We start from the raw sequence: 57,671 nt of genomic DNA, 5'->3' as shown, positions 1-57,671 counted from the left end.
GTTGGGATTGTTGGCCTTAAATTATTTTAAAAAATTGGCTTAAGACATGAGTCATAAGCCAAAACATTATTCAACATTCGAATAATAAACCAACCACATTTTATTGTATTATTGCTTTTCGCCTTCAAAATAAAAAGCTACCTCATTTTCGGATGCTTTCTGAGTGCTGATCTGAAGTGATTTTGATGAAATCATGTAGTTAAAACTTCCCTGGCTGTCATTGCCTGAAACACTTACTCCTGCAGAATTGGTAACATTGATGGTTTTAGAGGTTGCTGTTGAATAAGCTTCACCAGATTTAGGCTGCACTTTAACATGGGCATCATCTGTCTTTGAAACATTAACTATTGCATTGTAATAATCTTGCCCCTGAATTTTCATAGTTCCTTTGAATACTCCTGTTGCTACTTCAATGCCATGTGAACCGGGAGCCGGATCATCATCATCACTGTTTTTACAACTGAAGAAAATACTTCCTAAAGCCAACATTAAAAAGAATCTGCTCATTAGTTTCGAAATTCCGATTACTTTCATAATTCAAATATTTATTATTTACAGTTTCAAAGATGTACAAATGAATATGAACCGGAAAAAAATAGCTATAAATGGGCAATTTTTATCTACCAACTGTTTTTTGAAATAATAAAAAAAGCCTGCATTATACAGGCTTAAGGATACAAAATAATCGATATGAAAAAGCAAGATATTAAGGATTTTGTTCATTTAATGGCTATCCCAAAATACTTTGGTGGTAAGCCTATCTCCTCCAATTGCCGTGGCAGCTTTGGCATAATTGGATCCATTAGTCGTTGCTTCTAAGGTGGGATACTGCAGCCTTACCGGAACTTTCCCTTCTGCATTGGCAATAGCTGTAGGTGGTGCCTGTAGCGCTGGATAATCCAAACGACGGTAAAAGTTCCAGGAAACCACCGGATGATTGTACATGGCTACCCAGGCCTGTTCTCCGATAGATTTCTTCCAGTTGGAAGCGTTATAAGGATTGTTTATTAGATATGTTTGAGCATCCTGATCAGAAAAACCCCATTCACGGAACGAAACCCTAACTGCATTTTTATATAAAGTTTCCGGACTGCCTCCTATTCCAAACCTGGCTGCTGCTTCAGCAAGATAAAAAGCCACTTCCGTATGCGTCATCAGATTTCCTGGAGTTATAGGAGTATAAGCAAAAGTTCCTGGTGCTGAAAATGCAGAAAACTCCCCCGCCAAACCTATTACCTGTCCTATATATTCTCCGTCTACATCCTGAAAATATTTTGTTATCCTTGGATCTGAGGTCATATTCATAAAATCAATAAAGGGTTTTCCTCCAAAAAAGTCATCCCTTCCGCTGTTCACAAGGTTTTCATACAATGGACTGAAATTGGGAGTCTCCGCCAGATACCGGAAAAGACCATTTTGAGATTCATCTGTAATAATACCTCCTGTAATTGCTGTATTTACTGTAGACTGTGCCAACGTTGGATTGATATCTGAAAGCGCAATTCCCAGTTTTAAAAGCAGTGAATTTCCAAACTTTTTCCATTTTCCAATATCACCGTTGTAAAGAATATCACCCGATCCGAAGGTTCCAGCTCCTTCCTCCAAATTATTAAGATCTGTTTTCAGTCTGCTGATCAAACTTTCATAAATCTGTCTGTCATCGTCATAAGCCGGAAGAGGAAATTGATGATGATTGAGTGCCTGACTGTACGGAATATCCCCAAAAGTATCTGCTAATGTCTGAAATGTATATACCGATAGAATATCTATAACAGCCAGCTGGTTTTTCTTCTTTGCGGGCCATGTATTCAGCTCTGATGGTCCAGGTTGGTATTGTTCCACAAGTTCTTTTGCTTTGTTCAGATTGTTGAGGACATTCACATAATTATCTCCCCATACATTGTTGGAAACATTTCTTGCCGTAAAGTTATAGTTACTTTCGTTCACATATGTGGTCTCCTGCCAGTACTGCATGATAAGACGGAAATTATTTTCATTAACACTTGGAGTCGTCATATAATCACTCAATTCCTTTTCTGCATAGGTAAGAAGAGGTTCCGGGGACATGTTATAAGCTACATGAGGATCAAGATTGACATCTTCGGAAGTACATCCTGCCAGGAATAAAGCCAGAAATGAACTTAATATAATTGTATTTTTCATTGTTATTGTTTTTAAAAATTAACTTTCACATTGAAGGCAAAATTTCTGGTAGCCGGCATAACTCCGGACTGGTATCCCTGGATACTTCCCGATGAAATACCTGCTTCAGGATCTGAATAAGGAAGGTTTTTATGAATGATCCAAAGGTTACTTCCTGTAAATCCCACAGTAAGATTCTGAATGCCGGTGTTTCTTAGAAAATTGGTATTAAAAGTATAAGAAACAGATAATTGACGGAGTTTTATAAAGCTTGCATCATACACAAAAGCGGCAACAGGAGGATCAGTTCCCAATGTCTGGCTGGACATAGACTTGTCAAGTCTGATCGTATTTGGAATATAAATTCCCGGGTTATTTGGATCCTGCATCACTCCGGGTAAAATAACACCACCTCCGTTATCCAGTGTATTTCTGATAGGGTTTCCGAGGTCATTTAGTCCGACGGAATCAGGATAAAGTCCGGTTCCATATCCATAATACTGGTCTAATGAGAATATTTTTCCTCCTTTTCGCCAGTCAATCTGAAAACTTAGATTAAAATTTTTATAGGTAAAAGAATTGGTTAGTCCAGCGATAAAATCAGGTTGAAAACTTCCAAGATTGTGATCAGAATCATCAGTATGAAGATAGGCTCCGTTTTTCCCTACAATTTTATTCCCATTCGGATCGTAGACAAAATCTGCACCCCAGATGCTTCCATATTCTTTATTGAGAGGTGCATTGATACTGATACCTCCCTGTAATGTACCTATGGTTATATTTTCAATACCTTCCCTGAGTGCAGTTACTTTCGTTTTAGGATTGGACCAGTTGAGCATTACATCCCAGTTGAAATTATTGAATTTTAGCGGTGTGATATTTAAAGACAATTCAATGCCTTTTGTGGTCAACTCTCCAGTATTTTGAATTTTTGCTGCTGAACCCGTTGCTAAAGATACAGGAAGCGGAAGAATCTGGTTAAATGCAATATTCCTGAACCAGGAAAGATCAAATCCCAATCTGTTTTTGAAAAACTGCATATTGGTTCCTATTTCAAAATTCTTCAGTTTTTGAGGCATAAGGTCGGCATTCCTTAAAGTTGTATTATAAGAGTAAACCGGGTTGTTAGCAAAAGAAGCCTGTGGAATAAACCGGTTTATTAATTGATCTGCGCCAGTGTCCGAGCCAACTTCCGCATAGGCAGCCCTAAACTTTCCGAAACTTAGCCATTCTTTTTTTAGCAAACTGGAAAATACCATACTTGCTGAAACGGAAGGATAATAATATGCTTCTTTCCCTTTGGGCAACGCTGTAGATTGGTCTCTTCTGAAAGTTCCTTCCAGATAATAGGTATTTTTATATCCTACAGAAGCCTGAATAAAAGCTCCGTAAATATATTTTGAAGTATCTGTAATCAAAGGCTTTGCCGGGGTTGCCGCGGAATTGGAAATGGTATAAAGTCCTGGAATATAAAGTCCGCCGGATGTTGTCTGTGCATTGGAATAGCTGGTTTGTACATTAATATTTCCACCCAAAAGAACCTGAAGATTGAGGTTTTCGACAATGTTCTTTTTATATGTAGCTATGAAATCATAATTGGTTTCTGTGAAGCGCAGATTGGTTACTGCATATCCGGAAGGCTGTTCTATGGGATTGAAACTGAAAAAAGCAGGAATAGAACCGGCAGCTCTTCTTTCTTCAGTAATCATATTGTATCCGTCCGTACCTACTCTAGCCAGTATATTCACCTCTTTGGAAAGATCATAGCTCAGACTGAAATTTCCTGCAAAGCGTTCTCTCTTATCATTCTGGTAATTCTTATATCTCGTAAAATAAGGATTATCCCAATAAGCGGGTGACAGGTTCACAGGATTTTTCATATTCCAGGTATAATTCTTATCAAAAGTATCAAAGAGATATTTCTGATATTGAATATCTACATTTGTTGCCCACCATTGCCGGAAATTTCCCATAATATTGTCACCATACCCTGTGGAATTTCTTCCTTTGGTACTTTGTACAATATAATTGGCAAAAATGCTAGCTGTAAGATTATCTGTAATTTTATATGAAGCATTTCCCCCCAAATTATTTTTGACCAGATAAGAATTCGGCATAATATCCGTTGCACTGGTGTTGGTATAGCTTAGTCTGAAGGAAGCCCGGTCATTAGCCCCGCTGAATGCGATATTATTGGTTCGGTTAGTAGCTTTATCAAAAAAGGTAATAGGACCGTTTTTAGCCATTACCCATGGAGTCTGTCTTCCAAAATTATGAGAGTCAGGAATAAACGCATCATATTGCCATACTGAAAGATTAGGGTCATAAGGAACTCCGTAAGAAGCATCATTCCAGAAATAAACCAGTGAGCCGTTTTGATAAGGGATTAAAGTATTTCCCAGGTATCCCTGTCCATACTGGGTCTGGTATTCAGGAAATGTGGATTTATCAATGGAAGAAACAGACAAGCTCCCACTATACTCGAGGCCGATCCCCTGTTTGTTTTTTTTACCTTTTTTGGTAGTGATGATAATGGCACCGTTTTGAGCTCTTGAACCATATAAAGCAGCGGCAGCGGCACCCTTGAGTATATTCACTGTCTCAATATCATTGGGGTTGATATCTGAAACAGGGCTGCCATAATCATACCCGTTGAATCCATTTTGTTGAGCAAGAGAATTAATATTTCTGTTGATGATCGGAACACCATCTACTACAAAAAGTGCCTGATTGTCCCCCAGGATAGATTTATATCCCCGGGACACTGCATCCACCGAGCCACCAAAATTAGTTGATTGTCTGATCTCAAGCCCGGCCACTTTTCCGGATAAATTGTTCATAAAATTGGTTGTGGGATTTCTGGTGAGGTCCTCTCCTTTTACTTCCTGTGTAGAATATCCCAGCGATCTTTTTTCTCTTTTTATGCCTAAAGCAGTTACCACGATACCTTCTATATTTTTAGTGGTAAGTGTGTCCTGTTTTCCCTGGCTGAAATAGGTTTCGCTTCCTATGAAAAAAGCGACTCCCACGCTTAAAAGCTTTAACTTGTATTTCATAATTATTAATTTTTTTAACGTATTGTTAATCAAAATTCAACAATTGGTGAAGAATACAGTGAAAGGAATATATCAACGGCAGGCTAAGATCTACTAAAATTCTAAGTAATAAAGGATTAACTATCTACAACGGGCCGTTATCTGAAAAATTTTGAAGTTTTCTAATAATCTTCTTCAGAAAATCGGGATGAAATTTAAGAGCTTTGATATTGGTTTTAAAGTTCAATCAACGGTTTATAAGTTCTCCCCACAGGAAGCTTTTTTCCATTCACTTGAATAATATTGGCAGATTTTACTTCTATTTTTGACCGGGAAATAATATAGGATTTGTGGATACGGACAAACATTTTGGGATTCAACGCTTCTTCTATTTTACTGATGGGCATTTTAAAAGTGAGAGTCTCCGTTTTTGTATGAATATTAATGTATTCTCTTAAACTTTCGATGTAAAAAATATCCTGAAGAATAATTTTAACCTTCTTTTTACCACTGTTCAGGAATATAAAATCACGTTCAGAAACTTCGAGTAATGCATCTTCTGCTTCCATTAAATGCTTGAATTTATCAATAGCAGTCAGAAAGCGGTCATATGGAATGGGTTTCATCAGATAATCCGTGATATCAAGCTCATAGCCTTCTACTGCATATTGATGATACGCTGTTGTAACAATTACAAAAGGAGGATTTTTTACTTTCCTTAGAAAATCAAAACCTTTTAGAACCGGAAGATGAAGATCAAGAAACATTAAATCTACATCATGAATACTTAAAAGACTGCTGGCATATACTGCATCTGCACATTTTCCTACCAGATTCAGTTCCTGATCCCGTAATATAAAATTTTCAAGAATTTCTGCTGCAATAGGTTCGTCTTCTACGATAATGCAATTGTATTTTTTAGAGGCTGATGGTGTCATGAAAATCAATGGTTAAAGTTACAATGTAGCGGTTGCTCTTATCTTCCACGGAAAGCGTATGTTTTGGATAAAGAAGTTCAAGCTGTCTCCGGATATTTTTCAGTCCTATTTTTGTGGAATTTTCATGAGATTTTTCCTGTCTGGAATTTTCTACAAGGTAAGTAAGATTTCCGTTCTTTAAATGAATATCAACGGTAATAAATGCTTCTCCCAGACTTTCAGAAACGCCATGTTTAAAGGCGTTTTCTACAAACTGTATCAATATCAGGGGTGAAATTTCCTGTGAAGGATTATCAATATCTTCAGAAAAATTCACAGTCAGCTGATGGTACCGGATCTTCTGAATCTGTATAAAATCTTTAATATTTTCAATATCCTTGGCTATAGAAATGTTTTTTTCTGCAGCTTCATAAATATTATACCGCATAACTTTGGAAAGCTGCAGAATAACATCGGGAGTTTCGTCTGCTTTTTTCATAGCCATTCCGTAGATATTATTGAGGGTATTGAAAAGAAAATGGGGATTGATCTGTGCTTTCAGCATAGTAAGTTCCTGATCCAGTTTTTCTGACTTTAACTGAGAGATCTGTTCTTTGAGTATATTTTTCTGCCGGGTAATTTCAACCCCGAAAATAAGACCTGTCATAAAAATAAGATCCATGAAAGAATTGAAAGCCACATAACCATTGATAAATCCGGAAACCTGTTTACCGTCTAATGTTTCAATAACACCATAGATATCAGGATATATGATAAAATGTGTTACAAAACGATGGCCAAAGACAGCTGCTGTTACAATGAAAATATAGAGAATATATTTAAAAACAAATTTAAGATTAACCTTTTCATATACATACAGCAACACATAGGCTAACGGAATTTTAACCAGAAAATAACAGAGTTCCAGCATAAGGGCATTCTGAAGCCTTATCTGCCATTTGAAATCAGGAAACTGATACCTGGACCAGTAAAAGTCAAGGTAAACTTCCAGCGTATAATACAAGATCCAAAAAAGCAAATGAATCCGCCATTTAGATTGACTGTCTGATTTCAAGCTTATAATGATTTAAAAGTACAAAGTACCATTTATTAACCCAAATATAAACATATAAGTCTATCAAATGAAGCCAAAAATCTACAAACTGTTTCTTCTGAATCATCTTACGTGATAAAGATTCCTGAATAGGTTAACTCTTATTTTTATTCATAAAATATAAAGAAACTTCAGGATACATGAGATTGAAAAAGCAGAAGATCAGCAGGACATTGAATTCAATTCCATTGGTTCCGCCTCCTACTACAAACCAACCATTTTGCCAGTGAACATAATAAATCCCGGAAATAAAAATGAGAATATTACAGATAGCAACAGGCTTGATACATTGGTCAATCCACAGTAAAGGCACTGATAAAAGATGAGTCAGTTTTATGGCCCATGCTATATAAATTCCTGCAGGGCTGAAACCCAATCTGTCCAGATAAGCATGTCCGAAATCATTCACATCCCCACTGAAAATAGAAATCACACTATGCATCAGTAATATCACTGAAAGTGCCAAACGAAGGTAAAAACTTTTTTTCATAAAACAAAATTAGTATGAGAAAATATACACTTATCATTTTGTATATCAACAACTTTGAAAAAGGTATAAAAGTTTTAGTTTCAGCATAAATTGCAATTTTTATTATTGAGATCTATTGTATGCAATATTAAATCTTTTTAATATTTCAATATAAAGTGATTTAATAAATACAATTTAGTATATTTACATTCAGATAAGACATAATAATGAATTTCCCCATAATCAGTAATCGGTCTTCATAAGATGTTTTACCTGGTTATAAAAACGATTCTAAGACACGAATGCTTCTATCTTTTTCAACTAAAAAGAGTGGTACAATAACTTACCACTCTTTTATATTATGACCAGAAAAATAACTTGTTTTAATTCTGTATCAAATTCTTCAAAATTTTCCAGTTCCTGGCCATGAAGGTTTTTAGCTATAATCGTTCCCTGTCCGTCAATAATAACATTAAAGGGAAGCGCATCTACTTCATACAGCTTTGCTACAGGGCTTTTCCAGAATTTTAAATTGCTGATCTGTATCCAGTTGATCTGAAACCTGTCGATTGCTTTCTGCCGGCTTTCCTTATTCTTGTCTAAAGAAACACCCACTATTTCGAACTGATTTTTTTTAACCTGCCCGGAATAGCTATCATACATTGTTTTCAGTTGAGGTTGTTCTTCTACGCAGGTTGCGCACCAGGTTGCCCAGAAGTCGATCAGAACCAGTTTCCCTTTTAATGCTGAAAGAGAAAATGAAGTTCCATCTGCCTTGGTCATTGTTATTTCAGGAGCTTTCTTCCCTACTTCTATGGTGCTCTGGACAAAAATATATCCTGAAAACAGTATGAAAAATAATATTGTTAAAGAGTTTTTCATATTAATCATTTGTAGGATAATTTTTATCCAGCCAATCTGTTTTGATGTTTTTCGGAAGGTTTAAAAGCTTTGCATTTTTGAAGCCCAATTCCATTAACAATGCAAATGCAGGACGGATATTAGGACATTTTACAAAAGGACAGCAGCCGCAATAGATCACAATTTCTCTGTTCTTAGGAATATCTTTAAGATAATTTCTCAGTTTTTCCAGATTTTCAGGTTCATGAGTCGGTCCGATGTCTGCAGAACCTTTCACAATAGCTTCAGGTCCTACTGAAATGATGACCAGATCTTTTGTTTTTTGATTTTCAATTCTGGAAGCCAGTAACGCCGGATCCATCAGCTGGCTGTCTTTCCATGGATTCTGTTTTTGCTGTGCCTGACTGAATATGGAACAAACCAGGCAGGCAATGATAAACAAATACTTCATACTTCTATTTTTCACAAGGATAAGTTGAAAAGTTCAGAGTTTCAGGGCTGATTACTCAAAGCAGGCTTATTTAGATTTTTAATTTTAAACCCGATTCCGAATAATTTTATACATTTATCTACAACAAATACTTTAACAATGGAAGAAAAATTCCAGCCTGATACAATTATTATCGGAACCGGACTGGCAGGGCTTACCGCGGCGATGGAAATTACCAATGCCGGAAAAAAAGTATTGCTTCTGGATCAGGAAACAGAGCAGAATATCGGCGGACAGGCATTCTGGTCCTTTGGAGGATTATTTCTGATTAATTCTCCCCAGCAAAGAAGAATGGGAATTAAAGATTCTTATGAGCTGGCACTGCAGGATTGGAAAGGTACCGCTGGTTTTGACCGTCCGGAAGATTACTGGCCCCGCCAGTGGGCTGAAGCTTATCTGAAATTTGCTGCCGGTGAAAAGTATGATTACATTTCCAAACTGGGAATCAGGCTGATGTTTATGGTGGGCTGGGCAGAGCGTGGCGATGGTTCGGCAACGGGTCATGGAAATTCCGTACCCCGTTTTCATGTGAGTTGGGGAACAGGCACAGGCGTGGTAAAACCCTTTGTAGAAAAAGCTTACAAAGCTCAGGAAAAAGGACTGCTTCAGATGAAATTCAGACATCGGGTAACTGAATTGATAGAGGAAAACGGCAAAATGAAAGGCCTTAAAGGAGATATTCTGGAAAATGATAACCAGGAAAGAGGTGCTGCAACGAACAGGAATGTCATCTCTGAATTTGAGTATACAGCGCCTAATATCATCATCACTTCAGGAGGAATTGGTGCCAATCATGACCTGGTAAGAAAAAACTGGCCGGAAAGATTAGGAAAAGCACCTGAAAATATGGTCTGTGGTGTTCCTGCTTATGTGGATGGAAAAATGATAGGCATTGCAGAACATGCCGGAGCTCATATCATCAATCCCGACAGGATGTGGCATTATACGGAAGGGTTGCAAAACTGGAATCCTATCTGGCCCGATCACGGAATCCGCATATTGCCCGGGCCTTCATCATTATGGTTTGATGCGAAAGGAAAACGTCTCCCCGCTCCTTTTCTTCCCGGTTTTGATACATTGGGGACTTTACAGTATATCCAGGAAACCGGATTTTCTTATTCCTGGTTTATTCTTACCCAGAAAATTATTAAAAAAGAATTTGCTCTTTCAGGTTCGGAACAGAATCCGGATATCACCAATAAAGATTATGCTCTTTTTCTGAAAAGGATTTTTGGTAAAAAAGCACCCGGACCTGTAGAGGCTTTTAAAGAGCACGGAAAAGACTTTATTGTATCAGATAACCTGGAAGATCTGGTTAAAAGAATGAATGAACTGGCTGGAAATAATCTCCTTAAATATGAAAAGATAAAATCACAGATTGAAGCCAGAGACCGGGAACTCAACAATAAGTTTTCAAAAGACACTCAGGTTAATTACATCAGAAATACAAGAAATTATTTAGGGGATAAATTGGGAAGAGTTGCTGCTCCGCATAAGATCTTAGATCCTGAAAACGGGCCTTTGATTGCTGTACGTCTTACTATTTTAACCCGAAAAACGTTGGGCGGAATAAAGACCAATCTGAATGGCCAGGTACTGAGGGAGGATGACAGCGTCATTGAAGGATTATATGCTGCCGGAGAGGTGGCGGGCTTTGGCGGCGGCGGAATGCATGGCTACAGAGCTTTGGAAGGAACATTTTTAGGAGGCTGCATCTTCTCCGGAATGAAAGCGGGAAAATATATTGGCGGACTTAAAAACTAAATAATAGTATTGAACATGAGCAGTTATTTTGATCATAAAGTCATTTGGATCACAGGTGCATCATCAGGCATTGGAGAAGCTTTAGTGAAAGAGCTTTCCAGGAATAGCAATGCAAAAATTATTCTTTCTTCCAGAAAAGAAAAACAGCTTCATTCCGTAGCTGAAAATGCGGGTTTGAATAAAGATCGATATGTTGTAATTCCTTTAGATCTTAAAAATTATAAAGAAATGCCAGCCATTGCAGTGAAGGCAGCTGAGAAGTTTGGAAAGATTGATATTCTGATTAATAATGCCGGACTGTCACAGCGGTCGTTAGCCATGGAAACAGATATTGAAGTGGACAAACAACTAATCGATACTGACTATATCGGAACAGTAGCACTTACTAAATCAGTTGTACCTTATATGATTGAAAATAAAGGAGGACAGATTGTTGTTGTATCCAGTCTTATGGGAATTTTTGGAGCTCCTATGAGAAGCGGATACGCAGGTGCAAAACATGCTTTACACGGTTTTTTTGATGCATTGCGGGCAGAATTATTCAGCCAGAATATTAAGATTACGATGATCTGCCCGGGTTTTATACAGACTGATATTTCTATTAATGCAGTCACCGGAGATGGTTCATTGCAGGGCACAATGGATGATGCTACTAAGAATGGCATGCCTGTAGATATCTTCGCCAAAAAAATGCTTTATGCCATAGAAAAACAGAAAAAACAGAAAGCGATAGGCGGTAAAGAAGTGATGGCTGTTTACCTGAAACGATTTTTTCCAGGCTTGTTGGCAAAAATAATCCGTAAAGCAAAGGTAGTATAAAGAAAAGCCCGATTCAGGAAAGAATCGGGCCTTTGAGTTAATTAACGATAATGGTTACCTTTATTTACCCAGGGACCTGCGTCTTTTCATAAATCAGTCCCTCATTTTTCAATTCTTTCCAGAATTCGGCAGGAATGTTGGTTTGCAAGGCATTCATATTATCTTTCACCTGCCCAGGCTGGCTGGCACCCGGAATAATGGAAGAAAATTCATCAGCGGCCAATACAAAATGCAGCGCAGCATCGATAAGACTTATATTGTATTTTTCGGCAATGGCAGTCATTCTGGCTCGCTTTTCATGCATTCCTTTCGGAATCACATCTTTATAATTATAGCGTTCTCTTCCTGCTATATAGCCTGAATTGTACCCTGCTCCCGAAACCAGTTTTACCCCTGCTTTTCTCACCACAGGAAGAAGACGGTCCACAGCATCTTCATGTTCCAGAATAGAATATTGTGTAGCCGACAGACAGATATCCGGATCAGCAGATTCAATACAGTCTAAAATAGGTTCTATTTTATTAACACCCATTCCCCATGCTTTTATCACTCCCTGGCTGCGAAGTTCAGAAAGAATTTTAAAAGCTCCGTTTCTTGCCTGTTTCAGAAAATAAGGATAACGGTCTCCTACCTGATCTTCAGACAGATCATGAATATAAACAATATCAATATGACTCAATCCGGTTCTTTCCAGGCTGTCTTCAATAGATTTTTCTACGGCGTTGGCGGTATAATCATGGAAGAAGTCGTAGTTAAGTGGTTTTTTCCACATCGTTGGAGGAACTTCAGATTCCGGGACCTGTTGAAAAAGTCTCCCCACTTTTGTTGAGAAAATAAAATCATCTCTGTCCTGATTTTTAAGAAAATCTCCGAATCTCCGCTCACTTTTGGTCAATCCGTACCACGGAGAAGTATCATAATACCGCACTCCGCTATCCCACGCCGTCTGTAGAATTTCCTGAGCCTGTTCATCCGTAATGTTTTCAAAAGCTGTTCCTATTGCTACACCCCCTATTCCCAGTCGGTGCTTTTCTGTTAAAATGTCTGATTTCATATGTTGAATATTTAAAGTGTTGGATGATTGTTACAGTACAAACATCATGCTGCCCTCCATAGAAATGTTAAAAAGAAAATTGTAATGAAACACTGAAATCCGTACCAGCTGCCGGAGCAATAACTATTTCAGTATTTTGAATATTATGTTAAATATTTATTTCGTAGCTCCTTTGGTCTTGTTATTGAATGAATTTCAGTACACCATTTGAAATAATCACATACTATGAAAAAGCACATTCTAATCGTAGGAGGAGGATTTGCGGGTATTAACCTTATCAAGTCTCTTAAGAATGATAAAAGGTTCAGAATAACGCTGGTCGATAAAAACAATTATCATTTTTTCCCGCCACTTATCTATCAGGTAGCTACTTCGTTTATAGAAGCTTCCAATATCAGTTATCCTTTCAGAAAATTGTTTTCAAACAATAAAAATGTGAAATTTCACATGGGAAGCCTGGTCAGGGTAAATCCTGAAAATAAGACTATAGAAACTGATACCGGAAATCTCAGCTATGATTATCTGGTGCTGGCATTGGGCACAGAGTCCAATTTTTTCGGAATGGAAAATGTAAAGAGATGTTCGCTTCCGATGAAAAATATAGAAGAAGCCCTCTATCTGAGGAATCATATTCTGCTGACTCTGGAAGAAGCCGCTAGAAATAAAGACATTAAAGAAGCCGAAAAACTTCAGAATATCGTGATTGCCGGAGGCGGACCTACAGGAGTAGAACTGGCAGGAATGCTTGCGGAAATGGGAAAATATATTGCCCAGAAAGAATATCCGGAAATCAAACTGGGACTTTCCAATCTTTACCTTATTGATGCTTTACCTACTTTACTTTCGCCTATGAGCCAGCTGGCCCAGAAAACGGCCTATGAGAAGCTGAAAGAATTAGGTGTGAAAATCCTTTTGAATGTATCTGTAAAAGATTATAAAGACTGTAAAGTCATTCTGAGCGACGGAAATTCTATTGAAACAGAAACCCTGATCTGGACTTCCGGAGTCATTGGAAAAGAAATCCCCGGTCTGCCGGAAGAAACTATCGGGAAAGGCAGACGAATATTGGTGGATGACTATAATAAAGTAACCGGAACTACCAATATTTATGCATTGGGAGACATATGTCTGATGCTTACCGAAGAAAAATATCCAAAAGGACATCCTCAGCTGGCTCAGGTTGCCATTCAGCAGGGTAAAAATCTCGCTTCCAATTTTAAACGGATAGAAGACGGAAAGGTACTGGAACAATTCCGGTACAATGATAAAGGAAGTATGGCCATCATATCAAAATACAATGCAGTAGTAGATCTTCCGAAAAATTCCTTTAACGGTTTTATAGCCTGGCTTACCTGGCTTTTCATCCACATCATTCCTTTGGTAGGGTTTAAAAATAAACTTCAGCTGGCCATGGACTGGTTCCGGCTATTTATCACCAATAATCCATCCATCCGGCTTATTCTATTTCCGAAAAGAAATACAGGAAACGGATCATGATAAAATACAAACACTCAAATCTATCATATTATGAAAAATCAAAGAAGACCTCCGTTTTTTGGAGAAACAGTCGTCATCACCGGTGCTTCTAGCGGAGTTGGTAAGGCTACGGCAGAAGCTTTTGCCGAACAGGGAGCTGATCTGGTATTGGCAGCAAGAGGAGAACAAGCACTTACAGAAACCGCAGAATTATGCAGAAAACTGGGTGCTACAGTGATTGCTGTTCCTACCGATACTTCCGTTGCAGAAGATGTTCAGAACCTTGTCAGAGAAGCTTTGGAATTCAGCGGGAAAATTGATTATTGGGTCAATAATGCCGGAGTGCTTGCATTTGGAAAGTTTGAAGAAATTCCGGTAGATATCAGCGATCAGATTGTGAAAACCAACCTTTTGGGGTATATGCATTCGGCACATGCAGTGCTTCCTGTTTTTAAAAAGCAGAAAAAAGGAGTCTTACTGAATAATATTTCTATTGGCGGATGGATGCCGGCACCTTATGGAACAGCCTATACGGCCTCGAAATTTGGCGTTCGCGGAATGGTAGAAACCCTGCAGGGTGAAGTTTCAGATTTTCCTGATATCCATATTTGTGCGCTTTATCCTGGTTTTCAGAAATCATCAGGAATAGAACATGCTGCCAATTATTCGGGAATAAAGCTCAGCACACCTCCTCCATCGTTTGATCCTCGTAAACTGGCAGCTTCAATTGTAAAAACAGCTAAAAATCCAACAGAAGCTTCTTATCCGGACTGGTCTGCTGTAGTGTTTAAAAATTTATATGAAATGTTTCCGGGAATCATCCGTTATGTATCTTCTGCAGGAATGAGAATGATAATGAAGAAAGCCAGTAAGGCAGAAAATACAGGTGGAAATGTCCGCCAATCTTCCTCAGGAAATATGGGAATTGATGGAAAAACACTATTATCTGTTTCTACAAAACCATTGATCTTGGCAGGCGCAGGAATCATTGGAGCATTGGCTGTTGGGCTTATTTTTTCAGGAAAAACAAAAGAAATAAGAGAAGATTAATAGAAATAAACAGTCATCGCTATAGTTTGAAAAAGGCTCTTTACTATATTTTTTGTGATATATTTCATAAATTTACAGAACTGTATCAATCTGATGATAGTGTAAAATATTTCGGCGGTGAAAATTCACAACAAAAAAAAATACCTCAGTTTCCTTAAATTTAAAAGAGATTTCCAGAAATACGGGCTGGAAAAAGCACGCAGTTATGAGCTTATCCTGCATTGGCTGAACAACAGGCTGAGCAGAAATCAGTTTCTTGTTCTTTCCGGAATTCTGGTAGGCTGCACGGCGGGTCTTGCGGGAGTTATCCTGAAAACGCTGGTGCACAATATCCATTATTTCATTACCAATAAAGTCCATTTTGAATATCAGATTTTATTCTATATTGTTTTTCCTTTCTTAGGAATCGTTCTGACAACGATGATTGTTCTTACCTTGTTTAAAGGTCAGGATCGTAAAGGAATCGGGGCTATTTTATATGAAATTGCACAGAATTCCAGTATTGTGGCTTCTGTTAAAATGTATTCCCAGGTAATACAAAGTGCTGTTACCGTAGGATTGGGAGGGTCTGCAGGGTTGGAAAGCCCTATTGCCGTTACCGGAGCTGCTATCGGTTCCAATTATGCACAAACCTACAGGTTAAGTTATAAAGAACGTACGTTGTTACTGGCTGCCGGTGCTACTGCCGGGATCGCTTCAGCATTTAATGCTCCTATTGCCGGGATTATGTTTGCTTTTGAAATTCTTTTAACCGGAGTGGTTTTCACAGACTTTATTCCGTTGGTTGTAGCTGCGGTTTGCGGAAGTCTTTTATCAAGAATTTTACTTCAGGAAGATGTTCTTTTCAGATTTTATACCAGAGACCCTTTTAACTATAAAAATGTTCCGTATTATCTTATTTTAGGGATTGTTACAGGATTGTATGCCCGCTATTTTGTGATTATTTCTCAAAAAGTAGAACATTTTATAAAAGGTCTTCAGTTTTCGAGAATGCGTAAAGCCATGTTTGGAGGAGCCGTACTTTCCCTGCTATGTGTTCTTTTTCCTCCTTTATTCGGGGAAGGCTACGAAACTGTAAAAGCTTTTACCAACGGAAATACCTACACTATTATTGAAAACAGTTTTTTCAGGTATTTTGAGATCGGTGACTGGACTATTATCATATTTCTTGTACTGGTATTGCTTTTAAAGGCATTTGCCACTTCATTTACGATTTTTAGTGGTGGAAACGGCGGTAACTTTGCTCCGTCTCTTTTTGCAGGCGGAACTCTGGGCTATCTGTTTGCCTTGGTATGCCAGCATTTAGGGTTTACAGATGTTCCGGTGACCAATCTCGTTTTGGTAGGAATGGCAGGAGCAATGAGTGGTGTTTTGTATGCTCCTCTTACTGCAATTTTCCTGATCGCTGAATCCAGCTTCGGATATGATTTGTTTATTCCTCTAATGATTGTATCCATTATATCTTATCTTATTGCCAAATGGTTTTCCCCGATTTCTCCGGAATTAAAATCATTGGCTGATGAAGGAAAAATATTCACAAATAAACATGACAAAAACCTTCTTTTTGCTTTAAGAACTGAAGATTTTATTGACAAATATTCCCAGACCATTAATGAAAATGCTTCTGTTACAGAATTGTTTGAAATGGTAAAGAATGGTAATAAAAATATTTTCGCTGTTGTGGATGAAAACAGAAAACTGAGAGGAGTTCTTACGTTAGATGATATAAGACCTTACCTTTTTAACAAAGAAATGGAAACTTCGCAGACGGTTGCCCAGATCATGAAAGCTCCACCAGCTGTTCTTCACCGTGAAAATAAACCCCTGGATATTCTTCAGACCTTTGATGATACAGGTGTATGGAATCTCCCTGTAGTAGGTGATACCAATGATTTCATCGGTTTCATCTCAAAATCCTCAATATTAATGAGCTACAGACAGCTTCTGAAAGAATATTCCGATTAATAGTAACAACAGAATATAACAACCGAAAACTTAAATTCCCATTCATCACAGGGGTGGCAAAAATTCAAAGAATTTTTGACGGGGTGGTTATCATCGTCTACTCATAAAAAAATCCGTTCAGCAATGAACGGATTTAATTTTTAATCTGTAATGCAAGTTGAAAAAATTAGTTGCTTGCGTTATTCAGCAGCTCAATATCTTCCTGATCCAGAACAAGTTTTGGTGCATTGAAGACCGTTTCAAGCTGGGAAGCACTGGTAGCACTTACAATGGGTGCTGTAATCAGAGGATTAGATAACAGCCATGCCAGAGAAACTGTTCCCTGCGTTGTATGATGCTTTGCACTTACCTGATCCAGCGCTTTTAATACTTCCAGTCCTTTAGGATTTAAATATTTTCTTACGCCCTCACCTCTTGCACTTTTTGTCAGATCTGCTTCATCGCGGTATTTACCGGTTAAGAAACCTGCTGCCAAAGACCAATAAGGAAATACACTTAAATCAAACTGCTCTGCCAGAGGGGCATAATTTTGCTCAAATCCCTCTCTTTCCATTAGGTTATAATGAGGCTGTAACGCAACATATTTTGGAAGGTTATTCTTTTCTGCAGCTTCAAATGATGCCTTCAAACGTTCCGGAGATAAGTTGGAAGCCGCAATATAACGTACTTTCCCTGCCCTGATAATCTCATCATAAGCAGAAAGAGTTTCTTCTACAGGAGTAATGTTATCGTCAAAGTGCGTATAATAAAGATCAATATGATCGGTCTGAAGTCTTTGCAGAGACTCGTCTACAGATTTAAGAATGTGTTTTTTGCTGATGTCATAACCGTGTTCTTTAGTTTCTGAACCTACTTTCGTTGCCAGAACGATATCATTGCGGTTAGCTCTGCTTTTCATCCATTTTCCGATGATCTCTTCAGACTGTCCGCCTTTCCCGTTCACCCACCATGAATAGGTATCTGCAGTATCTATAAAATTGAATCCTGCTTCAGCAAAGCGGTCCAGTATATCAAAAGACTGTTTCTCGTCCAGCGTCCATCCAAAAACGTTTCCTCCGAAATTGATTGGCGCAATCGTTAAATCGGTGTTTTTGATCTTTCTTTTTTCCATCAAAATAATTTTACTAAGTGATCTCTAAGGTAGGGAATATTAAGCCTTGAAAATATTCAAAATGACCATTCCGGCCATAGTTATTATAAATGGGAATGCTGATGTTTCCTCGGTTTTTTTGATTATTTGAATGTGTTGGAAAATTGCAAAGGCGCAAATAAATTAAAAGCTAACTGTTTTAAGACGCAAAAATTTTATCTCCAATACAATTGAATACTATTTATTTTTATATCTCTTTCTGAAATCTTACATTGATTAAAGTTGAAATATTCTTGAGCATGCGCGCTTTTCCAATAAAAACAGCTCAAAAAAATAAAAACAGCCATGTAAAAGCTGTTTTTATTCTCTATCAATTAAAAATACGATTATTTTTCAACCTGAGGAATGTCAATAGCGATAAGCTGAAGTTTATATTCCTGTAACTGATGATAAATGGTTGACAAACCGTTGCTGAAGAATGGTGATGCTTTAAAAAGCTCATGATAATATTCGATACCCTCAAGCACATTTTTCCTGAAAGCATTCCATTTTTTTGTCTGCGAATGGGTAATCTGTGCAGTGGATTCGCTGATTTCCTTTCTCAGATAATCCACATACATTTTCAATTCGTTGATGAACATATTCGGACGCTGGTTGTTGGAAAGAATATTGGTGTTTCCGTAAATATGTTTTACCATTTCCGAAAGAGAAACTTCCTTATCAAAAAAGGCAATATTCGGTCCCGGACATATGACAACGCCTTGCTTTTCCCCTTTGATTTCAAGATTCTGCTCCATGTATGCCGCATTCACAAGTCCTACACACAGACAGGCTTTATCCGTAATTTCGGATTTTCTTTTATTAAATTCCTTTTCTGTAAGGGTTTCCTTATTGTCGTACAGTTCTTTGAGTTTGATATCCTGGTATTTTCTGGAAGCGGTACAGGTTCCTTCGGGTGAAAATTCTTTGCTTAATGCCAGAAGTTTTTTGGGACACGAGCTTCCATATTTCCCTTTTGCTTCTTTTTCATACTTTAATCGTTCATTGGAAGTTCCTTTTACCGTATTGAAAGGCACTCCTAAAGGCGAAATATTACTCAGATAGAAATCCTGCTCTTTTGACCGTAAAAGTAAATTTCTGGTTTCTGCATCTACCGATGTGGCTTCGGGTACCAGCAAAAACGGAGAACCCCATCCTACGCTGTCTACATTATAATTTGCCAATAAAAAACCGTGTTCTTCAGCAGTTCCTACTCCACCCTGAACGGTAATTTTCATTTCTAAAGGTTCGGAAACTACATGCTTTCCTTTTTGTTCCAAAGCAGCTGTCATTAAGGCGTGAGCTGATTGTATCAGATCATTTTTTTTCTGCTTGAATTCTTCCATGATAGGCCCGAGAAGCATTCCTTCAGTAGCAAATGCATGACCTCCGCAATTCAATCCGGATTCTATTCTGTATTCAGAAACCCATAATCCTTTTTTGGCCAGAAAGTTCCCCTGAATCATAGCCGAACGGAAATCGCTTACTTTAAGGATAATTTTCTTTTTGATGTTTCCGTTTTCGTCAGGGAAAAAATCTTCAAACTCCTCCATATAGCTGTACAAACGGGGATTCATCCCTGCAGAAAGAACCATTGATGATGATAGTTTACTTTTGGCAAATCCGCGTAGTGAGGCATGGGCATCGTTATACATCACAGGAAGCTGTTCATTATTCTGATAGTTGTCTTTATCTACTTTCGTCATGATATTGACATCAATACTTCCCGGTTTTAAATTCGATTCAATGAAGTTTTTAATATTGGAACTCCAGTTATCTTTTTGATTGATAAGATTTTGAAGGCTGTTTTTGAGGTCTGATGTATTTGGAAGCATAGCCATGAATTCCTTCAAAGCTTCCTTGTTTTTGCTGATTTCCTGTTTGAAAGATTCAAATTTTTCATTCACGATATCATCTACCATATCCAGATAAGCGGTAACTCTTTTTGCTCTGTAATCTTCTGTTTTTGCTGAGATCCCGAAATAGTTAAGATTGAACTTTTTGTTGTAAAAGTTCTTCATTTTTTCCAGGATTTCATCATCAATAATAGAGATGACGGAAGAAATTCCATACTGAGCAACACGAATCGGGCTGTCTATGGTATAAGCCAGTCCCATTACCGGAATATGGAAATTGTGCAAAGGTTTTTGTGTCATAAAGTTTTGATAAAGTTTTTTATTGTTCATCTAAAAATCCTTTACAACTATTCACTTCTTAAAAATATTATTTTAAAATGAATTATGCGTCAAATAGTATTTTAATTATTGAAAACATGTCAAATGTCATTTTTTTTAATTGTTTGAAATAAAAAAGATCAGCTGAATAACTGATCTTTTCTTCTTGTCTGTTTTATTCTAACCGCAAAAGTCACAAAAGTTTTTGACATTTAACTTCTTTTCATAAGAACCTTGCTTAAACATATAAGTACACCTAAGTTTTTGAAAATCTTTGATTTTCGCTTATGTGAAATTTTTCTACATCATTATTTTCAGCTTAGTTAAGTGGGCTAAAGTGTTTCAAAATAAAAGCTTTTGTGTCTTTTGTGGTTTCACTTTAATTATTCTGCTTTGTTTTTAAGCATCATCAGAAGACTGTAAGCCCCTTTCTGCACAATTTTCTTATCCTTTAAAGCATCTGCTTTTACAATCTCCGTAAACTGATCGTCAGAAATCCCGGTGACCACAGGAATCATTTTGTAATTGGATTGTCCAAGGTCTTCAAAAACATAATTTTTGTTTTCAAAAGAAACGATCGCTTCGTTGGGAAGTCCCTGGGTGTAACGTCCACTGATATTGACTTCGGCATTCACATACATGCCTTTTACAAATTCCCTGTTCACAGAAGATAATCTGGCAATTGCGGTTGCAGAACCCCCGTTTTCGATACTGGGAACTACGCTGACAATTTTTGCATTGGATTTCACATCCGGATTCTGATTGTTGTACACCAAAATTTCCTGCCCCACTTTTACATCATTCACATCATTTTCAAAAACCTTCAACTCTAAAAGTAACCCTGCCGGATTGATCAGCTCAAATAAAGTATCTGCAGGGTTGATATATTGCCCGTTATTCACCAGAATTTTGCTTACAAAACCTGTAAAAGGAGCATAAATGTTGATTTTACTTCTGATATTTCCGGTACTCAGGCCTTTGGCATTAATTCCGATGATTCTCAGTTTTTCTTCCAACCCTTTTAAAGTGGCATTCAAAGTAGAATAATCTGCCTGAGCAGTCTGCAGGGTTTTGTCACTGCTGGCTTTGCTTGTATTCAATTCTTTCTGACGGTTGAAATTCAGTCTTGCCGCTTCGAGCTGAGCTTTGGTCACCAGATAATCCTGCTGTAACTGTATAAACTGGGGGTCTTCTACTACTGCAAGCACTTGTCCTTTGCTGAAATGACTTCCATTAATGATATTGATCGATTTGATATGTCCACCCATAATACTGGAAACTAAACTGATATGAGATGGTGCAATTTCTGCCTTTCCGTTTAATCTCACCAGTTTTTCCATATTCCTGTTCTGAATACTGGTTGTTGTTAACCCTACAGACTGAATCTGTTTTTCTGTAAGATGAACAGAATTTTTGTCATTCTTGGAAAATTGGGTGTTTTCGTAAACCGTTTTTTCTTCGTCTTTTTTACCGGAACATGAAGATAAAGTAAGGATGAAGGCAAGGCTGTATAGTGGTATATTCTTGAAATGCATGATGTATTATTTTGAAATTAGGAATTGAAGTTCGGCTGCCGTTTGATTAAGCTTTTCCAGCTGATCAATATAATCTGCTTTGGTTTTTACGGCCTGATTCACCAGGATTACCCAGTCCAGATAACCTATTTCTCCTACTTCCATCTGTTTCTGAGCGGTTTTTAGAATAGTTTCAGATTTTGGAAGCTGTTTTTGTTGATAATTTTCAATGATCTGTTGTTGGTTCATATAATTAGCCAACTGTTGTTTCAATCTGTTTTTAAGCTCAATTTCTTTTCTCTGATACTGATTTTCAGAGATGGCAATTTTAGCCTGTGCTGCCTTTGCCAAAGCTCTCTGTCCTTTGGTAAACAGCGGAATTCCTACGCCCACCTGAACGGAGTTGAAACGGTTGTTATTGATGTTTTTCATACTCTGATTGGTGTATCCTATAAGAAGATCCGGAAGCAGTCTGCTTTTCTCAAGCTGTACTTCGGCCTCACCTACTTTAATCTGCTGCTGCAGATATTGAAGCTCAGGATGCTGTTTTACCATTTCTTCTGAAATCTGAAGTCCGATATTCATAGTGGGACGATCGGCCACTGGTTGGTACGGAACCTCTGACTGAAGTAATAACTGAAGCTGAAGTTTTGCGATATTCAGGTCGTTTTCTAACGTATTCAACTGTACTTTGATCTGTTCTTTCTGGATTTCGGCGGTAGATTCTTCCAGAATATTGGCTTCTCCCTTTTTTAATCTTAATCCGGCTTTGTCTGCAAAATTATTGTAAAGCTGGCTGATGTATTCAAGCACTTTTTTCTTTTCCTGAAGCACCAGTATCCTGTAAAAAACGTCTGTCACTTCCTTGGTAAGCTGTGCTTTGGTAAGATTCTGACTGATGACACTGGCAGACCATTCGGCATCCAGCATTTGTTTTCTTTTTGAATACACCGTTGGAAAACTGAACCTTTGAGAGATTCCGAATGAATTATCCGTTTCCTCACCCTGAATTTGCCCAAATCCTCCGGTAATTTCCGTCTGGGGAATATCCAGATAACTGGCTTTCAGTTTTTCCTGATAATCTGAGACTAATTTTGAATTTTTAAGAGTACCATTCTGCTGGTATGCTTTTTCCAAAGCCTGATCATAGGTAATATTTTCCTGAGCCTGATAAGTTCCAAAGGATATTAACAACAGGAAAACAGACATTTTTTTATAGTTGAGTTTTTTTGAGAACTTCATTTTATCTTTATTAATATGTTCAAACAGGACGTATAAAATTGGAAGGACAAACAGGGTTAAAAGAGTGGCAAGCATTAATCCTCCGATCACTACCGTTGCCAGAGGTCTCTGTACTTCTGCTCCTGCCCCGTTACTGATGGCCATGGGAAGAAACCCCAGAGAAGCTACAAACGCAGTCATTAGAACCGGACGAAGCCTGATTTTTGTACCCATGAGTACAATTCTGCTGGTGTTGTTTATTCCGTTCTTTTTCAATCGGTTAAATTCTGATATTAAAACAATTCCATTAAGTACGGCAACTCCAAATAAAGCAATGAATCCCACCCCTGCACTGATGCTGAAAGGCATTCCTCTCAACGCCAGAAAGTACACACCTCCTATCGCAGATAAGGGAATCGCAGTATAGATTAACAAACTGTGTTTTACTGAACCGAAAGCAAAGAATAGTAACAGGAAAATCATCACCAACGAAATAGGAACAGCAATTCCCAATCTGGCCTTGGCTTCATTTAAGTTTTCAAAAGCACCACCATAAGAAATGGTATATCCCGGTGATAGTTTCAGGCCCTTATCTGCTTTTTGCTGAAGTTCTTCCACAATACTCTGAACATCCCTTCCTCTTACATTAAAACCTACAATAATCCTTCTTTTGGTATCTTCTCTCTGAATCTGGTTCGGACTGTTTTTAAGTTCCACTTTCGCCAATTGTGACAAGGGAATCTGCACCCCTGAAGCAGTAGGAACCAAAAGGTTCCGGATGCTGGTAATATCTTTTTTATGTTCATTATCCATGCGGACAACGATATCAAACTTTTTCTCGCCTTCATACAAAGCACCTGCGGTCTGCCCTGCAAAAGCCATATTGATCACCCTGTTGATTTCTGCCACCGAAATATTATACCGGGACAGCTCCGAACGGTTATAATCAATCACAACCTGCGGAGCTCCTACTACCGGTTCAATATAAAGATCCTGGGCACCTTTTACGGTGTTGATGATACTTCCCATCTTTTTTGCATAGGTGGCAAGGCTGTCCAGGTCTTCACCATAAATCTTGCAGACTACATCCTGCCTTGCTCCGGTCATCAGCTCATTAAAACGCATCTGTACAGGAAATTGAAAACTGGTTGTCAGCCCCGGAATAACACTTAATGCTTTGCTCATTTTGTCAGAAAGCTCAGAAAATGTTGTTGCAGAGGTCCATTCCTTTTTAGGCTTTAAAACGACGATCATATCTCCGGAATCCATTGCCATTGGTTCCGTGGGAATTTCTGCACTTCCAATTTTCATGACTACTTTTTGTACTTCTGGAAACTGTGTTAAAAGAATATGCGCCGCCTGTGTAGTGGCTTTCTTGGTTTCATTGATATTACTTCCCTGAAGAATCCTCATTTCAACAGCAAAGTCGCCTTCCTCCAAAGACGGTATAAATTCCCCACCCATTCTGGAAAGCGTAAAAACAGCACCTGCAAACAGGATTAGCACGCCAATAATAATAGTTTTTCTGAATTTAAGAGCTTTCATCAGTAATCGCTGATGTCCGGTTTCCACCTTGCCCATCACACGGTCTGAAATAGTCTCTTTTTCTTTTTTCTTTCTGCTTAATACCAGAGAGCTCATCATTGGAATATAAGTCAGGGAGAGAATAAATGCTCCGATCAGGGCAAAGGCAACAGTCTGAGCCATAGGCTTGAACATTTTGCCCTCAATTCCCTGAAGGGTAAAAATCGGAAGATATACAATTAAGATGATAATCTGTCCGAAAACCGCACTGTTAACCATTTTAGTGGCAGAGCCTGAAACCTGATCATCCATTTCCTTTTTGCTGAGCATATTGTCTTTTCCAAAATGCTTTTTATGCGCAAGCTGATGCAGTACGGCTTCCACAATAATGACGGCACCATCCACAATCAGACCGAAATCCAGCGCACCTAGACTCATCAGATTTCCTCCTACCCCGAAAATATTCATCATAATAATGGCAAAAAGCATGGCCAAAGGAATAACTGATGCTACCAGTAATCCTGCTCTGAAATTCCCCAGAAATAAAACCAGAATAAAAACCACAATCAAAGCCCCTTCCATCAGGTTTGTTTTTACAGTGCTGATCGTATTGTTCACCATTTTAGCACGGTCAAGAAAAGGTTCAATCACGACTCCTTCCGGTAATGATTCCTGGATTTTCTCCAGTCTTTGCTTGATATTTCCGATCACGACATTGGCATTTTCTCCTTTCAGCATCAGGACAATTGCTCCTGATACTTCTCCGGTATCGTTATAGGTCATGGCGCCATACCTTGTTGCATAACCGATCTTGACAGACGCTACATCTTTTATATGTACCGGAATACCTTCTTTGGTTTCTGCCACCTGAATATTTTCAATATCTTCTGTACTTCCCAGCAGCCCTTCGCTGCGGATAAACAGAACGGTTTCTTTCTTTTCAATATAAGCTCCTCCGGTATTCTGATTGTTTTTTTCGAGAGCCGCAAAAACATCATTGATATTGATATTAAATGCCTGTAGCTGATTAGGATTGATGGCAATCTCATACTGTTTCAGTTTTCCTCCGAAACTGCTGACATCTGCCACACCTTTGGTTCCGAGAAGCTGTCTTCGGACCACCCAGTCCTGAATAGTTCTCAGTTCTGTTTCATCATATACATTTTCGTATCCTTTTTTGGCCCTTACCACATACTGGAAAATCTCTCCCAATCCGGTTGAAATAGGTCCTAATTCCGGTTTACCGATTCCTGCCGGTATATTGTCCTGAACAAGCTGTAAACGCTCCTGAACCTGCTGTCGGGCCCAATACACGTCAGTCTTATCGTCAAAAACTACCGTCACCAATGACAGCCCGAAACGTGAAAAGCTTCTCAATTCTGTGATTCCGCTGATATTGCTGGTAGCCTGTTCGATAGGAAACGTAACAAGGCGTTCTATATCTGCTGCACCATAAGAAGGAGCAGTCGTAATAATCTGAACCTGATTATTGGTGATGTCCGGCTGGGCATCAATGGGAAGTTTAGTGGTTTCATAGACTCCAAAGAGGATGAGAGCCACTGTAAGCAGAGCAATGATGAGTTTATTCTTTACAGAAAACTCAATAATTTTATTTAACATGGAAAAACGATTAATGGTAATCCGGAATGCTTTATAAAAGCTGAAATTCTCCCAAAACTTAAAGTATCAAAATAAACGTTTGTAACTTCTCAGGTTAAGGATTAAGCATTAATACAATGCATTACGAATTAATTGATATGTAACAAGAATTCACTGCTTTAGGTAATAACATAAAGCATTAATTTTCAATGTGAAGTCAATTAAGAAAGCCGCGGTGGCTGGAAAATCTGAGAAAGGTATTGGTTGGAAAAGTCTTTTTCCTTGTAGACACTGCTTTTCTTTGAAACAGTAATTTCCTTAGGTTTTTTTATTTCAAATGAAAGTTCCGGAAGCTGGGCATGTACAGTCAATACAATAGGTGGATTGATAAAAGGCAGCTTCTGATCGGTATCCCAGTCAGAATCCTGTTTGTGATTATCATAATGCTCCATTACAAATTCTGAAAGACTTCCGTGGTATTCCATGAAATGTTCCACAAACATAGGTACTTTCAGTACTTCCCCCGCATTGGTGGTAGCCAGCACATACATCATTGAACATAATATGGAAAACCATTTTAACATGAGTACAAATATAAGGCTTAAATTTTTCCTGAGAAGGCTGTACTATTAATTTTTTGAGAATTTGATCTAGTTTAAAAATGGTTTAAATAAATAAAAGATCTTCGTTATTATGTTAGGTTGATCAAACAAAAAATCAAAGCCTTGATTTCAGTCTGCTCAGTGTCTCCTGGGAGATATTAAGATAGGAAGCGACCAGTTTATTGGAAAGCCTTCTAACCACCACAGGGTTTTCTTCCAAAAGCTGGCGGTATTTTTCAAGTGCATCCTGAACAAGGAAAGACATCAGTCTTTTGGTATTATTTACATAAGCAGTTTCCAGATATATTCTGTAAAATTTTTCCCATTGCGGAATAATTTCCAGAAGGTGATAAAAATTTTTATGACTAATATAATATACTTCTGAATCCTCTACGGCTTCTATGAATTCCTCAGAGGGTTCAGAAGTAATAAAACTGGTAAGTGCAGTGGCAAACTGATTTTCAAAAGCAAAATACCGGGTAGAATCCTGCCCTTCTTCATTGATAAAAAATATACGGAGACAGCCATTTACAACAAAAAATGTTCTCTGGCTGTTTTGCCCGTTGGAAAGGAGTATTTCATTCTTTTTTAATTGGACAGGTCTGAAATAGGACAGAATTGTTTCCATTTCTGTATCCGTTACTGATATTCTATTGTTGATGTATGACGTTAAAAGTTCCTGCATGTAAGCAAAAATAGTAATAAATGGCTTTGCTTACTTCTTTTATTCGGTTCTAACTATGAGTTTTCTGCCTGCCCGGCTTTCCAGTATGAACAAATGTACATGCCATGCGGATCCCATTCCAGTGTTGTTTTGAAGTAAGTACGAAGCTCATGTACAGTGGAATATTCTGCGGCGATATAAACATATTCTTTTAATACTCCGAGTGGAAACTGCACAGACTTCACTGCTTCTGCAAGCTTGCTTCCCTGCTCAGGATGAGGATTGTGTAGCCATTCTACAGATAAATCTGCTGCAGAACACAAGATCAGTTCGTCCTCTTTATCTGCCACCTCCAATATTATTTTTGCTCTTACATAGGAAGGAAAACTGTTCTGCAATGGCACAAATCACAGGCAGTGCCGTTGCGTCTCCTGCAAGCAGGTAAAAATCAGCATTCGGAACTAATGGTTTTGAACTTTCTTTCATACCTATTTCCAATAGATCTCCTGGTTTGGCCTTTAATGCCCATGCAGAAGCTGGTCCATTGTCACCATGAGCTACAAAATCAACACTCAGTTCTTTTTCTTCCAGGTCAATTTTTCTATTGGTATAGGTTCTGATCAGAATGATGTTTTCCTCAGTGGGGATAAAGATTTTATTATTAGATCCGGACTTAACATTCGCCAATAGTTCAGCCTGTTTTTCATCAATATCAAATATAACACGGATTAAATGGGGTGTAATAAAGAGTTTCTTTTTAACGGTAAATACAGAACGTATTTTTTTCGTTTCTTTTACTTGAGATGTTAGTGAATATTCCATTTTTATTTTTTGTTAAACAGTAAAATAATCATTGCAATGATACAGCTGATGCCTCCGAACAGGTATACAGTCTGATAATCAAACCAACCGGCAATTAACCCTGCAATGGGACCTGCCAACCCTAATGAAAGATCAACAAATGCGACATAGGCTCCTAGCGCTGTTCCTCTCATCTGCGGTTTTACTTTTTGAATGGCGAGAACTCCCAAAGCCGGAAATACCAATGAAAATCCAACCCCTGTTAATCCACATCCGATAATAGCCAATGTTTTGGAAGCAGAAGTCCAGATCAGCATTTGTCCCGCCACTTCGATAATCAGAGAGATCAAGGCTATTGTAAAACCTCCGTATTTATCTGGAAAAGAAGCAAAGAAAATTCTGGTCAGCACATAACATGCTCCGAAGATCATAAAGGCAAGTGAAGCATCACCCCAATTTTTTTGTGAGAAAAATAATGCAATAAAAGAAGCAATACATCCAAAAGCCATGGATGAAAAAGCAAGACTTAAACCCTGACCCGATATGGCACCAATTACTTTGTAGAAAGGAGTTCTTACATGATCTTTATCCACGGGAATAGAAGGAAGTTTTGCTGTGGAAAGCCAGCTCACCAGCGGAAGTAAGGCAATAAGAAGAAAAGCAGACAGAATATTGTATTCTTTACTTAACCAGATACTGATGGGAGCTCCGATTGCAATTCCCGCATACATGGCAATACCATTCCAGGTCATTACTTTCCCTGAGTTGGAATGTCCTACGAGACCTATTCCCCAGGTTAATGCACCGGTAACGAGGAAGCTTTCGCCAATCCCATGAATAATTCTTGCTATTAAAAGGAAGGAAAGGGCCAGGATAGGATTAGCTTGGAATAATACTGTCAGTACATAAATAATCCCAGCAATAACAGCCAGTATTACACCCGACATTTTACTTTTCTTTGCCCCTTTGGTATCTGTAGTTTTTCCGGAATAGGCACGGGTTAAAAGTGTTGACAATGATTGCAGACCAATCACAAGTCCTACAATAATGCTGTCAAAGCCTAATGTGTTCTGAACAAACCTGGGAAGTACTCCCAAAGCAATTCCTATGGTAAGGTAGACCGCAAATACCGAAATGATAATAGGAGCGGTTGCCTGATAGAAATTAATAGTCTGTCCTTTTTCTAATGTTGTACTCATAAATTTTGTTTAAAATATTCGGGTGCAAAGGTCTCCGAACAGTCAACACAAAACTTTGATCTAAGTCAAAAAAGGGACAGCCATTTAATCAAAATCGAGAAAACTATCAGTAAGCTGTTTCCATTGTATTTTTGCAATTCCCATCATTCCGCCTATAGCAATCGCGAAATTTCTGATGACATCCAGAAACTTAGCATTTCGGTTAGGTCTTTCATTTCGGCCATATACCGCTGCTTGTAGATAATTGGTACTTCTGGATATCATGAAGGTTGAGCTGGCTGCAGAACTATAAAAATGAGCAATGTGACCGCTTTTCTTATTTTGAGGATTTACTGAAGGTTCGCATGTTATGGATAGGCTCTCTGAAAAACTATCCTCATAGAAACAGATATCTATTATTTTTACCCAATCATATCCTTTTGCCTCTGCTTCTCCCGGGCCAGGAATATCAATCCGGATAAAATCTCCTATCAGAGGTTCGCGGTCGACAGGATCACCATTAAAATTATACAGTTTAAATGCCGCAAACGCCTTCCCGCTGTAGCTTTCCCATTGATTAACTGAAAAAAATCTTTTTTTTAATATTTCAAATTTTTCCGGAATCAGAGCCTGGTCAAATACTTTTCTGCTTTCCGTGTCATGAAAGCCTCCTGATTTTTGTGCAGGAACACCCTTAAGTATTTTTGGAATCATATTAGATTTTTAAGCAAAGTAGCATAAAAAACGTACAGAATTTATGCGCAGGATCATATAAATAGTTAAACAACTGTTTGAATACTAGCCGAGGTAAGATATATTTTGACAATAATTCACTTTTTGGTATTTCTTTATTTTGGTTAAAAATCGTGTGTACAATTCTTCAGATGGCGAATTATATTTATTAGCATAGGTTTTTGTATTGCTAATTTCGGAATCTCAAAGAAATCAGGAAAGATTTAGGAAATAATTATTTTTTGATAAAATCCATAATTTTTAAAAAAAATAAGCTTATGATGTTTTACATAACATGATTTTTGTTTATATTTGTGAATCGAAATAATTTTTTTTCATCATTTGTGTTTTTTTAAGGTCTCCATTCGTGGAGACCTTTTTATTTTCAACAATATCATAATTGAATATTGACTATTGAAGTGGAAAAATGGTGGAAATGTGAAATATTTTATTTTTCGATCCTACTAATTGCTTTTGTTTAAAGGAATAGGAGAAGTTTTATAATGTTAATAACTCTTCTTTTTGACAAATTTAAACTGTCTTTATACAGGTTTAAAATCTATTGAATGGTTTTAATAAAATCAGTCGGTCTGAACTTCATCACAGCCTGAAAACTTCTGGTATAAGCCTGAACACTCTTGTATCCTACTTCATAAGCCGTCTCTGAAACCGTAAGACTCCCGGAGCTCAAATATTCCAGACTTTTGATGATACGTAGCATTTGCTGATACTTGCTTAGGGTAAGACCTGTTTCTTTTTTGAAAATACGTTCCAGTGTACGGAAAGACAGAAGAGCTGTATCACTCAGCTTTTCCATGTTGATTTCATGACGATAATGATTATGCAGATGTTCTATAACTTTATCAAGACGTTTATCTTTCGGAAGGCTGATATGAAAAGTCAGGGAATGTTCTACAAACCGTGGAAGTTCGTTGAACATTGCTTTCAGGAACAGATTCTCATTATGATCCGAAGTCATCAGCTTGGACCATTTCTCTGCATATTTTATCATTTCCTTCAAAACAGGCGGAACAGAAAATACGTTCACTTTATGATAAAAAGCTTCTTCGGTCCTGATGTCCGCAAACATGATCATCAGTTTGATTTTTTCAGAATGGGAATTGGTTTTATGGACAGCATTGGGAGGTATCCATACTGCATGATTCTGGGGAAGGAGATAGATTTTTTCTTCAATGGTAATATACTGAAAACCGCTCTCTACATACACAAGCTGCCCTTTCTGATGATGATGCAGAACATTATCATGCACCCAGTTTTCTTCAAACCATACAAAATATGGTTTTTTGAGGTCATCTATTTTTATACTGTCATTAGCGTTCATGTCGTTTCAGGTTAAAACTTTGGCAAAATTAAACAAATTTACTACGTTAATTTTGTACAAAAGTTTTTATTATGATGAAGAGTGAAGTAAAGAAGAATGCTTCGTATGTTTTATTAATCATTAATGTTCTGGTTGTTATCTTAATTTCCAGCAATCTCCGCTCGCCGATTGTTGCGGTGGCTCCTGTTCTCGGAGAAGTAAGAGATGCTTTACAACTGGATAATTTTCAGGTGAGCCTGCTCACTTCTATTCCACTGTTTATGTTCGCTGCCTGTTCTGTACTGGTGAGCAGGTTTTCTAATAAGTTTGGAATCAGTAAGCTTCTGATGTATTCCCTGATTATTTTAAGCTTCGGATTATTTTTGAGAATCACCGGATCTCTATGGCTTTTGTTTTTGGGTTCTATCTTCATTGGTTTGGGAATATGCATTGGAAATGTAGTCACTCCGGGATATGTTAAGAATAATTTTCCGAAGCAGATAGGTCTTATGACAGGAATTTTTGCGGTATCTATGAATCTTACAGCAGCTTTAGCTTCCGGATTCAGCGTGAAAATAGGAGAACTGACAGGTTTTGGATGGAAAGGCTCTCTGGGAATATGGCTGGTGATTGCCGCATTGGGTTTCCTTGTTTTATCATTGGAATTTATTTTTAACAAAAGAAATCCGGCCCTACCTAAAACAGCGCTCAGTACTTCAAATTTTAATATGTTCAAATCTGCCCAGGCATGGAATATCAGTATTTTTATGGGACTGCAGTCTTTATTTTATTATTGCCTGGTAGCATGGCTTCCTTCCTTTCTTGCTGATTTTCATATGCAGGGAGAAAGTTCGGGCTGGGTATTTTTTGTCATTCAGATTACGATGATTCCTGTGACATTCTGCTGTCCGATTATTGCCAGTAAAATGAAAGATCAGAGGTTTTTGATTCTTTTTATTTGTGCTCTGATGTTTGGCAGTACCATGATGTTTGTCTTCCTGAAATCACAGTGGATTTATGCAAATGCGGTGATTATTGGTATCTCTAATGGATTGTCTTTCAGCCTGTCGATCCTGTTTTTTTCCACGAGAACGAAAAACAGCAGTAATGCGGTTAAAATATCAGGAATGGCTCAGTCTGTAGGATATCTGATTGCTGCATTCGGGCCTCCGTTGTTTGGAAAATTGCATGATTGGGATATTTCCTGGAACAGTTCATTCTATCTGTTAAGCTTTGCTGTACTGCTGATGCTGTATTTTGGAATGAAGGCGGCAAGAAATAAATGTGTTGAGGATTAGGAAAGTTAAAGGTCAGGTCACCCGTCTTTTATTGCTGGACGCTACCCATTCTTCTTTTTGGCATCTTGGGCAGCTTCCGGCATTACCTGCTTTTTTATGCTCTGTGTATCCACAGAATATACAAGAATAATGTTTGTCTTCATGAATATATTGTAACGGATTATGTAATGAGTCTGGCATAATAGGAAGCCCGTATCTTACAGATTCATTTTCTAAAAAGAAAACGCTGATCTCTCCTGATATTTCTTCTATGGCCATTTCAATCTGGCCAAGCTGCGACACTCCTTTTAGCCTCAGTTCTGCAAAGAATTCGTCACTTCCGAGATTTTCTTTTTGAAAATTTTTAATGGAGAATTCACCATTTTCTATCAGGCAGATGGACTTTCCTTCCACCAGATTTTCAAATTTTTTACTTTTTCCGATAAAATGGGTCACAATAGAATACAGGAGAATGATAACAATAAAAACAATAAGGGAAGAAATAATTCCGACATCCTTATTAAACATAGGATCTCCTGCTGCTGATCCCAGGCCGATAATGACTACCAATTCAAAGATTGAGAGCTGTTTTACCCCTCTTTTTCCCAAAATTCTAAGCCCGATAATAATAGCCAGAAACATAATCATGGTACGAAGAATGATCTCTAAAAGAAAAGACCACTCTTCATGCCCTAATAATAATTCTTTCCAATCAAGATTTAAGAGAAAAACTGACAGCATACACATTATTTATCAGGGAATATTCAAAAAATAAGCCAGAACTCCTGCTATTTATTTCATAGATATTTCAGGCTTACTTCTTCACCGTCATCAAGTATAAAACATCTTCCCGCTAATCCGTTTTCAAGGATCTTTTTCTGAATAAATTTTCTGTCTTCCCTACAGTGGCTTAAGGCTTCCAGATGCGTTACCCAAACAGTGGCTTCCGGAGCAGATTCACATACTTTTATGATATCTTCACTGGTCATAATAATAGGATCTCCTACGGAAAAAGTTGCCGCTCCACCCGCTACAATGATGTGCTGTGGCTGATGTTTTTCAATTTCTGATGCAATTTCATCATACCAAATCGTGTCTCCTGCTATGTAAACGGATTCATTTTCTTTTTTAAAAACAAAACCATTTACGATTCCCATTTTCTCTCCGATTTCCCCGGTTCCGTGCCGGCCTTTGGTTTTAGATATTTCAATAGTATTCCATTGAAGATGATCCTTCAGAACAATGATATTGGTGAAGCCTTGTTCTGCAATCTGTCCTGAAATAACATCGGAACAGATGAGCGGAATATTCTTGTCAAGGAGTTCAATGGCAGCGTCATCCCAATGATCAGGATGAAGGTGGGTTACGGCAACGGCGTCTACTCTTTCTAACTTTTTATTTAATTCTTTTTTATCAAAAGGCAGGTCTACGAGAGGATTGAGTAATTCACTGTCTGTCATGGGCATTTTTCCCCTGAAACCTTTGTCACCCAGCATCGGATCTATCAGGATAGAAATTCCATCAATATTCAGTACTAATGTTGCATTGCGCCATAATTGTAATTTCATTTTGGGTATTTTTGTTTGACAAATGTATTACCTAATAACAGCAAAACAATCGAAGGTTACCAAAAAGTTAACCATATATATTCAATTGACTTATGAATTTTGAGGAATTTAAAAACTGTGGATTAAGACGAAGCCTGGATATTCTTTCAGGGAAATGGAAACCATTGATTCTGCACAACCTTTTTGAAGATGACCAGGTCCGCTTTGCGGAACTTTGGCGTACTATGCCCCGTGTTTCCAAGAAAGTACTGTCAGAGCAATTGAAACAGCTGGAAGAAGACCGTATTATTGAAAGGATTGAAGTTTACAATTTCCCACCGGAAGTCTATTATAAACTGACTGAAAAAGGCCGGAAGCTGGGCCCTATTCTTTTGGAATTGCATTCATGGGGAAATGAATAGGGATAAAACTATTTATTTAATATTTTATATATTGTTGAAAATTATCGTATAATTTTAATGGTATAAAACTAATAACAATTTTTACAAATGAAAAGAATTATTATTTTGATCTCCTGCGCAATAGGCACATGGGTAACTGCACAGATAGTGCCTCCGCCAACGATTCAAAGATCCAACACAACATCCCGCGGCCTAACTGTCAATTCAAGAAAAGGAACATTAATTGAAAAGAAAATCATCAATTTAGGTAAGTTTAAAAATTTGAATATTCAAAAAATTGTAACGAAAGATGTTTCAGAAAATTCTTCGGATACTCTTCTGGGAATCATGTATGAATATGAAACTTTTGATGAAGTCTCCAAAAAGACACTCACCATTGATAAAAATGAATTGGGAAAACTGATCCAGGCTCTTCAGACTATGGAACAGAAAGAAAGTGAAAAAGCTGGCCAGGAAACCAGATATAAGTTTGTAACGATGGGTAATATTGAATTCGGAAGTGTTTACCGTGAAAAACTTTCTTCGTGGGTGAATTATATAAAAATTCCATCCAATCATTTTAATCATAACTTACTGGAATTCAATAAGGATGAATTAAAAGAATTGATAACTATTTTGAAGAAATCAGAACAGGAAATTTAAAATACAGGTGCTTACATTCAACATAAAAACCTTATAGGTTGTGAAAACCTATAAGGTACATTAAAAAAATTAAAAATAATTATTACCGGAACGGATCGTTTATTCTCTAAACTGATCCAAAACTTCCATAATATTATGATAAACAAAATCCAATTCTTCGGAAGTAATACAATATGGCGGAACCAGGTATATTACATTTCCCAACGGCCTCATGATAATCCCTCTCTGTAAGAATTCATTGTAAAGCTTCTTCCCTATTTCATTGAAATAAGAAGTATCATTCCCGGTTTTGAAATCGAACGCTAAAATAGTTCCGATCTGACGAACCTTTTCTACATGAGGATGCAAAGCAAGTGCTTTCACAAACTCTGAATGTTGATGAGTGATGCGGTTGATATTCATTTGAGTTTCATTTGTCAATAGTAATTCCATACTGGCAAGAGCTGCTGTACAGGCTAAAGGATTGGCTGTAAACGAATGCCCGTGAAATAAGGTTTTATAGCGGTCTTCAGAAAGGAAAGCATCATAGATGTCATTGGAGCAGGTCGTAATTCCCATAGGCATCGTTCCTCCTGTCAATCCTTTTGAAAAACACATAATATCCGGCTTTTCCGTAAGATAATCTGCTGCGAAAAGTTTACCTGTTCTTCCAAACCCTGTAAAAACTTCATCCTGGATCATGAGAAGGCCTTCTTCTTTACAGAATTTCATCAGCTGGCTAAGGTCCTCAGCTTTATACATCAGCATTCCGGCAGCTCCCTGAACTAATGGCTCATAGATAAGACAAGCCACTTCATCAGCTAATTCTTTAATCTGTTTCTGCAGGCTTTCCAGATTTTCTGCATCGGGCGTATCTATAAAAACAACTTCAAACAGCATGCTTTCAAAAGGTTTTGTCCAGAAGCTTTTTCCACTTACAGACATGGCTCCGAAGGTATCTCCGTGATACGCATTTTTAAAAGCTAAAATCTTCGTCTTCTTTTTCTCTTTATTGTATGCATATTGAATACACATTTTCAAAGCAACTTCTACTGCGGTAGAGCCATTATCCGAATAAAAGACTTTTTCCTGGCTATCAGGCAGAAGTTTCAGCAGATTTTCTGAAAGTTGTATTGCCGGCTCATGGGTAAATCCTGCAAAAATAACCTGCTCTAAAGTATTTAACTGTTCAAAAACACGTTGGGCAATATATGGATGAGAATGTCCATGTAGAGTTACCCACCATGAAGAAACGACATCCAGATATTTTTTTCCTGCGGTATCATAAAGATAAATTCCTTTTCCTTTTACAATAGGAATGGCATCATCAGCTGTTTTCATCTGGGTGTACGGATGCCAGTTGACCGCTTTATCTCTCTCCTGCAGACTGATTTCTTTGGTTAATGTATTCATATATTGATCTAAAAAGTTAATGAGTGATAATTTTTTTAAATTTCAACGCTATGATCGCTAAGTTTTTCAATTTGCATACTGTTGTTTTGAGTTCGCAATGGCGTTTCACTCAGCAATAAGAAACCTCTTGCCTTGCTGAATAGAATGCCTTTGCGAGCGAAATATTTTCAGAATTAAAAATTTTTCGTTGCGAACCTTAGCGTTAAAAACTAATACTAGTATTGATGAAATCAGATATCAATGCTGCGATAAAAATCATAATACTAATAATCCAGCTCATCACTCATTATTTATCGTTTATAATTTACTAACAGCATGTTTCTTTTTTCATCATAGGTCTCAATCCTAAGGTCTGCAGCATCTGCATGTCTTCAGAAACTCCTGGATTAGGCGTTACCAATAAGGTTTCTCTTTCTCCCGTGAAAATGGAATTGGCTCCTGCCATAAAGCACCATGCCTGTTCTGTTTCAGTCATTTCTATACGTCCTGCGCTTAATCTCACCATGGAAGATGGCATTACGATTCTTGCGGTGGCAATCATTCTTACCATTTCCCAGATATCTACTTTTTCATTATCGGCTAATGGTGTTCCCGCTACTCTTGCTAATGCATTGATGGGAACTGATTCCGGGTGTTTAGGCATTGTTGCCAACGTTAAAAGCATTGAAATTCTGTCTCTGTGGGTCTCTCCAAGTCCGATAATTCCTCCGGAACACACGGTGATGCCAGCTTTTCTTACGTTATTTATCGTGTTGATTCTGTTGTCGAAAGTTCTGGTAGATATGATCTCTTCATAATACTGTTCAGAAGTATCCAGATTGTGATTGTAAGCATATAAACCAGCTTCCTGAAGTCTGATGGCCTGTTCTTCGGTAAGCATACCCAATGTACAGCAAACTTCAAGGCCAAGTTCGTTTACTCCTTTCACCATATCAATCACCCTGTCAAAATCACGGTTATTACGAACTTCACGCCATGCTGCTGCCATACAGAATCTTGAAGATCCCGAGTCTTTCGCTTTTTGAGCGTGAGCAATTACAGTTTCTGTAGGTAATAAAGCCTGTACTTTAATATCCGTGTGATAACGGGCTGCCTGTCCACAATAAGAGCAGTCTTCAGGACATCCACCTGTTTTGATGGATAATAAAGTAGATATCTGCACTTCGGAAGGATCATGCCATTCGCGGTGTATGGTGGCTGCTTTATAAATCAGTTCCATCAGAGGAAGGTGGTAAATCTCTTCGATTTCTTCTTTAGTCCAGTTGTTTCTCAATGTTGTTTTTGTATCCATTATCATAATTTTGTTATTACTAATTGCTTTGCAGCATGTTGTACAGATTCCTTATCCGTATTTCTGATTTCCGGGATCTTTATAACTTTTGTTTCTTTTTCGATAAAACTGCAGATTACTCTTTCTGTATCTTCCGGAAAATCTCCGTTAAGAATTAAATATTCCAGCTGAATTTCTCTCTGTTGTAAGGCTAAGATTGAAAGCAGGCTATGGTTGATACAGCCCAGGTAGTTTCTTACAACCAGCGCTGCAGGAATGTTTAATTCCTCAATCAGATCAATCATAAATGTAGTGTCTGAAATGGGCACCATAAGACCCCCGGCTCCTTCTACAATGAGTGGATTTGCTGTTTTGGGGAGTTGAAAATCATTCAGATTCATAGTGATATTTTCTTCTCTTGCAGACTGATGTGGTGAAGCTGCCAGCTGTAAACGGTAAGTTTCCGGATGGCAAAAGTTGGTGTCTGTCCATTCTTCAATTTTATGACTGTCTGTATAATGAAGATCACCAGATTGTATCGGTTTCCAGTATTCTGTTTTAAAATGCTGAACCAAAACGGCTGAGCAAACTGTTTTTCCTATTTCGGTTCCTATTCCTGTTATAAATAGTTTCATGTTTTTCGTGATGCGGGGTTCGGGATTCGTGATCCGGTATTAAAAGTTTATTTTTTGTTTTAAATAAATTCTTTAATAATTCCTGTCAGTTTTATAATTTCCTCTTCTGAATTGAAGCTGTGAAGGCATATCCTCAAGCGTTCGCTTCCTTCTTTTACTGTGGGACTGTATATAGCATAAGTTAAAAAGCCTTCCTCTGATAAAGTATTCTGCGCTGCTTTAAGTATTTGGTTATCAGGAATGAGTACAGCCTGCACTGGACTTGTTTCTGCCGATGGAGACTGTAATTTACTGCTTCGGAAAACTTTGATGTTATTCTGAAGTTTTTCAGCTAGTTCATGATTTTGATCTAAAAATTCATATCCTGTTTTGATACTCATCCATTGAAAATCCTGTGCTGATGTGGTATAGATGAACGGACTCGCAAAATTGATCAGATAAGATTTCACTGTTTCAGTACAGAGAATAGCTGCTCCATGAGCCCCGAGAGCTTTTCCATAGGTCACCAAAGCTGCTGAAACATGGTTCTGTAACTGTAATTTTTCAATCAATCCATATCCAAAAACGCCGAAGGCGTGGGCTTCATCAACAATCAAAGAAGATTTATATTTGCTGGCAAGGGCAGCGATTTCCTGAACAGGAGCAAAATCTCCTTCCATCGAATAAAGACTTTCTATCGCGATATAACAATGTCCTTTCTGTCTTTTTAAAATATTTTCAAGATCTTCGATATCATTGTGTTTGAATTTCAGTTTTTTAGCATTGGATAGTTTGCAGCCATCATGTACTGACCGATGAATCTGTTCATCCACAATAATGACATTATGACGGCTGGGAAGCGTTGAAAACAAAGCAAGGTTGGCATTATATCCGGATGGGAAGAGCAATGCCGATTCAAAATGATGTTTCTGCGCAATCTCATTTTCCACTGAAACTGCAATATCACTGTTTCCGCTAATTAACCTTGAACCTGTGCTTCCCGAAAGCAATTGAGGGTTGTCCATAATCTTTTGTAGCAGTAATTTTTGAAGGTCTTTACTTTTTGTAAACCCCAGATAATCATTGGAATAAAAATCAATTCCATCTGATTGAAGCCTTAAACTTCTTAAGATTCCCTTCTCTTTTCGTTTATCAAGGGATTCCTGAAAATGGGAAGTATTGCTAAGCATAATTTAATTGAGCTACTTCTTCTGTAATCGCATTAATCCACTCTTTATGCAGTTCTTTTTCTATGTCCAGAATATGATCTGCATGGTGTTTCCAGTCTGGTGAGAATTCATTGAGCTGATGAATCATTTCTTCCAGATGTCCTTCTTCTTCAAGGATAATGGATTTTACCATAATTTTAGAAGAAGCTTCGGTAAGTGCCTGCTGATAAACAGGGTAAAGTTCATCCGCCCGAACCTCAATAGCATAGGTTACGAAAAGATAGGCAGCATATTTGATATCTGTTTTATTAAGTTGGAAAGCTTCCTGAAGATAACGGCAGGCTTTAATATCTAATGAGTGAAGATATTGGCTTGTTGCGATAGGAGCCAGAAGTTCTGTGCTTTCATAGGTTTTGCATAATTCAGGGTTTATTTTCCCAATCTGCTTTTTTAAATAATAAGCGTGGCGGTGTTCTTCAGCAGCGTGTTTCAGCTGGATTTGAGAAACTAATGTTGGATGTTCACATTTTGATATTTTTCTTGCACCGGCATTTTCCATAAATGAAAGCGTGTTCAGCCATTTGGCGTGGGTACTTCCTTCCTGTACAATTTTTTTTAACAGATGATGAAATTCCATAGATTTTTATTTTGATGTCAAAAGTAGTATATTGCCGGATGGTTGTATGGTGCCAGTTTTGATATTATGGATAGTCCGGTTAAAATTCCTTACGAAAGTTTTATAAAAATTGATAGAAAATCAGAAACATCTATCTATCTGCAGATCGCTAATCAGCTGATCAATGCGATTCAGCGGGGATTTTTGCCTTTCGGAACCAAGCTTCCGGGGACAAGAACTTTCAGTGAAATGCTGGAAATCCATAGAAATACAGCGGTTGCAGTGTATGATGAACTTTCTGCGCAGGGCTGGACGGAGAGTTTTCCCAACAAAGGAACTTTTGTGATTGGAAAAGATCAGGAAAAACCTGTTAAGTTGAATCATTTTAAGCAAAATAACCTTCAGAACTACCCTGTTTCGACTGGTTTTTCATTTAAAACATCCAATATTTTAGATAATCCTTTCGAGCATTCCAATTGTGAATATGTCTTTAATGATGGGGTACCGGATATCCGCTTAACGCAAATCGGACAGCATTCACGGTTTTACAGTTCTATCCTGAAACGCAAATCCAGCCAGAAAGCTTTTGGGCATTATAATCATGACGGAAGTGAATTTTTTAAAGAACATTTATCCCAATACCTGAATCTTTCCCGCGGACTTCCTATTTCTAAGAATAATCTCCTTATTACCAGAAGCACGGAAATGAGTATTTATATTGTTTCCGAGATTCTTCTTTCCAAAGGTGATACCGTATTAGTAGGAGCTTTAAGCTATTTTTCCGTTAATATGATCTTTATGAAATCTGGGGTTGATATTGTTTCGATTCCGATTGATGAAGAAGGAATTATAGTAGAAAGCGTTCGCGAAGCTTGTAAAAAGCAGAAAATCCGGATGCTTTATCTGACACCGCACCACCACTATCCTACTACCGTTGCTTTGAGTGCACAGAGAAGATTTGAATTATTGGAATTAGCGAATGAATACGGATTTATTATCCTGGAAGACGACTATGATTATGAATTTCATTATGATAAAAGCCCCATTCTTCCTTTAGCCAGTGCGGATACGAACGGAATGGTGATCTATATCGGCTCTTTTGGAAAGTCTTTGGCTCCGGGATTCAGGACAGGATTTATTGTTGCTCCAGAGAATCTGATGACAGAGATGCGTAAATATCTGGGGATCATCGACCGTCAGGGAGATATTCTGATGGAAAGGGCATTAGGAGAAATGATTGCAGAGGGAGAAATCAACCGTTATCTGAAAAAGTCATTAAAAGTGTATCAGGAAAGGCGTGATTATTTTTCTTTGTTGCTGGAAGAGAATCTGGGTGATTTTATCTCTTTTCAAAAACCTTCCGGAGGGCTGGCCATATGGCTGGAATGGAATATCCCATTGAATCTAATGCAGCTGAGCCGGAATTGTGCAAGGGATAATCTTTTTATTCCTAAAACACTGTTGTATCAGAATAAAGTTCTTACGGCAATGCGTTTAGGATTTGGAGATCTTAATTTTGATGAGATGAATAAAGGGATTGAGGTTTTTTCGAAGAATGTGAAAGGATTGATAAGCTGATTATTTATTTGTTGGAAAACGCGAAGACGCAAATAATGGCTAAAACAATGCGTTTTAAGGCGCGAGGATTTTATCTTCAATAAAATTTTATACTGTTATTTTTACTTTTGAATGGAAAAGCAAAGAGGTTATTTCAAAAGTGTCATTCTGAACGAAATGCAATGTAGTGAAGAATCTCTTAACCTAATTTATTAATGAGATTCTTCCTTCGTCAGAATGACAAAGGTCGGATTATTGTCATTTGAGATAACCTCTTCTCTTTATTAATGATGAGAAGGAAAAATTACTTTGTTTTTCTTATGGTTTGGTTTCTTCTTTTTCTTATTCAAATAGATAATAAAACCGGTAATCGGGAGTGATAGTGCGATAATGGCTGCCAGAAAATAAATAATTCTGGTGGTCAGTCCCAGGATACTTCCGGTGTGAAGATCATAATTTCTTTCTCTTAATGCGATTCCATATCCGATATTTTTATTTTTATATGATTGAGATTTTAAAACTTCTCCTGAATATTGATCAAAATTAAAATGTTCATTCCTATACTGTCTTCCGTCATAAGTCAGCTCAGCATAATAGGTTCCTTCTTCCGATCTTGGAAAATTAACAAGTGCTGATTTCTTGTCTTTCAATCCTTTTTCCATGGTATTTCCGATGAGATTGAGGATATTTTCACGGTTTGAAAATTCTTCGGAAGGAATTGTACTTTTGACTTTCTTTTCTGTTGGAATGTTTCCGTTTAGTGTGTTCTTGACCCATTGATCTACATCTTCAAAGCTCCATATCAATGCAGAATAAGAGATTAAGAGTAAAGGAATGATGGCATAGAATCCTAAGACATTATGAGCATCATAGTTGATTCTTTTCCAATTGGCTGCTGTTTTAATGAAAAACATTCCTTTCAGCATGGCTTTACTCATTTTTCGGGGATACCATATCACAAGTCCCGATAGAAGAATCACGGCAAATATCAATGTGGAGTAGCTGGTAATCGCTTTTCCGATTTTTTCACCCAGCAAAAGTCTTCTGTGAAGATCCAGGACAATTTCAAAGAAGTCTTTTTTGGCATCTTCTACTTCCTGCACTTTTCCGGTGTAAGGATCTACATAAATTCGATAATAATAAAGATAAGTTCCCCAATACGTCCTTGCTTCGTTATCCATTTTTAAGATACGGAATACATAGGTCCGTGAGGGATCGGAAGACATGACTACCCTTTTGACTTTTAAACCTTCTGGAAGTGCTTTTTCTGCTTTTTCCGTAAGTTCAGCCAATGAAAGTTTGGTTCTTCCGATGTTTTCAACGTAATATCGGTTGGGATGAACAATATGTTTTAATTCTTCTTCGAAAGCCAGTATACATCCTGTAGCAGCCATGGTAACAACTATAAGCCCGGACGTTAGTCCGAGCCATAGATGTAACTGATAGGCAATTTTTCTAAACTTCAGCTTCATTCTTAAAATTTAAAGCTTACCTCAGCAACAAAATTACGAGGCATCTGAGCGACTACCACTCCCTGCCCTGCAAAATATTGTGCATTGCCCAGGTTATTCATTTTAAATCCTAATCTGTATCTTTCTTTTTCAAGGGAAATGGAAGCATTCACTAAAGTATAGGCAGGAAATGAAAATTGCCCGGTAACGGTTTTATTTCCGGTAATCTGTTTTCCAACACGATTTACCCCGAAACCCAACCCAAGTCCCTGAAGTCCTTTGATTGGGAGGATATAACTGATCCATGAATTGAATACATTGGCAGGACCTGCAGATTCCGGACGGCGCCCATCTATAGCGGGATCAGCCTTTTCATATCTGCTGTGGTTATAGCTATATCCGGCCATGATGTTTAATCCCTGAACAGGATTCATGATGGTTTCGATTTCAATCCCTTTGCTTCTTTGCTTTCCATCCTGAACAACAATGTTGTATTCTTTTCCGTCACGGATTACGCCACTTCCTCTCTGGATATTATCAACAAGGATATCGTAGTATCCAACTGTGAAATTCACTTTGTTTCTCCAAAGATTTCCCTTGATTCCTACTTCCCACTGATTGGCCATCTGTGGTTTCATATCTCCGCTATAGTCCGGTAACTGCTGGGTAACAGGAGCTGTATAGCTGAAGCCGTTCATATAATTACCATAGGCAGATAACTGATCTTTAACGATCTGATATACAATTCCTACTTTTGGAGACCATGCGGTCTGACTGAAATCACCGGTACGTTTGTTATCATTCAGATTAAGCTGTCCTTTACTTTCGTAATGATCCATACGCAAGCTTAAAAGCGTAATCAAACGGTCTGTAATATAGGTTACGTTTGAAATATAAGCTCCATAAAGGTTGGATGAATTGCTATTTCTTACCAAAGGCGTTTTACCTGCCACAATAGCAGCCTGAGTTGCAGTCTGAATTTTCTGAAGTGCCAGATCTCTGGATATATTACCATAAACTCCGGTTACCGGTGCCACTACCGGCCCCGTAGGATTTGTCCCATCAATGTAATCATACACTACAATCGGAGAATGATTATTGTTGATCGATTGATTTAAATAATCTAATCCGATCAACACTTTATTTTTAATTTTTCCGATATTAAATTCTCCGTTGAAGTTCTGCTGAACACTTGTAGAAGAAGCTTCAGAGTTCTGCCACTGTACGTTACGTTCCAGCAGAGCATCACTGGTTGTCCCTCTGATAAACTGATATTGATATAATCCTTCCGTTTTTCTGAAGTTTCTTGAAAGCAACGTTTGCGAAGTCCATTGATCCGAAATTTTGTAATTAGCCTCTGCTTTTACATTGATAGACGGAGCTTTTAAAGTCATATCATTGTTGGAGTAAGATCGTTTCCAGTCGAATCCAAGTTCATCTGGTGTATGAGCAACATAGGGTCTTGTTCTGGTCAGAAAAATAATCGGAGTATTGGTTCCTTCATAATTATAAATCTGAGCTCCTAAGTTAAATTTCAACCTTTCATTAACCTGGTAGCTGACTGTAGGGGCTACATAGAATGATTTTCTGAATTCAGAATCCCTGAAACCATTCTGATACTGGTATGCCGCATTCAAACGGAATAACATATTTCTGGACTCTGTAATCGGTCCGTAAACATCAGCGGTAACACGGTTCAGGTTGTAGCTTCCCATCAGATAAGAAGCTTCTCCTCCGAAATAATCCTTCGGTTTTTTGGTTACTGCGTTAATCAGACCTCCAAAGGAAGTTACAGCACCTCCGTACAATGTTCCTGAAGGACCTTTGATGATTTCAAGACGCTCAAGATCGGCAGGATCTATTTCTCCGTTAGTGGTTGCAGGCACTCCGTCTACCATCGATACTTTGGTAGGAAAACCTCTAAGGCTGTAGTAGAAACTTCCGTCTCCGGAGCCTCTTCCCGGACTACCCTGCATTTTTACCATACCCGGAACGTTTTTCAATACTTCCGAAATATCGTAAGTAAGCTGTTCCTTCATAATCTGCTGGTTGATACTTGTGTAGGCCTGTGGATTTTCAAGAACTTTCAGAGGCATTTTAGCCACTGAAGTACTGTCTTTATCCAGAAATTTATTTCTGCTCACTGCATATACGGTAATTCCTTCAATCACATTATTGTGTAAAGGAGCGTAGATCGCAGGGATTTCATAGACATCTTTCTGAATGTGGATGGGTTCTCTCATCAGTTCGATGTCATTTAAAACCACCTGAAGCGTATATTCTCCAGGTGGCACATTTTCAAAGTAATATTCTCCTAAATTATTGGTTTTTGCCTGATAAGACGTGTTGACAAGTCTTAAAATAGCATTTTTTACCGGTGCTTTTTCAGACAGCATGATTTTGCCATGAATTCTGTCGCCCTGTTGTGCAGAAAGCGAATTTGAAGATAAAGCAAGACCAAGAAGTAATATAAGGGTTTTAGATGTTTTCATGCTGTAAGTTTTGTAACAGGGGATAGTTTATTTTACCGTTTTGTGATAATGGGAATGATTCTATACGTTCTGTGCGTACATATTGGGGGTTGATACGCAGTTTATTTTTAATGGTTTCGGTGATGATCTGAGGATCTATTTCCGGATTGTCATACAATACCACGATTTTTTTATCATTGGCATTCAGACATACGAAAGTATTGCCCTGCATTTCATTTTTAAGGATAAATTCTACCTCATCGAGATTAAGACGTATTCCGAAAAGCTTCATGATACGCTTTATTCTTCCTGTGATATAATAAATTCCGTTTTCACCTTTTCTGGCAGTATCTCCGGTATGTAGTACAGAAGGCTGCTCATAAGTGGCAAGATCTTCCAGTTTATGGGCATAGCCTCCGAAAATACTGGTATGCGAAAAGAGAAGTTCATCCGTTTCAGGATCAATTCTGAAATTTCCATTATGTACAGGAGTTCCGATAGAAGTTTCTTCTTCCAGTAATCCTTCTGTGGTAAGGTAAGCCATTCTTCCGCCTGCTTCTGTCTGTCCGTATTGCGCAAAGAAATCTTTTTTAAACTCATGACAATAAGAGAAAATAGTTTTTCTCAATTCAGCGTTGATCACTCCTCCGGTGTGGGTAAAATATCTGAGACTTGGAGAATCTTTTCTGAAAAATCCTATTCTGTTCAGGTTTTCATAAAGAAAGGGAACTCCACCCAAAGTACTGTAACCATACTCCTCCATTTCATCCCAGAATGCTTTCTGCATAATGTCTTTATCCGTACAAACGATTCTTCCGGCACGCATACAGTTGGTGGTGAAAATAGAGAATCCGTATACAAAGTTGATCGGTACGTTTAAAGGAACTACATCAGTATCCAGAATCGGCATGTACTGAAGGATGCTCAATGCATTCTGATAAAGGCTTTCATCAGATAATTTAACCAATTTCGGAACACCTGTTGTCCCTGAAGTACTCAAAAGAATTTTGATGTCAGGATGAATGGTAACTTCACTCTTATAATCATCCTTTGCGAAGATGCTGATGTTGTCTGAGAATGCTTTCAGAGTATATCCTTCAATGACTTCTCTTTGCGGATCAAAGATGTATTTCGGACGGTATTCTGCCTCAATACGTTCTTTGAATTCCTCATGTAGTTTCTGCCCCAATACCGCAATGGTGTGTGTTGTTCCGTAAAAATTGAGGAGCACTTCAATACTTGACAGCTGATTGTCATTGTATAAAAAGAGCAGCCCTTTTTCTACCGGGTTTAAGCCTAAAGACCGGTACAGTGTTCCCACCAGTATTGTTGTACCGGTGGAAGCATCTGTAAACCTTAAGTTCTTATTGGCAATTACATTTTCTAAAATTTTCATAGGCTTAGTTTTCTACGAATACATCGTATTTTTTCATTTTTTCACGAATCTTGCCGACGGTTCCCATCTCCAGAATATCGTTAAAATCAAACTTGATCTGATAAAACTGTTCAAGCGCTTCTACGATCAGAAGATGAGACATAGAATCCCATTCCGGGATTTCCTGATACGTTAGCTTTTCATCTACCAATTCTTTCTTTATGGCGATGGCAGAGGCGATTATTTCATAAAATTCTTCTGTAGTGTTCATTTTAAATTTTTATAGTTTTCCATTTTCCATTTTTAAAAATCATGAGGAATAGCACAGCCAAAACTATTTCCGAAGAAACGATAGCGGTAAATATTCCTCTCAGTTCCCAATGAAGTCTTACCCCTAAGAGATAAGCCATAGGCAGCTGAATCACATAAAACATGACGAGGTACAGTAATGTAACCTGTAGAATGTTTCCGGCGGCATTCAAAGCGCGGCTGATCACCATGGTGAATCCTAAAAGCAGATAAGCCATAGAGACCACATGGATGTATTGAACCGCATATCTGGCAACTTCCGGTTCTGTAGTGAAAAATTTCACCACATATTCAGCAGCAATCTGCCAGAATAAGGCTACAAGTACCAGATATGTCATGTTGATGGTTCCTGCTCTCCAGACTGTTTTTTCTGCACGTTCCGGTTCTCCGGCACCGAGATTCTGTCCTGTAAGCACTCCTGCTGCATTTCCTATTCCCCAGGCAGGCATTGTTGCGACCGAAGCAATACGCTGGGCAATAATGTATCCTGCCAGCGCGGTTGTTCCGAAAGTAGAGATGATTTTCACCATAATCAGCCAGCTGGATGTAGGAATGATATACTGAACCAATCCTCCAAAGGCGAGTTTCAGAATCTTCTGTAACAATGTAAGATCAAGCTGAAAAGGAACTCTGATGCTGATGCTGGTTTTTCCTGTGGCGAATATGAATGCCTGATATACAACTCCTAATGTCCTTGATAAAACCGTAGCATACGCCAATCCCATCAATCCGAAAGCAGGAATAAATCCTAATCCGAAAACAAGGATTACCGCAAAGATGATATTGGAAATATGGCAGATCCAAAGTGATTTCATGGCAATATCGGCATCACCTGCCCCTCTGAAAAGCCCATTGACAGACAAGCGGAGAATCACCAGCCCGATACTCAGGAAGACCAGTCTCGAGAAAGAAACTCCTTCGGTTACCGTACTGGCATTGATTCCCAGAAAATCAACAATTTCTGATGCAAAAAAGCAGGAAACCCCACCAATAAGCACTGCAAAAAACAGAGCCAGCAAGATGATGTATTGGGCTGTTCTTCCCATTCCTTGTTTATCTTTTTCGCCCGCTCTTCTGGCGGTAAGGGTTGCTGCTGCAATTCCCAAACCTACTGCGATGGCATAGGCGAAGTTGATGTAGTTATCAGTAATTCCCACAAGCCCAAGAACCTTGTCGCCTAATTTTGCAATAATCAATAGATTGACACTCACAAAAACAGATTCCATGACAAGTTCCATCACCATAGGAATGGCAAGACTAAAGATGGAACGGTTGATGCTTCCGGAAGTCAGCTCGACTTTTTTCCCGGCGACAGCCCCATAGGCAAAAACCGCTCCTTCTTTTAAGATATGCAGGAATTTCCTCATACTGCTGCTACAGAATTTTTATTGGCAATCTGATACAGTGGGTTAGGCAGCGCTCCGTCTTTTCTCGGAATGGCAAATGCCTTGTTTTCACTGTAACCGTTATTTTTCAGACGCAGACTGTTGATATAGAATCTTTTGAATACCGGCACGTACAGGTCATATTTTTCGTATCGTTCCTGAAGGTGGGTATTCTCAGCTTTATAGTTTTCTACACAGTTGTGAACCAATTCCCAGAATTTTTCTTCTTTAAAACCGGAATACGTATGCAAAGCATTCGACAGATATCTGAAGAAAGCATCAAAAACGCCAAGCAAAATAAACAATGGAATATTTTCTTTGTTGGAAGACTGAATCAAACCATCTGCAAGGTGTGCAGGAAGTTTTTCTCTAGCCTCTGTAGTAAGTACAATATCATCCACAAAATCTTTGATTACGATTCTTTTTGGAACTCCGTTATTCAAAACCACCATAATGTTTTCTCCGTGTGGCGTTACACATAATGAATGCGTATAATAGATATGCAGTAAAGGCGTAAGATAAGCATCAAGATAGCTTTCAATCCATTCTTTAATGCTCACTCCTGCTTTTTCAGCAAATGCCTGAACCAATGGAACTCCACTTTCATCTACATACAGTAAAGAAGCCATCGTCACCATTTGTTCATCCTCTTTCAGATAGTTTTCAGCACTTTCTCTCCATAATGCTCCGAGGAATTCATTATACTGATAAGGAACGCTGGCAATAGCTCCGTATTGAGGGTGCAGATAAGTAATAGCAGCTTCTTCTCCCAGGAAAATCGTTTCTTTGTTCTCAAGGTAAGCATCATCCTTAATTAAGCCTTTTACCCAGTCTGTAATGGCTGGAGCAATTTTCATCTGCTTAGGTGATAACCCTCTGATATTTCCTGTACTCAGAATAGAAACAGCGGTTTTCAGGTATCTCTTTTTAGGATGATCTACATTGAATAAAGTACGGATACTCTGCTGCGGACTGTAGGTGTCACTACCCTCACCCAATTGTATTAAAAGTCCGGAAGCAATATCCCCTGCAAAATGAATCTGAAGCTTGTGCTCCCACTGCCATGGATGTACAGGGATAAAATGATAATCTTCAACAATTTTTCCTTCGCTGATCAGTTGCTGCTGAAAATCATTATACAGCAGGTCTCCTATTTCGGAACGATAAAACTGCTCTCTGTCAATATGTTCCAAAGACTGGAATGAAGATCTGCTTTTATGGGAAGCCAGCCAGATCACTTTTAGATTCTCGTCGGCTTCAGGGGCAAATGTTTTCAGGTCTTTTGGAGAAAAACCTAACCGGCTTTTGTTCACAATTACCCAAGGATGTCCGGTCATATTATGCTCTACCGTCTGATAATCTGCATCAGCAAGCTCTTTTGAAGATATCACTCCTTTTGACAAGATTAAAGCATCACAATACAGCGTATGCAGTAATTCTTCCGTGTATCTTGCAATCGTATAGGGATCTAAGTCAAAAACAGACTGCATTTCGAGGAAGAAAGCCGCCACATCTACTGAAGATAAATCTTCACCGTTTTCTGTTTTTGTAATGCTGTCTTTATCAATATGCCAATAATCCATCATTCTTTCCTGTCCGCGGAAGCTGTATGAAATATTTTCAAATCCTGTTTCGAGCTTGAAAACTGTATATCCGTCCTGTTCTTCAAAGGTTACCACAGGTTTCAGAAGCTCTTCGTGCATCAGTTCTGCGATGGTTTTGGCCATTAGGTTTCTGTTGGCCTGATTCCAGTTTTCCTGGCTTATTGTATTTTTTAAGTTGGTGTTCATTTTTTAATTAAATTTTGGCAGTTGGTAAGTCAGCATATTTTTCGACATCAAAATCCTGGAAAGCAATTTTCTTTTCAATTTTATAATACTCTCTTCCCAGAATATCATTGATGATGTAGGAATTACGGTACGCAGCCATTCCCAGATCGGTAGAAATATAACTGTGGGTATGAACTTCGGCATGAAGAACATAAATTTCGCCCCCGTTATGGTCTATTGAATAATTCCTGTTGACATCAAACAATCCGCTGGAATCTCTTTTGATTCTATCCTGAATATTTTGCAAGAATGCAGGCTCGTGATAGCGGTATCCCGTTCCAAGAATCAGATAATCCGCTTCCTGGTCATAAGGTACTTCCTGTTCCAGTTGGGTAAACTCAAGATTGATGAAATCCGGATTGCTGTTGTCTACTCTGTTCAGCTGACTATTAGGAATAATTGTAAGATTAGGATCCGCATTGTCGATATTCAGATCATAAATAAAATCGTAGATATCGTTGATCAGATCGTAATTGATTCCTTTAAACTGAGCCTGCTGCTTGCTTAAAATTGTTTTTCTTGCAGATTCGCTTCTGTTATAGAAATAGTCTACATAATCTGGTGAAGTAAGCTCCAGTGTCAGTTTAGAATATTCCATAGGGAAAAATCTGTCCGGACGGGAATACCAACCCAGATGTGTTTCTTCATTCCTGTTTTGAAGCAGGTCATAAAAAACTTCTGCTGAACTCTGTCCGGATCCGATAATGGCAATTTTCTTTCCCTGAGATAACAATTCCTCTTTTCTATACAGATAAGAACTGGTGTGAATAACACGGGAATCATCTTTCGGAATGAAAGAAGGAATATGGGGTTGGGTTCCGGTCCCTAAAATCAATCTTTCCGTTTTGAAAACCGTAGTTTCTTTGGTTTTGGTATGAATAGTCGTTACATGATATAAACCATCTTCATAAGTAATATCCACTACCTGAGTAGAAAAACGGCACTGTGGAAGCTGTTCAATCACCCATTGGCAATAACGGTTGTATTCTTTCCTCGGAATGAAAAAGTCTTCTCTGATAAAAAACTTATACAGTCTTCCGGTTTCTTTCAGATAATTCAAAAGGCTCAAAGGATTCGTAGGATCAGCCATGGATACGCAGTCGCATAAAAATGGAGTCTGCAGGGTTACATGGTCGATCATTAATCCCGGATGCCAGTCGAAACCATCTCTCTGGTCCAGGAAAAGGGCTTTCAGTTCCGGAATCGGATTGGATAATGCGGCAAGTCCCAGATTGAAAGGGCCAATCCCTATGCCTATTACATTGTATACGGCTTCGTTAGTCATTTTTTGTGATGTTTGTGGTGATTTGTACCTCTTTATTCTGTGGAAATTTTTCCCAGTACCATTCTCTGTAGCAGAAGTTCAGATTGGCTTTTTTATGAGGCATTTCAATTACTTTATCTACTTTGAATCCTACATGAGCTTTATTCATCATAGACGCAAGCGAGTCTACAGATCCTTCGCCTACCATTTTTCCTACCTGTGGCTGTGCAAAAACATAGTCAACCATAGACTGCGTAGATGGAGATACAAATTTCTTTTTAGGATCTGTAGGTGCAATGAACTGGTGCGTTCCGTAATCGGTAGGCAATACTTCGTAGTAATCGCCTACAATATCTCTGCAGGCCCAATACACCTCAAAATTGCATGAAGGTTCATCGTTTCCTGCAATGATATAGCTGTGGGCTTCATCACCTGGAAGCATCAGTCTGTAATAGGTTTCCAATTCGTCAATGGGCCAGTTCATCTGCCAGATTTTTACGGCATGTTCACGGTTGAACCATTCGTGAAGCATTTCAAGGTCGTTTTCAAGATCTATAGGACGCATACTTATCGTCACGTCTTCTTTCTGAAAGTATCTCTTAAAGAAAACCTCTGTTCCCTGCGGATTGATTAATTGATCTGAGAAGAAGTGCTTGTGAAGAAGGTTCGGAACTGTAGCATAAGAAATTGAAGAAGCGTTCACGCCTCCGTCTACATCAGCAACCGCCGACTGAAGGTTTGATTTTACTGCCCAATATCTTTGATTCAAAGCATAATCCGTTAATGAGGAAGGTTCAGTTTCATGAAGATTTTCAAACTCTCTGTACAGAATATGGATTAATCTTCTTTCTTTAACCAGTCCCGTCTTACCTATTGAAGCAATCAGTGCGCTCAGGTTACTTACCAGAAGATGGTGAGAAATAATATCCAGAAGACGCTCATCCCTGATGAAAAGATCTTCCACTTCAGGATAATCTTTGATCAGAGATTCATATTTTCCTTTAAAGCTTTCTTTGATTAAATAACCTTGTCCGTCTCTCACATAAATAGATTGAGGAAGCAATTGATTATCCAATTGTACAAGCAGATTCTGCTGATGAACTTCCGGCGCCATCCCTAATTGATTGTACAATCTGTTCAAAGGGGAAAGCAACAGATTTATGTATTTTTCAAACCAGATAATGGCTGCTTTTTCTGCATCTACACCCAGTTGATTCGCAACATTCTTAAAGAAATGCGCCGTAAAATTGAATCCGTCTGTAGATTCATCCTGACAAAGCCTTGCTAACAGAATCACTTTATCTTCATTTGAAAAAGGATTTTCACGGAGCAGAATATTGAGACTGTCCATATTCTTCCCTTCATAATGAACGCTTAACGTGGATGGTTCCAGTAATAATTTAAAATTCGGAAAGTCATTTTCAAATGAAGCTTTTTCGTGCTGCCACCAGATAGCGGAAGCATAACCTCTGTTGAGATCTTTTAAGCTGTTTGTTCTTACAGATCCTGTCATTAAAACATGCAGAGAAAATTTCAACATCCAGCTGAAATCCGGATTATACACCGTTCTTATGGAAGATGTTGCATAAAAATCCTCTCCTAAAGGTCCGATGTGAATGATTTTCCCGGAACCCAGCATTTCAGGGTATTCTGCTGTTGATAAAAGATATTGTGCTTCCCATGGATGACATGGAACGATGTAAAAATTATTGATGTTTTCAAAATCGTAGCTTTCCGGTAAAGAAGTCCATTTTTCAAAGATTTCTTTGGCCGAGATTCCCGGAAGAGACTTTTCCGTGATGCAGTCTTTATGAATCAGGAAATAGTCCAGCTGGAATCCTTTTCCGAATTCAGGGCCGTATAACAACTGTTCTTCCTCAGAGAATCCCATTCTTGATTTGGTGAAAGGATGCAGATTGTGGCCTGCAGGAAGCATTTGCTCAGATTCAAGGAAAGAATAGGTCAACAACTGATCGTCCTGAAGACAAGCTTCTGTTGTCTGTTCCAGATTTCTTAAGCTGCTTTGAATTCTTTCCACAAAGTTTCTGAAACCCGTTTCGTTGGTAGTCTCAGAAAGTTCTTTGTAAACCAGTTCAGTAAGCTTTTGATCATTCACTTCAAAAACTTTTTGATTTTGATGATCTACCGCCCATAAAACAGGTCCGTATTCATGAAAAAGAGTTTCTGAACGATAGGAAACCGGAGCAAATAAAAACAGTCCGCTTTTCTTCATTTCAAATCTCATAAACAATGAATAATCACTGTTCTGAAGAGCTTTTGCCGTGAGAAGATCATACTTCGGAACGCCGTGGTAGAATTTTCCGTTTCCCAGTTCTCTCAGCATTCCGTTCAATAGAATCCTGAAAGTAATTTCCCGGGCTTTTTCTCCTGTTCTATTTTTCTGAATTAAAGTCTTTTCCATGATTTTTGATTGTGGTGAGAATTTGATGAATGTCTTCCGTAGTCGTAATCGGATTCAGGAACGTAAACTTCAGATAGAAATTCCCATCCACTTTTGTACTTGCTACAAGGATTTCTCCGCTGTAGAACAGTTTCATCTTGATGTATTGATTCAGCGCATTCAGATCACTGATTTCCGGATTTACATATCTGAAAACAAGAACACTTAAGTCGGAATCTGAAAGAAGTTCAAAATCAGTATCTTCAGAGATCATCGCTGCAGCATCTTTGGTAAGATCGATCACCGTGTCTGTATATTCTGCCAACTGTTCTTTCCCCATCATCCTTATGGTAAACCAAAGTTTTAACGCATCAAATCTTCTTGTACTCTGGGTAATGGATTTATTGATCTGTGCCGGAATTTCCTCCTCGTCCATTTCCTTCGGATTCAGATAATCGGCGTGGTGTTTAAGAATCAACAGTTCTTTTTTGTTTTTCACAATAAAAGCACTGCTGCTGATCGGCTGGAAGAATGATTTGTGATAATCAATCGTTACAGAGTCGGCTCTTTCAATACCATTGATAAGATCACGGTATTTTTCACTTAATAATAAAGCACAACCGTAAGCGGCATCTACATGCATCCAGATGTTATAGTGTTCTGTAATATTGGCAATATCATCCAGTGGATCAATGTTTCCAAAGTCTGTAGTTCCGGCTGTCGCTACGATTCCGATAGGAATATTTCCTAATTGCTCTTCCCTCTTAATGTATTTCTTTAAAAGAGAAATATCCATACGGAAACGTTCATCGGTCGGAACTTTAACAATACTTTTCTCACCCAGTCCCATAATGGATGCATTTTTAAGATTGCTGAAGTGAGATTTATCGGAAACAAATATCCTGAAACGGCTTGCCTCCACTGGCAGACCATCCATTTTAATATTGTGGTTATATCTTTTCTGAGAAAAGCAGTCACGCATCATGATCAATCCCATTAAATTACTCTGTGAGCCTCCTGCGGTGAAAACACCATCGCTTTCATTCGTATTATATCCAATCTGACCCGCAGTCCAGTCGATCAGTTTTCTTTCCATAAAGGTTCCTCCCGCGCTCTGATCATAAGTATCCTGAGAAGAATTGATGGCGCTTACAAGGATTTCACCTGCCAATGCCGGAATTACTACGGGGCAGTTAAGGTGAGCTACATATTGTGGTAAGTGAAAAGCGGTGGCATGTTTCACATAGATTTCATCTACTTCAGCCAGCAGCTCATTATAATTGGATAGTTTTTGATTAAGATCAATCTGTTGTACCATTCCTTTCATTGTTTTGGCTTCGATACCACTGAAAGGCTTGTTGTTTCTGTGAAGAAATTCCTGAACCAGGTCTAAAGTACTGTTGACAGCATTACGATAATGATCATAATTGTCAGGATGAAAAATATTCCCAAAATTCCCCGAAATGTGAGGTGAAGTGGTGCTTGCGAGCGTTTCTAGGGATATTAAATTGTTGTTCATAAAAGTTTTGTAATGTGATTTTTTAAATCTGTGAGTTGTTGTGGTTTTTTCGATATATGGTTATATATATCTGATAGTCAGGTTTTTAAATTTTGCATTTTTTATTATATTTTATTTGGTGATTACGTAATTATTACTAAATTTGACTCGGCTATTGTTATTTAGAATAATTAAAAACAAAGATAAAAATTATTACTTAACACCAAATTTTTTTTAATGAATTCTACAGAAATTTTAGATAAAGACTGTTTAACAGCTGTAAAACTGCTTCCTACGGTCATAGAAGTCACCTCTCAGGAAAGAAGAATGATAAAAGATGCGGCTTTGCATCTTCAGAAAAAGTATGACACTTATGAAAACCGTGATTTTATAAAACATGTCCATCAGTTGGCGTCTTATTTTTTACCAGAGAGAATTTTAAATATAGCGGCTGATTTTGCGAGTGACTTTTCAAAAAATCAATATGGAGCACTGATCTTTACCGGACTCATGGATATCGATCAGGAGAATATAGGCTCTACTCCTCCCAACTGGCAGGCGGCCGATTATTCAAAATTTAATTTATATGGCTTTGCATGTGCACTCATCCATGGCGCACTTCCATCAAAACCGGTACAATATTATTCGCAGCGTAAAGGCGGCGGATTGATCCATGCCATCATTCCTGATGAAAAAATGAAGGAAACGCAAACCGGATCAGGATCTTCTACAGATTTATATGTCCATACGGAAGACGCTTTTCTGAAACATCAGGCTGATTTTTTAAGCTTTATGTATGTGAGAAATGAAGAGCAGGTCCCTTCAACGTTATATTCCATCCGTTCTCATGAGTCTATCGGGGAAAAGTACAGAGCTCTTTTTGATCCTATTTATAAAATTCCGAAAGACGCCAACCTGGAAACGGGAAACAGTGAAGAAGAAACCCTGGATTCTGTATTGTATGGCAATTACAGCCTTCCTTTTATGAGATTCGATGCTGCTGAACAGCTTTTCAATTCCAGCATCAGACAGTCTGATGAAGCGCAGAATACACTGCATGAGTTCTGGGAAGAAGCCCGACATTTGATTTATTCAGGATTTACTCCTCAGGCTGGTGATGTTATTCTTGTTAATAATCACTTATGTGCTCATGGAAGATCGGCCTTCCGTGCGGGAATAAGAAATATTGACGGTGTAGAACAGCCATGTGAAAGAAGGATCATGCTTCGTATGATGAGCAAAGTAAGTCTTATCGATATGAGAGCACACACCCTTACGGAAGATCCGTTCTTTGTGATAGAGGAGCATTTGGGGAAAAACTTTCAACATTTTTAATAGAATGTCTGGTTAGTTGGCATTTTTGAACATTCAATCAATTGAAATCCTTTTTGGGCATGGCTCAAAAAGGATTTTTTTTGGTTAATCCTTGTCAAGGTTTTAAACCTTGACAAGGATATAGGGTATTAAGTTTCGGCTCCTATGTTTGCAAAAGAATAAATTTACATACAAAGCAAAAGGGGTGAGAGAACAGTTTTGGCTAAATAACTCAGGAAGTATATTGTGCTTT

The 57,671-nt window shown here is 38.2% G+C and carries 47 protein-coding genes (1 of these 47 running past the window's edge); 11 read left to right on the top strand and 36 right to left on the bottom strand.

From position 1 onward, the window contains the following. Nucleotides 1–30, top strand: the final stretch of a protein-coding gene (locus DEU40_RS18690; RefSeq protein WP_110011253.1) for a DMT family transporter. It extends 288 nt beyond the left edge of the window; only the last 30 of its 318 coding nucleotides appear in the window; its start codon lies off the left edge, out of view; it ends in the stop codon at nt 28–30. Nucleotides 31–108: 78 nt separating this feature from the next. Here DEU40_RS18690 and DEU40_RS18685 read toward each other — a convergent pair whose 3' ends face one another. The 8 genes from DEU40_RS18685 to DEU40_RS18650 all read right to left on the bottom strand — a co-directional run bounded on the left by DEU40_RS18685 (nt 109) and on the right by DEU40_RS18650 (nt 8,989). After that, complete coding sequence (locus DEU40_RS18685; protein ID WP_110011252.1) at nt 109–534, bottom strand: hypothetical protein; 426 nt, start codon at nt 532–534, stop codon at nt 109–111. Between the two features lie 189 nt (nt 535–723). Next, on the bottom strand, nt 724–2,163 hold the full coding sequence (locus DEU40_RS18680) for a SusD/RagB family nutrient-binding outer membrane lipoprotein (RefSeq protein WP_110011251.1): 1,440 nt from the start codon (nt 2,161–2,163) through the stop codon (nt 724–726). Nucleotides 2,164–2,174: 11 nt separating this feature from the next. Continuing rightward, nucleotides 2,175–5,198 carry a SusC/RagA family TonB-linked outer membrane protein gene (locus tag DEU40_RS18675; protein ID WP_110011250.1) on the bottom strand — a complete coding sequence of 1,008 codons (3,024 nt, stop codon included), beginning with the start codon at nt 5,196–5,198 and terminating at the stop codon, nt 2,175–2,177. Between the two features lie 215 nt (nt 5,199–5,413). After that, nucleotides 5,414–6,115: a LytR/AlgR family response regulator transcription factor gene (locus DEU40_RS18670; RefSeq protein ID WP_110011249.1), complete on the bottom strand. Its 702-nt coding sequence runs from the start codon at nt 6,113–6,115 to the stop codon at nt 5,414–5,416. After that, entirely contained in the window at nt 6,096–7,133 is a 1,038-nt protein-coding gene (locus DEU40_RS18665; protein WP_228406564.1) for a sensor histidine kinase, read from the bottom strand. Before DEU40_RS18665 ends, DEU40_RS18670 begins: the two co-directional genes overlap by 20 nt. Nucleotides 7,134–7,302: 169 nt before the next feature. Continuing rightward, a complete protein-coding gene (locus DEU40_RS18660) occupies nt 7,303–7,698 on the bottom strand; it encodes a DoxX family protein (protein ID WP_110011247.1) in 396 nt (131 codons plus the stop codon). Nucleotides 7,699–8,031: 333 nt separating this feature from the next. Continuing rightward, nucleotides 8,032–8,559, bottom strand: coding sequence for a TlpA family protein disulfide reductase (locus DEU40_RS18655; protein WP_110011266.1), 528 nt, complete (start codon nt 8,557–8,559; stop codon nt 8,032–8,034). A gap of 1 nt (nt 8,560) precedes the next feature. Next, nucleotides 8,561–8,989, bottom strand: a complete 429-nt coding sequence (locus DEU40_RS18650) for a hypothetical protein (RefSeq protein WP_110011246.1) — start codon at nt 8,987–8,989, stop codon at nt 8,561–8,563. Nucleotides 8,990–9,127: 138 nt separating this feature from the next. Here DEU40_RS18650 and DEU40_RS18645 point away from each other — a divergent pair, with 138 nt between their 5' ends. Then, complete coding sequence (locus DEU40_RS18645; protein ID WP_110011245.1) at nt 9,128–10,792, top strand: FAD-binding dehydrogenase; 1,665 nt, start codon at nt 9,128–9,130, stop codon at nt 10,790–10,792. Nucleotides 10,793–10,807: 15 nt separating this feature from the next. Next, the gene (locus tag DEU40_RS18640) at nt 10,808–11,611 is read left to right on the top strand and encodes an SDR family oxidoreductase (RefSeq protein WP_110011244.1); all 804 of its coding nucleotides are present in this window, start codon (nt 10,808–10,810) and stop codon (nt 11,609–11,611) included. A gap of 64 nt (nt 11,612–11,675) precedes the next feature. Here DEU40_RS18640 and DEU40_RS18635 read toward each other — a convergent pair whose 3' ends face one another. Further along, nucleotides 11,676–12,665, bottom strand: coding sequence for an aldo/keto reductase (locus DEU40_RS18635; protein ID WP_110011243.1), 990 nt, complete (start codon nt 12,663–12,665; stop codon nt 11,676–11,678). A gap of 225 nt (nt 12,666–12,890) precedes the next feature. On the opposite strand from DEU40_RS18635, the gene DEU40_RS18630 reads away from it, so the two are divergent. The 3 genes from DEU40_RS18630 to DEU40_RS18620 all read left to right on the top strand — a co-directional run bounded on the left by DEU40_RS18630 (nt 12,891) and on the right by DEU40_RS18620 (nt 17,156). After that, the gene (locus DEU40_RS18630; protein ID WP_110011242.1) at nt 12,891–14,162 is read left to right on the top strand and encodes an NAD(P)/FAD-dependent oxidoreductase; all 1,272 of its coding nucleotides are present in this window, start codon (nt 12,891–12,893) and stop codon (nt 14,160–14,162) included. Between the two features lie 30 nt (nt 14,163–14,192). Further along, nucleotides 14,193–15,191, top strand: coding sequence for an SDR family oxidoreductase (locus DEU40_RS18625; protein WP_110011241.1), 999 nt, complete (start codon nt 14,193–14,195; stop codon nt 15,189–15,191). Between the two features lie 117 nt (nt 15,192–15,308). Next, complete coding sequence (locus DEU40_RS18620; RefSeq protein ID WP_110011240.1) at nt 15,309–17,156, top strand: chloride channel protein; 1,848 nt, start codon at nt 15,309–15,311, stop codon at nt 17,154–17,156. Between the two features lie 166 nt (nt 17,157–17,322). Here DEU40_RS18620 and DEU40_RS18615 read toward each other — a convergent pair whose 3' ends face one another. From DEU40_RS18615 to DEU40_RS18570, 11 genes are all read right to left on the bottom strand, one after another. Then, nucleotides 17,323–18,267 carry an aldo/keto reductase gene (locus DEU40_RS18615; protein WP_110011239.1) on the bottom strand — a complete coding sequence of 315 codons (945 nt, stop codon included), beginning with the start codon at nt 18,265–18,267 and terminating at the stop codon, nt 17,323–17,325. Nucleotides 18,268–18,632: 365 nt separating this feature from the next. Continuing rightward, nucleotides 18,633–20,441, bottom strand: coding sequence for a hypothetical protein (locus DEU40_RS18610; protein WP_110011265.1), 1,809 nt, complete (start codon nt 20,439–20,441; stop codon nt 18,633–18,635). A 401-nt stretch (nt 20,442–20,842) separates the two neighbouring features. Further along, nucleotides 20,843–21,994 carry an efflux RND transporter periplasmic adaptor subunit gene (locus DEU40_RS18605; RefSeq protein ID WP_110011238.1) on the bottom strand — a complete coding sequence of 384 codons (1,152 nt, stop codon included), beginning with the start codon at nt 21,992–21,994 and terminating at the stop codon, nt 20,843–20,845. Nucleotides 21,995–22,000: 6 nt separating this feature from the next. Then, complete coding sequence (locus tag DEU40_RS18600; protein ID WP_110011237.1) at nt 22,001–26,338, bottom strand: CusA/CzcA family heavy metal efflux RND transporter; 4,338 nt, start codon at nt 26,336–26,338, stop codon at nt 22,001–22,003. Nucleotides 26,339–26,538: 200 nt separating this feature from the next. Continuing rightward, the gene (locus DEU40_RS18595) at nt 26,539–26,901 is read right to left on the bottom strand and encodes a hypothetical protein (RefSeq protein WP_137904129.1); all 363 of its coding nucleotides are present in this window, start codon (nt 26,899–26,901) and stop codon (nt 26,539–26,541) included. 133 nt (nt 26,902–27,034) lie between these two features. After that, complete coding sequence (locus DEU40_RS18590) at nt 27,035–27,604, bottom strand: Crp/Fnr family transcriptional regulator (RefSeq protein WP_110011235.1); 570 nt, start codon at nt 27,602–27,604, stop codon at nt 27,035–27,037. A 53-nt stretch (nt 27,605–27,657) separates the two neighbouring features. Beyond that, complete coding sequence (locus tag DEU40_RS22695) at nt 27,658–27,933, bottom strand: siderophore-interacting protein (protein ID WP_262510406.1); 276 nt, start codon at nt 27,931–27,933, stop codon at nt 27,658–27,660. Further along, complete coding sequence (locus tag DEU40_RS22690; protein ID WP_228406562.1) at nt 27,923–28,405, bottom strand: siderophore-interacting protein; 483 nt, start codon at nt 28,403–28,405, stop codon at nt 27,923–27,925. The genes DEU40_RS22695 and DEU40_RS22690 overlap by 11 nt, the downstream gene beginning before the upstream one ends. Before the next feature lie 2 nt (nt 28,406–28,407). Then, nucleotides 28,408–29,583, bottom strand: a complete 1,176-nt coding sequence (locus DEU40_RS18580) for an MFS transporter (RefSeq protein ID WP_110011234.1) — start codon at nt 29,581–29,583, stop codon at nt 28,408–28,410. A gap of 84 nt (nt 29,584–29,667) precedes the next feature. After that, on the bottom strand, nt 29,668–30,276 hold the full coding sequence (locus DEU40_RS18575) for a hypothetical protein (protein WP_110011233.1): 609 nt from the start codon (nt 30,274–30,276) through the stop codon (nt 29,668–29,670). 577 nt (nt 30,277–30,853) lie between these two features. Beyond that, the gene (locus tag DEU40_RS18570; protein WP_110011232.1) at nt 30,854–31,636 is read right to left on the bottom strand and encodes a helix-turn-helix domain-containing protein; all 783 of its coding nucleotides are present in this window, start codon (nt 31,634–31,636) and stop codon (nt 30,854–30,856) included. Nucleotides 31,637–31,707: 71 nt separating this feature from the next. Between DEU40_RS18570 and DEU40_RS18565 the strand changes: the two genes are divergently transcribed. Further along, nucleotides 31,708–32,913 (top strand): CynX/NimT family MFS transporter, encoded by a 1,206-nt coding sequence (locus DEU40_RS18565; protein WP_228406561.1) that lies wholly within the window; start codon nt 31,708–31,710, stop codon nt 32,911–32,913. A gap of 12 nt (nt 32,914–32,925) precedes the next feature. Here the strand turns inward: DEU40_RS18565 and DEU40_RS18560 are convergent, their stop codons facing one another. Both DEU40_RS18560 and DEU40_RS18555 read right to left on the bottom strand, forming a co-directional pair. Further along, nucleotides 32,926–33,633 carry a DUF421 domain-containing protein gene (locus DEU40_RS18560; RefSeq protein WP_110011230.1) on the bottom strand — a complete coding sequence of 236 codons (708 nt, stop codon included), beginning with the start codon at nt 33,631–33,633 and terminating at the stop codon, nt 32,926–32,928. Between the two features lie 56 nt (nt 33,634–33,689). Continuing rightward, complete coding sequence (locus DEU40_RS18555; RefSeq protein WP_110011229.1) at nt 33,690–34,460, bottom strand: MBL fold metallo-hydrolase; 771 nt, start codon at nt 34,458–34,460, stop codon at nt 33,690–33,692. Between the two features lie 92 nt (nt 34,461–34,552). Between DEU40_RS18555 and DEU40_RS18550 the strand changes: the two genes are divergently transcribed. Together DEU40_RS18550 and DEU40_RS18545 are read left to right on the top strand one after the other, a co-directional pair. Then, nucleotides 34,553–34,861, top strand: coding sequence for a winged helix-turn-helix transcriptional regulator (locus tag DEU40_RS18550; RefSeq protein ID WP_110011228.1), 309 nt, complete (start codon nt 34,553–34,555; stop codon nt 34,859–34,861). A gap of 87 nt (nt 34,862–34,948) precedes the next feature. Beyond that, entirely contained in the window at nt 34,949–35,503 is a 555-nt protein-coding gene (locus DEU40_RS18545; RefSeq protein WP_110011227.1) for a hypothetical protein, read from the top strand. Between the two features lie 99 nt (nt 35,504–35,602). Here DEU40_RS18545 and bioA read toward each other — a convergent pair whose 3' ends face one another. From bioA to DEU40_RS18520, 5 genes are all read right to left on the bottom strand, one after another. Continuing rightward, nucleotides 35,603–36,895, bottom strand: coding sequence for an adenosylmethionine--8-amino-7-oxononanoate transaminase (bioA, locus tag DEU40_RS18540; RefSeq protein ID WP_110011226.1), 1,293 nt, complete (start codon nt 36,893–36,895; stop codon nt 35,603–35,605). A gap of 307 nt (nt 36,896–37,202) precedes the next feature. Beyond that, nucleotides 37,203–38,186, bottom strand: a complete 984-nt coding sequence (gene bioB, locus DEU40_RS18535; RefSeq protein WP_110011225.1) for a biotin synthase BioB — start codon at nt 38,184–38,186, stop codon at nt 37,203–37,205. Nucleotides 38,187–38,188: 2 nt separating this feature from the next. Next, nucleotides 38,189–38,800 carry a dethiobiotin synthase gene (gene bioD / locus DEU40_RS18530; protein ID WP_110011224.1) on the bottom strand — a complete coding sequence of 204 codons (612 nt, stop codon included), beginning with the start codon at nt 38,798–38,800 and terminating at the stop codon, nt 38,189–38,191. Nucleotides 38,801–38,859: 59 nt separating this feature from the next. Next, nucleotides 38,860–39,969, bottom strand: a complete 1,110-nt coding sequence (locus DEU40_RS18525; protein WP_110011223.1) for an aminotransferase class I/II-fold pyridoxal phosphate-dependent enzyme — start codon at nt 39,967–39,969, stop codon at nt 38,860–38,862. Further along, the gene (locus tag DEU40_RS18520) at nt 39,962–40,585 is read right to left on the bottom strand and encodes a hypothetical protein (protein WP_110011222.1); all 624 of its coding nucleotides are present in this window, start codon (nt 40,583–40,585) and stop codon (nt 39,962–39,964) included. Before DEU40_RS18520 ends, DEU40_RS18525 begins: the two co-directional genes overlap by 8 nt. A gap of 66 nt (nt 40,586–40,651) precedes the next feature. Between DEU40_RS18520 and DEU40_RS18515 the strand changes: the two genes are divergently transcribed. Further along, complete coding sequence (locus tag DEU40_RS18515) at nt 40,652–42,142, top strand: PLP-dependent aminotransferase family protein (protein WP_110011264.1); 1,491 nt, start codon at nt 40,652–40,654, stop codon at nt 42,140–42,142. 263 nt (nt 42,143–42,405) lie between these two features. Here the strand turns inward: DEU40_RS18515 and DEU40_RS18510 are convergent, their stop codons facing one another. Genes DEU40_RS18510 through DEU40_RS18470 form a run of 9 tightly spaced genes read right to left on the bottom strand, consistent with a single transcriptional unit; the run spans nt 42,406 to nt 56,125 of the window. Beyond that, on the bottom strand, nt 42,406–43,593 hold the full coding sequence (locus DEU40_RS18510; protein ID WP_110011221.1) for a PepSY-associated TM helix domain-containing protein: 1,188 nt from the start codon (nt 43,591–43,593) through the stop codon (nt 42,406–42,408). 2 nt (nt 43,594–43,595) lie between these two features. Continuing rightward, nucleotides 43,596–46,064, bottom strand: coding sequence for a TonB-dependent receptor (locus tag DEU40_RS18505; protein WP_110011220.1), 2,469 nt, complete (start codon nt 46,062–46,064; stop codon nt 43,596–43,598). Continuing rightward, nucleotides 46,051–47,439 carry an AMP-binding protein gene (locus tag DEU40_RS18500; RefSeq protein ID WP_110011219.1) on the bottom strand — a complete coding sequence of 463 codons (1,389 nt, stop codon included), beginning with the start codon at nt 47,437–47,439 and terminating at the stop codon, nt 46,051–46,053. The genes DEU40_RS18505 and DEU40_RS18500 overlap by 14 nt, the downstream gene beginning before the upstream one ends. A 4-nt stretch (nt 47,440–47,443) precedes the next feature. Further along, nucleotides 47,444–47,689 (bottom strand): acyl carrier protein, encoded by a 246-nt coding sequence (locus DEU40_RS18495; protein WP_002979498.1) that lies wholly within the window; start codon nt 47,687–47,689, stop codon nt 47,444–47,446. A 1-nt stretch (nt 47,690) separates the two neighbouring features. Next, nucleotides 47,691–49,094: an MATE family efflux transporter gene (locus DEU40_RS18490; protein ID WP_110011218.1), complete on the bottom strand. Its 1,404-nt coding sequence runs from the start codon at nt 49,092–49,094 to the stop codon at nt 47,691–47,693. Then, nucleotides 49,091–50,902, bottom strand: coding sequence for an IucA/IucC family protein (locus tag DEU40_RS18485; RefSeq protein ID WP_110011217.1), 1,812 nt, complete (start codon nt 50,900–50,902; stop codon nt 49,091–49,093). Before DEU40_RS18485 ends, DEU40_RS18490 begins: the two co-directional genes overlap by 4 nt. Before the next feature lie 7 nt (nt 50,903–50,909). After that, nucleotides 50,910–52,226 (bottom strand): lysine N(6)-hydroxylase/L-ornithine N(5)-oxygenase family protein, encoded by a 1,317-nt coding sequence (locus DEU40_RS18480; RefSeq protein ID WP_110011216.1) that lies wholly within the window; start codon nt 52,224–52,226, stop codon nt 50,910–50,912. Then, entirely contained in the window at nt 52,219–54,627 is a 2,409-nt protein-coding gene (locus DEU40_RS18475; RefSeq protein WP_110011215.1) for a GNAT family N-acetyltransferase, read from the bottom strand. Before DEU40_RS18475 ends, DEU40_RS18480 begins: the two co-directional genes overlap by 8 nt. Beyond that, nucleotides 54,599–56,125 (bottom strand): pyridoxal phosphate-dependent decarboxylase family protein, encoded by a 1,527-nt coding sequence (locus DEU40_RS18470; RefSeq protein WP_110011214.1) that lies wholly within the window; start codon nt 56,123–56,125, stop codon nt 54,599–54,601. The genes DEU40_RS18475 and DEU40_RS18470 overlap by 29 nt, the downstream gene beginning before the upstream one ends. A gap of 216 nt (nt 56,126–56,341) precedes the next feature. Here DEU40_RS18470 and DEU40_RS18465 point away from each other — a divergent pair, with 216 nt between their 5' ends. Further along, nucleotides 56,342–57,439, top strand: a complete 1,098-nt coding sequence (locus tag DEU40_RS18465) for a TauD/TfdA family dioxygenase (RefSeq protein WP_110011213.1) — start codon at nt 56,342–56,344, stop codon at nt 57,437–57,439. Nucleotides 57,440–57,671: the final 232 nt, after the last annotated feature.

This window comes from Chryseobacterium sp. AG844 (genome assembly GCF_003182335.1).
GTDB lineage: Bacteria > Bacteroidota > Bacteroidia > Flavobacteriales > Weeksellaceae > Chryseobacterium > Chryseobacterium cupriresistens.
Note: the sequence above shows the minus strand (reverse complement) of the source record. Positions and strands in the feature narration are given on the sequence as shown.

Bases quoted from the DNA above. Each gene is read 5' to 3' on its own strand.
- DEU40_RS18685 (WP_110011252.1), bottom strand. From the start codon at position 534: ATGAAAGTAATCGGAATTTCGAAACTAATGAGCAGATTCTTTTTAATG.
- DEU40_RS18680 (WP_110011251.1), bottom strand. From the start codon at position 2,163: ATGAAAAATACAATTATATTAAGTTCATTTCTGGCTTTATTCCTGGCA.
- DEU40_RS18675 (WP_110011250.1), bottom strand. From the start codon at position 5,198: ATGAAATACAAGTTAAAGCTTTTAAGCGTGGGAGTCGCTTTTTTCATA.
- DEU40_RS18670 (WP_110011249.1), bottom strand. From the start codon at position 6,115: ATGACACCATCAGCCTCTAAAAAATACAATTGCATTATCGTAGAAGAC.
- DEU40_RS18660 (WP_110011247.1), bottom strand. From the start codon at position 7,698: ATGAAAAAAAGTTTTTACCTTCGTTTGGCACTTTCAGTGATATTACTG.
- DEU40_RS18655 (WP_110011266.1), bottom strand. From the start codon at position 8,559: ATGAAAAACTCTTTAACAATATTATTTTTCATACTGTTTTCAGGATAT.
- DEU40_RS18650 (WP_110011246.1), bottom strand. From the start codon at position 8,989: ATGAAGTATTTGTTTATCATTGCCTGCCTGGTTTGTTCCATATTCAGT.
- DEU40_RS18645 (WP_110011245.1), top strand. From the start codon at position 9,128: ATGGAAGAAAAATTCCAGCCTGATACAATTATTATCGGAACCGGACTG.
- DEU40_RS18640 (WP_110011244.1), top strand. From the start codon at position 10,808: ATGAGCAGTTATTTTGATCATAAAGTCATTTGGATCACAGGTGCATCA.
- DEU40_RS18635 (WP_110011243.1), bottom strand. From the start codon at position 12,665: ATGAAATCAGACATTTTAACAGAAAAGCACCGACTGGGAATAGGGGGT.
- DEU40_RS18630 (WP_110011242.1), top strand. From the start codon at position 12,891: ATGAAAAAGCACATTCTAATCGTAGGAGGAGGATTTGCGGGTATTAAC.
- DEU40_RS18625 (WP_110011241.1), top strand. From the start codon at position 14,193: ATGAAAAATCAAAGAAGACCTCCGTTTTTTGGAGAAACAGTCGTCATC.
- DEU40_RS18615 (WP_110011239.1), bottom strand. From the start codon at position 18,267: ATGGAAAAAAGAAAGATCAAAAACACCGATTTAACGATTGCGCCAATC.
- DEU40_RS18610 (WP_110011265.1), bottom strand. From the start codon at position 20,441: ATGACACAAAAACCTTTGCACAATTTCCATATTCCGGTAATGGGACTG.
- DEU40_RS18605 (WP_110011238.1), bottom strand. From the start codon at position 21,994: ATGCATTTCAAGAATATACCACTATACAGCCTTGCCTTCATCCTTACT.
- DEU40_RS18600 (WP_110011237.1), bottom strand. From the start codon at position 26,338: ATGTTAAATAAAATTATTGAGTTTTCTGTAAAGAATAAACTCATCATT.
- DEU40_RS18595 (WP_137904129.1), bottom strand. From the start codon at position 26,901: ATGTTAAAATGGTTTTCCATATTATGTTCAATGATGTATGTGCTGGCT.
- DEU40_RS18590 (WP_110011235.1), bottom strand. From the start codon at position 27,604: ATGCAGGAACTTTTAACGTCATACATCAACAATAGAATATCAGTAACG.
- DEU40_RS22690 (WP_228406562.1), bottom strand. From the start codon at position 28,405: ATGGAATATTCACTAACATCTCAAGTAAAAGAAACGAAAAAAATACGT.
- DEU40_RS18580 (WP_110011234.1), bottom strand. From the start codon at position 29,583: ATGAGTACAACATTAGAAAAAGGACAGACTATTAATTTCTATCAGGCA.
- DEU40_RS18575 (WP_110011233.1), bottom strand. From the start codon at position 30,276: ATGATTCCAAAAATACTTAAGGGTGTTCCTGCACAAAAATCAGGAGGC.
- DEU40_RS18570 (WP_110011232.1), bottom strand. From the start codon at position 31,636: ATGAACGCTAATGACAGTATAAAAATAGATGACCTCAAAAAACCATAT.
- DEU40_RS18565 (WP_228406561.1), top strand. From the start codon at position 31,708: ATGATGAAGAGTGAAGTAAAGAAGAATGCTTCGTATGTTTTATTAATC.
- DEU40_RS18560 (WP_110011230.1), bottom strand. From the start codon at position 33,633: ATGCTGTCAGTTTTTCTCTTAAATCTTGATTGGAAAGAATTATTATTA.
- DEU40_RS18555 (WP_110011229.1), bottom strand. From the start codon at position 34,460: ATGAAATTACAATTATGGCGCAATGCAACATTAGTACTGAATATTGAT.
- DEU40_RS18550 (WP_110011228.1), top strand. From the start codon at position 34,553: ATGAATTTTGAGGAATTTAAAAACTGTGGATTAAGACGAAGCCTGGAT.
- DEU40_RS18545 (WP_110011227.1), top strand. From the start codon at position 34,949: ATGAAAAGAATTATTATTTTGATCTCCTGCGCAATAGGCACATGGGTA.
- bioA (WP_110011226.1), bottom strand. From the start codon at position 36,895: ATGAATACATTAACCAAAGAAATCAGTCTGCAGGAGAGAGATAAAGCG.
- bioB (WP_110011225.1), bottom strand. From the start codon at position 38,186: ATGGATACAAAAACAACATTGAGAAACAACTGGACTAAAGAAGAAATC.
- bioD (WP_110011224.1), bottom strand. From the start codon at position 38,800: ATGAAACTATTTATAACAGGAATAGGAACCGAAATAGGAAAAACAGTT.
- DEU40_RS18525 (WP_110011223.1), bottom strand. From the start codon at position 39,969: ATGCTTAGCAATACTTCCCATTTTCAGGAATCCCTTGATAAACGAAAA.
- DEU40_RS18520 (WP_110011222.1), bottom strand. From the start codon at position 40,585: ATGGAATTTCATCATCTGTTAAAAAAAATTGTACAGGAAGGAAGTACC.
- DEU40_RS18515 (WP_110011264.1), top strand. From the start codon at position 40,652: ATGGATAGTCCGGTTAAAATTCCTTACGAAAGTTTTATAAAAATTGAT.
- DEU40_RS18510 (WP_110011221.1), bottom strand. From the start codon at position 43,593: ATGAAGCTGAAGTTTAGAAAAATTGCCTATCAGTTACATCTATGGCTC.
- DEU40_RS18505 (WP_110011220.1), bottom strand. From the start codon at position 46,064: ATGAAAACATCTAAAACCCTTATATTACTTCTTGGTCTTGCTTTATCT.
- DEU40_RS18500 (WP_110011219.1), bottom strand. From the start codon at position 47,439: ATGAAAATTTTAGAAAATGTAATTGCCAATAAGAACTTAAGGTTTACA.
- DEU40_RS18495 (WP_002979498.1), bottom strand. From the start codon at position 47,689: ATGAACACTACAGAAGAATTTTATGAAATAATCGCCTCTGCCATCGCC.
- DEU40_RS18490 (WP_110011218.1), bottom strand. From the start codon at position 49,094: ATGAGGAAATTCCTGCATATCTTAAAAGAAGGAGCGGTTTTTGCCTAT.
- DEU40_RS18485 (WP_110011217.1), bottom strand. From the start codon at position 50,902: ATGAACACCAACTTAAAAAATACAATAAGCCAGGAAAACTGGAATCAG.
- DEU40_RS18480 (WP_110011216.1), bottom strand. From the start codon at position 52,226: ATGACTAACGAAGCCGTATACAATGTAATAGGCATAGGGATTGGCCCT.
- DEU40_RS18475 (WP_110011215.1), bottom strand. From the start codon at position 54,627: ATGGAAAAGACTTTAATTCAGAAAAATAGAACAGGAGAAAAAGCCCGG.
- DEU40_RS18470 (WP_110011214.1), bottom strand. From the start codon at position 56,125: ATGAACAACAATTTAATATCCCTAGAAACGCTCGCAAGCACCACTTCA.
- DEU40_RS18465 (WP_110011213.1), top strand. From the start codon at position 56,342: ATGAATTCTACAGAAATTTTAGATAAAGACTGTTTAACAGCTGTAAAA.